General features: G+C 67.2%; 56 protein-coding genes (1 of these 56 cut by a window edge). 29 read left to right on the forward strand and 27 right to left on the reverse strand.

Annotation, left to right across the window (positions count from 1 at the left end; translation table 11 throughout):
- From C477_RS18290 to C477_RS18300, 3 genes are all read left to right on the forward strand, one after another.
- Positions 1–134 carry the final stretch of a phosphoribosylaminoimidazolesuccinocarboxamide synthase gene (locus C477_RS18290; protein WP_008896023.1) on the forward strand. The gene continues 886 nt to the left of window position 1, outside the view, so 134 of the gene's 1,020 nt are visible here — the last part of the coding sequence; its start codon lies off the left edge, out of view; its stop codon occupies positions 132–134.
- 138 nt (positions 135–272) lie between these two features.
- Positions 273–485, forward strand: coding sequence for a hypothetical protein (locus C477_RS18295; RefSeq protein WP_008896024.1), 213 nt, complete (start codon positions 273–275; stop codon positions 483–485).
- Between the two features lie 123 nt (positions 486–608).
- On the forward strand, positions 609–881 hold the full coding sequence (locus C477_RS18300; RefSeq protein WP_008896025.1) for a MoaD/ThiS family protein: 273 nt from the start codon (positions 609–611) through the stop codon (positions 879–881).
- A gap of 144 nt (positions 882–1,025) precedes the next feature.
- Here the strand turns inward: C477_RS18300 and C477_RS18305 are convergent, their stop codons facing one another.
- On the reverse strand, positions 1,026–1,340 hold the full coding sequence (locus C477_RS18305; RefSeq protein ID WP_008896026.1) for a HalOD1 output domain-containing protein: 315 nt from the start codon (positions 1,338–1,340) through the stop codon (positions 1,026–1,028).
- A 195-nt stretch (positions 1,341–1,535) separates the two neighbouring features.
- Entirely contained in the window at positions 1,536–2,852 is a 1,317-nt protein-coding gene (locus C477_RS18310; RefSeq protein ID WP_008896027.1) for an acetamidase/formamidase family protein, read from the reverse strand.
- A gap of 126 nt (positions 2,853–2,978) precedes the next feature.
- On the opposite strand from C477_RS18310, the gene C477_RS24785 reads away from it, so the two are divergent.
- Together C477_RS24785 and C477_RS24225 are read left to right on the forward strand one after the other, a co-directional pair.
- A complete protein-coding gene (locus C477_RS24785; RefSeq protein ID WP_008896028.1) occupies positions 2,979–3,101 on the forward strand; it encodes a DUF2267 domain-containing protein in 123 nt (40 codons plus the stop codon).
- 120 nt (positions 3,102–3,221) lie between these two features.
- A complete protein-coding gene (locus C477_RS24225; protein ID WP_164722027.1) occupies positions 3,222–3,380 on the forward strand; it encodes a DUF7576 family protein in 159 nt (52 codons plus the stop codon).
- An 87-nt stretch (positions 3,381–3,467) separates the two neighbouring features.
- Here the strand turns inward: C477_RS24225 and C477_RS18315 are convergent, their stop codons facing one another.
- A complete protein-coding gene (locus C477_RS18315; RefSeq protein ID WP_008896030.1) occupies positions 3,468–4,418 on the reverse strand; it encodes a formyltetrahydrofolate deformylase in 951 nt (316 codons plus the stop codon).
- Positions 4,419–4,607: 189 nt separating this feature from the next.
- Here C477_RS18315 and C477_RS18320 point away from each other — a divergent pair, with 189 nt between their 5' ends.
- Positions 4,608–5,900, forward strand: coding sequence for an NAD(P)/FAD-dependent oxidoreductase (locus C477_RS18320; protein ID WP_008896031.1), 1,293 nt, complete (start codon positions 4,608–4,610; stop codon positions 5,898–5,900).
- 297 nt (positions 5,901–6,197) lie between these two features.
- Here the strand turns inward: C477_RS18320 and C477_RS18325 are convergent, their stop codons facing one another.
- Together C477_RS18325 and C477_RS18330 are read right to left on the reverse strand one after the other, a co-directional pair.
- The gene (locus C477_RS18325; RefSeq protein ID WP_008896032.1) at positions 6,198–6,443 is read right to left on the reverse strand and encodes a DUF7511 domain-containing protein; all 246 of its coding nucleotides are present in this window, start codon (positions 6,441–6,443) and stop codon (positions 6,198–6,200) included.
- A 5-nt stretch (positions 6,444–6,448) separates the two neighbouring features.
- On the reverse strand, positions 6,449–7,735 hold the full coding sequence (locus tag C477_RS18330) for a GTP-binding protein (protein ID WP_008896033.1): 1,287 nt from the start codon (positions 7,733–7,735) through the stop codon (positions 6,449–6,451).
- A gap of 172 nt (positions 7,736–7,907) precedes the next feature.
- Between C477_RS18330 and C477_RS18335 the strand changes: the two genes are divergently transcribed.
- The 5 genes from C477_RS18335 to C477_RS18355 all read left to right on the forward strand — a co-directional run bounded on the left by C477_RS18335 (position 7,908) and on the right by C477_RS18355 (position 15,341).
- Entirely contained in the window at positions 7,908–9,611 is a 1,704-nt protein-coding gene (locus C477_RS18335; protein WP_008896034.1) for a nucleoside recognition domain-containing protein, read from the forward strand.
- A gap of 141 nt (positions 9,612–9,752) precedes the next feature.
- A complete protein-coding gene (locus C477_RS18340; protein ID WP_008896035.1) occupies positions 9,753–11,015 on the forward strand; it encodes an FAD/NAD(P)-binding protein in 1,263 nt (420 codons plus the stop codon).
- Positions 11,016–11,093: 78 nt separating this feature from the next.
- Positions 11,094–11,345, forward strand: a complete 252-nt coding sequence (purS, locus tag C477_RS18345; protein ID WP_008896036.1) for a phosphoribosylformylglycinamidine synthase subunit PurS — start codon at positions 11,094–11,096, stop codon at positions 11,343–11,345.
- Positions 11,346–12,038 (forward strand): phosphoribosylformylglycinamidine synthase I, encoded by a 693-nt coding sequence (gene purQ, locus C477_RS18350; RefSeq protein ID WP_008896037.1) that lies wholly within the window; start codon positions 11,346–11,348, stop codon positions 12,036–12,038. It abuts the gene before it with no gap.
- 144 nt (positions 12,039–12,182) lie between these two features.
- Positions 12,183–15,341 (forward strand): PAS domain S-box protein, encoded by a 3,159-nt coding sequence (locus C477_RS18355; protein WP_008896038.1) that lies wholly within the window; start codon positions 12,183–12,185, stop codon positions 15,339–15,341.
- Between the two features lie 280 nt (positions 15,342–15,621).
- Here C477_RS18355 and C477_RS18360 read toward each other — a convergent pair whose 3' ends face one another.
- From C477_RS18360 to C477_RS18375, 4 genes are all read right to left on the reverse strand, one after another.
- Positions 15,622–16,719 (reverse strand): archaeosine biosynthesis radical SAM protein RaSEA, encoded by a 1,098-nt coding sequence (locus C477_RS18360; RefSeq protein ID WP_008896039.1) that lies wholly within the window; start codon positions 16,717–16,719, stop codon positions 15,622–15,624.
- Between the two features lie 86 nt (positions 16,720–16,805).
- Positions 16,806–17,063: a HalOD1 output domain-containing protein gene (locus tag C477_RS18365; RefSeq protein ID WP_008896040.1), complete on the reverse strand. Its 258-nt coding sequence runs from the start codon at positions 17,061–17,063 to the stop codon at positions 16,806–16,808.
- A gap of 107 nt (positions 17,064–17,170) precedes the next feature.
- Complete coding sequence (locus tag C477_RS18370) at positions 17,171–17,839, reverse strand: helix-turn-helix domain-containing protein (RefSeq protein ID WP_008896041.1); 669 nt, start codon at positions 17,837–17,839, stop codon at positions 17,171–17,173.
- Between the two features lie 117 nt (positions 17,840–17,956).
- Positions 17,957–18,145, reverse strand: a complete 189-nt coding sequence (locus C477_RS18375; RefSeq protein ID WP_008896042.1) for an HVO_0649 family zinc finger protein — start codon at positions 18,143–18,145, stop codon at positions 17,957–17,959.
- 110 nt (positions 18,146–18,255) lie between these two features.
- Here C477_RS18375 and C477_RS18380 point away from each other — a divergent pair, with 110 nt between their 5' ends.
- The 6 genes from C477_RS18380 to C477_RS18405 all read left to right on the forward strand — a co-directional run bounded on the left by C477_RS18380 (position 18,256) and on the right by C477_RS18405 (position 25,709).
- Entirely contained in the window at positions 18,256–20,187 is a 1,932-nt protein-coding gene (locus tag C477_RS18380; RefSeq protein ID WP_008896043.1) for a bacterio-opsin activator domain-containing protein, read from the forward strand.
- 98 nt (positions 20,188–20,285) lie between these two features.
- Positions 20,286–20,477, forward strand: a complete 192-nt coding sequence (locus C477_RS18385) for a DUF1328 family protein (protein WP_008896044.1) — start codon at positions 20,286–20,288, stop codon at positions 20,475–20,477.
- Positions 20,478–20,705: 228 nt separating this feature from the next.
- Positions 20,706–22,628 (forward strand): aldehyde ferredoxin oxidoreductase family protein, encoded by a 1,923-nt coding sequence (locus tag C477_RS18390; protein ID WP_008896045.1) that lies wholly within the window; start codon positions 20,706–20,708, stop codon positions 22,626–22,628.
- A gap of 74 nt (positions 22,629–22,702) precedes the next feature.
- Positions 22,703–23,467 (forward strand): class I SAM-dependent methyltransferase, encoded by a 765-nt coding sequence (locus C477_RS18395; protein WP_008896046.1) that lies wholly within the window; start codon positions 22,703–22,705, stop codon positions 23,465–23,467.
- A gap of 136 nt (positions 23,468–23,603) precedes the next feature.
- Complete coding sequence (locus C477_RS18400) at positions 23,604–24,683, forward strand: ABC transporter substrate-binding protein (RefSeq protein ID WP_049914660.1); 1,080 nt, start codon at positions 23,604–23,606, stop codon at positions 24,681–24,683.
- Positions 24,684–24,875: 192 nt separating this feature from the next.
- Entirely contained in the window at positions 24,876–25,709 is an 834-nt protein-coding gene (locus C477_RS18405; protein ID WP_169332653.1) for an ABC transporter permease, read from the forward strand.
- A gap of 122 nt (positions 25,710–25,831) precedes the next feature.
- Here C477_RS18405 and C477_RS18410 read toward each other — a convergent pair whose 3' ends face one another.
- From C477_RS18410 to C477_RS18425, 4 genes are all read right to left on the reverse strand, one after another.
- Positions 25,832–26,707, reverse strand: coding sequence for an SAM-dependent methyltransferase (locus C477_RS18410; protein ID WP_008896049.1), 876 nt, complete (start codon positions 26,705–26,707; stop codon positions 25,832–25,834).
- Between the two features lie 322 nt (positions 26,708–27,029).
- Positions 27,030–27,806 (reverse strand): ABC transporter permease, encoded by a 777-nt coding sequence (locus C477_RS18415; protein WP_008896050.1) that lies wholly within the window; start codon positions 27,804–27,806, stop codon positions 27,030–27,032.
- On the reverse strand, positions 27,803–28,609 hold the full coding sequence (locus C477_RS18420) for an ABC transporter ATP-binding protein (RefSeq protein WP_008896051.1): 807 nt from the start codon (positions 28,607–28,609) through the stop codon (positions 27,803–27,805). The genes C477_RS18415 and C477_RS18420 overlap by 4 nt, the downstream gene beginning before the upstream one ends.
- Positions 28,606–29,880, reverse strand: a complete 1,275-nt coding sequence (locus tag C477_RS18425) for an ABC transporter substrate-binding protein (protein ID WP_008896052.1) — start codon at positions 29,878–29,880, stop codon at positions 28,606–28,608. The genes C477_RS18420 and C477_RS18425 overlap by 4 nt, the downstream gene beginning before the upstream one ends.
- 272 nt (positions 29,881–30,152) lie before the next feature.
- On the opposite strand from C477_RS18425, the gene C477_RS18430 reads away from it, so the two are divergent.
- From C477_RS18430 to C477_RS18440, 3 genes are read left to right on the forward strand one after another with little or no spacing between them, the layout of a single operon-like run.
- Complete coding sequence (locus C477_RS18430; RefSeq protein WP_008896053.1) at positions 30,153–31,055, forward strand: hypothetical protein; 903 nt, start codon at positions 30,153–30,155, stop codon at positions 31,053–31,055.
- Between the two features lie 6 nt (positions 31,056–31,061).
- Positions 31,062–32,771, forward strand: a complete 1,710-nt coding sequence (locus C477_RS18435; RefSeq protein WP_008896054.1) for a pyrroloquinoline quinone-dependent dehydrogenase — start codon at positions 31,062–31,064, stop codon at positions 32,769–32,771.
- 41 nt (positions 32,772–32,812) lie between these two features.
- Positions 32,813–34,324: a cupredoxin domain-containing protein gene (locus tag C477_RS18440; protein WP_008896055.1), complete on the forward strand. Its 1,512-nt coding sequence runs from the start codon at positions 32,813–32,815 to the stop codon at positions 34,322–34,324.
- A gap of 135 nt (positions 34,325–34,459) precedes the next feature.
- Here C477_RS18440 and C477_RS18445 read toward each other — a convergent pair whose 3' ends face one another.
- From C477_RS18445 to C477_RS18455, 3 genes are all read right to left on the reverse strand, one after another.
- Positions 34,460–35,581 (reverse strand): sodium:calcium antiporter, encoded by a 1,122-nt coding sequence (locus C477_RS18445; RefSeq protein ID WP_008896056.1) that lies wholly within the window; start codon positions 35,579–35,581, stop codon positions 34,460–34,462.
- Positions 35,582–35,657: 76 nt separating this feature from the next.
- Positions 35,658–36,755, reverse strand: a complete 1,098-nt coding sequence (locus tag C477_RS18450; RefSeq protein ID WP_008896057.1) for a sodium:calcium antiporter — start codon at positions 36,753–36,755, stop codon at positions 35,658–35,660.
- Positions 36,756–36,959: 204 nt separating this feature from the next.
- The gene (locus C477_RS18455; RefSeq protein WP_008896058.1) at positions 36,960–37,379 is read right to left on the reverse strand and encodes a GlcG/HbpS family heme-binding protein; all 420 of its coding nucleotides are present in this window, start codon (positions 37,377–37,379) and stop codon (positions 36,960–36,962) included.
- Between the two features lie 347 nt (positions 37,380–37,726).
- Between C477_RS18455 and C477_RS18460 the strand changes: the two genes are divergently transcribed.
- A complete protein-coding gene (locus C477_RS18460) occupies positions 37,727–38,887 on the forward strand; it encodes a glutathione-independent formaldehyde dehydrogenase (protein WP_008896059.1) in 1,161 nt (386 codons plus the stop codon).
- Between the two features lie 91 nt (positions 38,888–38,978).
- Here C477_RS18460 and C477_RS23870 read toward each other — a convergent pair whose 3' ends face one another.
- Positions 38,979–39,140, reverse strand: a complete 162-nt coding sequence (locus C477_RS23870) for a hypothetical protein (protein ID WP_008896060.1) — start codon at positions 39,138–39,140, stop codon at positions 38,979–38,981.
- A gap of 155 nt (positions 39,141–39,295) precedes the next feature.
- Between C477_RS23870 and C477_RS24230 the strand changes: the two genes are divergently transcribed.
- The gene (locus C477_RS24230; protein WP_008896061.1) at positions 39,296–39,454 is read left to right on the forward strand and encodes a hypothetical protein; all 159 of its coding nucleotides are present in this window, start codon (positions 39,296–39,298) and stop codon (positions 39,452–39,454) included.
- 14 nt (positions 39,455–39,468) lie between these two features.
- Here C477_RS24230 and C477_RS18465 read toward each other — a convergent pair whose 3' ends face one another.
- Positions 39,469–40,590 (reverse strand): CobW family GTP-binding protein, encoded by a 1,122-nt coding sequence (locus C477_RS18465; protein ID WP_008896062.1) that lies wholly within the window; start codon positions 40,588–40,590, stop codon positions 39,469–39,471.
- Between the two features lie 179 nt (positions 40,591–40,769).
- Positions 40,770–41,063, reverse strand: a complete 294-nt coding sequence (locus C477_RS18470) for an ArsR/SmtB family transcription factor (protein WP_008896063.1) — start codon at positions 41,061–41,063, stop codon at positions 40,770–40,772.
- 113 nt (positions 41,064–41,176) lie between these two features.
- Here C477_RS18470 and C477_RS18475 point away from each other — a divergent pair, with 113 nt between their 5' ends.
- Positions 41,177–41,479 carry an amphi-Trp domain-containing protein gene (locus C477_RS18475; protein WP_008896064.1) on the forward strand — a complete coding sequence of 101 codons (303 nt, stop codon included), beginning with the start codon at positions 41,177–41,179 and terminating at the stop codon, positions 41,477–41,479.
- A gap of 13 nt (positions 41,480–41,492) precedes the next feature.
- On the opposite strand, the gene C477_RS18480 is transcribed toward C477_RS18475, so the two are convergent.
- Positions 41,493–42,056 carry a hypothetical protein gene (locus C477_RS18480; RefSeq protein WP_008896065.1) on the reverse strand — a complete coding sequence of 188 codons (564 nt, stop codon included), beginning with the start codon at positions 42,054–42,056 and terminating at the stop codon, positions 41,493–41,495.
- A 221-nt stretch (positions 42,057–42,277) separates the two neighbouring features.
- On the opposite strand from C477_RS18480, the gene fdhF reads away from it, so the two are divergent.
- Positions 42,278–44,434, forward strand: a complete 2,157-nt coding sequence (fdhF, locus tag C477_RS18485) for a formate dehydrogenase subunit alpha (protein ID WP_008896066.1) — start codon at positions 42,278–42,280, stop codon at positions 44,432–44,434.
- A gap of 94 nt (positions 44,435–44,528) precedes the next feature.
- Here fdhF and C477_RS18490 read toward each other — a convergent pair whose 3' ends face one another.
- Complete coding sequence (locus C477_RS18490; RefSeq protein ID WP_008896067.1) at positions 44,529–45,383, reverse strand: hypothetical protein; 855 nt, start codon at positions 45,381–45,383, stop codon at positions 44,529–44,531.
- Positions 45,384–45,606: 223 nt separating this feature from the next.
- On the opposite strand from C477_RS18490, the gene C477_RS18495 reads away from it, so the two are divergent.
- The 3 genes from C477_RS18495 (at position 45,607) to C477_RS18505 (ending at position 49,506) form a co-directional block, all read left to right on the forward strand.
- Positions 45,607–47,538 (forward strand): aldehyde ferredoxin oxidoreductase family protein, encoded by a 1,932-nt coding sequence (locus C477_RS18495; protein ID WP_008896068.1) that lies wholly within the window; start codon positions 45,607–45,609, stop codon positions 47,536–47,538.
- A 177-nt stretch (positions 47,539–47,715) separates the two neighbouring features.
- Positions 47,716–48,351, forward strand: coding sequence for a DUF998 domain-containing protein (locus tag C477_RS18500; RefSeq protein ID WP_008896069.1), 636 nt, complete (start codon positions 47,716–47,718; stop codon positions 48,349–48,351).
- A 522-nt stretch (positions 48,352–48,873) separates the two neighbouring features.
- Positions 48,874–49,506 carry a hypothetical protein gene (locus C477_RS18505; protein ID WP_049914661.1) on the forward strand — a complete coding sequence of 211 codons (633 nt, stop codon included), beginning with the start codon at positions 48,874–48,876 and terminating at the stop codon, positions 49,504–49,506.
- A 129-nt stretch (positions 49,507–49,635) separates the two neighbouring features.
- Here C477_RS18505 and C477_RS18510 read toward each other — a convergent pair whose 3' ends face one another.
- The gene (locus tag C477_RS18510; RefSeq protein WP_008896071.1) at positions 49,636–50,022 is read right to left on the reverse strand and encodes a winged helix-turn-helix domain-containing protein; all 387 of its coding nucleotides are present in this window, start codon (positions 50,020–50,022) and stop codon (positions 49,636–49,638) included.
- 231 nt (positions 50,023–50,253) lie between these two features.
- Between C477_RS18510 and C477_RS18515 the strand changes: the two genes are divergently transcribed.
- Both C477_RS18515 and C477_RS18520 read left to right on the forward strand, forming a co-directional pair.
- A complete protein-coding gene (locus tag C477_RS18515) occupies positions 50,254–50,922 on the forward strand; it encodes a helix-turn-helix domain-containing protein (RefSeq protein WP_008896072.1) in 669 nt (222 codons plus the stop codon).
- Positions 50,923–51,060: 138 nt separating this feature from the next.
- On the forward strand, positions 51,061–51,210 hold the full coding sequence (locus C477_RS18520) for a DUF7560 family zinc ribbon protein (RefSeq protein WP_008896073.1): 150 nt from the start codon (positions 51,061–51,063) through the stop codon (positions 51,208–51,210).
- 42 nt (positions 51,211–51,252) lie between these two features.
- Here the strand turns inward: C477_RS18520 and C477_RS18525 are convergent, their stop codons facing one another.
- The 5 genes from C477_RS18525 to C477_RS18545 form a co-directional block, all read right to left on the reverse strand.
- Positions 51,253–51,705 (reverse strand): pyridoxamine 5'-phosphate oxidase family protein, encoded by a 453-nt coding sequence (locus C477_RS18525; RefSeq protein ID WP_008896074.1) that lies wholly within the window; start codon positions 51,703–51,705, stop codon positions 51,253–51,255.
- 90 nt (positions 51,706–51,795) lie between these two features.
- A complete protein-coding gene (locus tag C477_RS18530; RefSeq protein ID WP_008896075.1) occupies positions 51,796–52,206 on the reverse strand; it encodes a hypothetical protein in 411 nt (136 codons plus the stop codon).
- The gene (locus tag C477_RS18535) at positions 52,206–52,466 is read right to left on the reverse strand and encodes a hypothetical protein (protein ID WP_008896076.1); all 261 of its coding nucleotides are present in this window, start codon (positions 52,464–52,466) and stop codon (positions 52,206–52,208) included. The genes C477_RS18530 and C477_RS18535 overlap by 1 nt, the downstream gene beginning before the upstream one ends.
- Positions 52,467–52,536: 70 nt before the next feature.
- Positions 52,537–52,851 carry an AzlD family protein gene (locus C477_RS18540; RefSeq protein WP_008896077.1) on the reverse strand — a complete coding sequence of 105 codons (315 nt, stop codon included), beginning with the start codon at positions 52,849–52,851 and terminating at the stop codon, positions 52,537–52,539.
- Positions 52,844–53,671, reverse strand: coding sequence for an AzlC family ABC transporter permease (locus tag C477_RS18545; protein ID WP_008896078.1), 828 nt, complete (start codon positions 53,669–53,671; stop codon positions 52,844–52,846). The genes C477_RS18540 and C477_RS18545 overlap by 8 nt, the downstream gene beginning before the upstream one ends.
- Between the last annotated feature and the right edge of the window lie 138 nt (positions 53,672–53,809).

Here is a 53,809-nt window from a genome sequence, read left to right on the forward strand (position 1 = left end):
CCGAACCGCTCGACGACGGCGTCATCGAGACCGCCCGCGACCTCTACTGCGCCGGCGCGAACGCGTACACCGGTCGGGAACTGTTCGACGCGCCGCCGCTCTCGAGCGCGATCGGCGCGGTCAGGCGGCTCTGAGTCGCCGCCGTTCGGCGCGCCGTCGATCCGCTCGCGACTCGTTCCTCTCTCGACTGCGTCCCTCGATATCGTTTCACATCCGTCGGGTGACAGAGCAACCCTCATATGGCGGGGCGAGTAACCTCCGATTGTCCGTCAATGAGCCTCGCTACCAGCGGTATCGTCGCAAGTATCGTCCCGTCCGGACTGACCGGTAGTATCGCGACCGTCGCGACCGGGATGCTGGCCGTCTTCGTGCTCGCGATCGTCGCCTTCGCCGTCGCATCGATCGTCTCCTCGTCGTGGACCGGCCAGTCGACCGCGACGTCGTCGACGCCCGCCGCCAGCGGCGCCGAACCCGGCGACGACTGATTTTCCGGCTGCCGCCCGTTCCGTTTTGTCGACTCGAGTCGGATCCCTCGTCCGCCGGCCGTTCGCAATTCTCGACCGGACGCGGCGGAAGCGGCTTTGTCGGTTCGCGTCCATCGTCGAACCATGGAGATCACGGTGTACGGTCCGGTGCGGAGCGCGACCGGCGCGAAGACGGTTTCGTTCGAATTCGACGGCGGGACCGTCGCCGACGCCGTCGCGGCGTTCGTCGACGCCTATCCGCGGGCGGAGGCCCATCTCTACGACGGCGACGACCACGACGAACTGCGCTCGAGCGTCCGGGTGACGGTCGACGGCGAGCGCGCGACGATGGCGGATCGGGTTCCGGCCGACGCATCGCTGACGTTGATGCCCGCGGTTCAGGGCGGAACTCGGTAGTCGCTAGTGACTCCGCGTCGAATCCGTCTCGGACCGTCAGAGAACTCGATTTACGACCCCAATACGGAAGAATGCAGTGACGGCGGTCGATCACCGTACCTGGCGCGCGATTACGTCGCGACCTGCTACGCCGCTCGTTCTACCTTACTCGGATGCCCGTTCTATGACGAGGTTGGTATCTTGCACCCGCACGGAGTACTGATGGCTGTTCTGAATCGTGAAATCGATAGTAACGCTGCTTTCGCTGTTCTTCTCTATGAGCTGATCGAGTGCTGACGGGTCGATGTGGTCGTAAAGCGTGATTCCGAGAGCTGAGGGCGATTTCATCGGATCAACGTTTTCAACGGCGGCGATCGCTCGCACGATAGCGAGACTCGGCGGCGTATCGCTGTCGAACTGATGTTCAATGTGGATCGGGGGATCCGGACCGCCGGTGAAATTCGAATTTGAAGGGGACATACGTTCGCGTCACTCGAATCATCCTCACACTCGTAGCGGGGTGGTTCTGTCGGGTGCGTCTGCAGGCGTACCGACGCAAACCGGAGCGTACGGCCGTGAACGTGTATTTCTCCTCGATTGATGGCTCGTGCTCGATGGTCGTCCACCCCACCGCACACACCTCCGCAGAGCGGTCGGTACTGCGGAGATTCGGACCTACAGCCCGTACTGCTCGCGCACGAGGTGGTCGATCCCCCGCTCCTCGAGCACGTCCAGCGGCGCGAGCATGTCGAGTTGGACGACGCCGGGCAGCCGACCGATCTGGACGCCGCCGGTGAACGTACACCGCGAGCGGACCTCGCCCTCGCTCATGTCCAGCAGTTTCGTGGCGCGGTCGAAGGCGTTCTGCGTGGCGTCGTTAACGGTCGCGCCGGAGCCGATCACCTGGATCGGGCCCATGTCGTCCTCGATATCGACGCCGTGTTCGGCGCCGAGTTCGCGACCCGCCTCGCGTTCGTCCTCGCTGTAGGGTTTGCTGATAAAGGGCAGGTCCTCCTCGGGCGGTAGCAGGACGGGCCCGTCTAACTCGAGGTCCTCGATGACTTCCACGTCCATCGTGACGTTCCCGCTCACATCGGTCGTGTGCAGGGAGAGTTCGCCGTCGCCCTGGTTCGCGTGGAGGTCGCCGACGTAGACGCCGGCGCCGTCGACCTTGACGGGACAGATCAGGGTCGCGCCCGGCCGCACTTGGGGGATGTCCATGTGACCGTCCGTGCGGGCCTCGAGTTCGTCTTCGCTCTCGACGCCGTAGTCGTGCTCGGCGCCGATGAGGTACTGGCCGAAGTCGCCCGCGTTGTGCGAGTCGGGCATCGTGATCGGCGGCGTCGTCCCGACGTTCCCGATGAACGGGCGCAGGCGACCCAGCGTGCCGGGCATCTCGCCGGGTTCGTACAGCAGGATCGGGTGTTGGCGAGAGTTCTCGGGGATGTCCATCACCTCGTCGGCGTCCTCGGCGAGTTCGTGGGCGGCGTCCTCGTCGAGCGTGATCCCGACGCTGTGGTCGTCGTCGAAGGCGACGGTGTAGCCGTACTCGAAGCCGAAGGAGGAGGCGTTCGCGCCGCACTCGGCGCACTTGATCGCCTCCTCGCCGGTGCCCTCGACGACCGTCTCCGGCCACTCGGTGCCACACTCCGGACAGCGGTGGTCGACGAACGGGTCGTCGTAGAAGGCGTCCTCGCGTTCGGCCATCGACCCGGTGCTCGTGGCCATACTCGTCACCTCGACGTCCCGGATGTGTAAGGCGACGGCGTCGCCGACTTCGGCGCCCTCGACGCGGATCGGCCGCGTGACCTCGTGGCCGCCGCGGAACTCGGGTGTCACCATGGGTCCCCAGCAGCCCGGCGGCGTGTACGTCTCGATCGTCCCCCCGTCCGCGACGGTCCCGGCCCACTCCTGATCGGGTCCGACGAGGCCGAGCGTGTACTGGTCGACGGACAGTTCCTCTCGGACTTCCCGATCGTCTTGCTGTGACATACCATACTGAACTAGGGCGGAGACCGCGATAAGCCTACTGTCGCCGGAAGCCGCATTTCGGACCCGTTACTCCTTGATTTTGACAGTCTCGGTCCGCGCTTACAATCGGCCGAACAGTTCGCCGAGGTGGTCACCGACGCCGTTGCCGCCGCGCTCACGGACGGCGAGGTTCAGGACCTCAAGTCCCAGCTCGACGACGACCTCCACCCGCTGTTCGAGGACGTGACGGTCGATCCCGACCAGTTCTGAGTCCGCAATTACGAGCGGCATTTCCGCCGTCAGCTGTCCTCAGCGGGCTGATTTGTCGGCCGGTGGCCGTATCAGCCGCGATAGGTGCGTTCAAGTGTGTCTTGTCCCTTCAGTCACCTAATGGCTGATTCGACGGACGAGGACTCACAGGAGTGTCGAGTGTGCGGCGACACCGTTGCATCGTCTGCTAACCACCGCGTCGTGACCGCCGTCGAGGACGGCGAGACGGTCTACGAACACTTCTGTAGCGACGACTGCCTCGAGATCTGGGAGTCGTAGCTCGCGGACTCGAGAACGAACACTGAATCGCACCGCGGACGGACGGGGGTGGGGAACGTCCCGTCGACTCCCGGCCGATCCGACTCGCTACTGTTCCTTCGCGAGGACGTCGCCGATGCCGTCGACCGGTCGGTCCGGCGTCACCTCGTCGACCTCCTCGGGGAGGCCGAGCTGGTACTCGCTCCCGTTTTCTCGGACCGAGGTCCGGCCCCGGTGGACCGAGACGTCGCCGTTGAGGTGGAGTTTCACCGCCTCGAGTAGGGCGTCGGCTTCGAGGGGCTGGCCGCGGCGTTTCATCTCGTCCAGATCGGCGTCGTCGGGGACGTCGAACGCGCGCTGGGTGATGATCGGCCCCTGGTCTAAGTCGGTCGTCACGTAGTGGGCGGTGACGCCCGCGACGCGGACGCCCCCCTCGAGCGCCTGCCGGTACGCTTCGGCCCCGGGGAACGCGGGCAGCAGCGAGGGGTGGACGTTGATGATGCGATCCTCGTAGCGGAAGACCACGTTGGGAGAGAGGATGCGCATGTACCGCGCGAGCACGATTAGGTCGACGTCGTACTCGGCGAGCAGGTCGAGCAGTTCGTCCTCGTTTTGCTGGCCCTTCTCGTCGCCGATGTCGTGGAAGGGGACGTCGTAGTGTTCCGCGAGCGGCTGGAGGTCGTCGTGGTTGCCGATGACGACGCCGATGTCGGCGCCGAGTTCGTCGTTAGCCCACGCCTCGAAGATCGCCTCGAGACAGTGGCTCTCCTTCGTGCCGAGAACGGCGATCTGCTGGGTCTCGCGGTCGGCGGGGAACCGGACCTGAACGTCGAGTCCGAGGTCGTCGCCGAGTTCGCGGAGGTCCTCGCGGAGCGTCTCCTCGGTACAGACCATCTCGGAGGTGTCGACGGCTATATACATCCGGAAGACGCCGTCGCGAACCGCCTGGTCGAGGTCCTCGATGTTGACTCCGCGCTCGAACAGGAGGCTGGTCACGTTGGCGACCAGTCCCGTATCGTCGTCTCCGATCACGGTGATTTCGGTAATGTCGGTCGTCATCGGAACCACCTCCGCTCGAGCGAAATTGGATTCATCACTACGTGCTTCAGTCTACCTGTCGCCAAAAGTCCTGCTTTCCGTGGATGTGTCTGAGAACGACTGCATAATATCTCAACTACCGCAGTTGTGTCTAGTTAGCAAAATAAGAATCAGTATTATTAACACCGCGGCGGCGAGTACTAGGCTCGCATGACGTTACCAGAAACGCTCGACGTCGCGATCGTCGGTGCCGGCCCCGCAGGGATCGGTACCGCAGTCGCGCTCGAGTCCCTCGAGATCGAGTACGCCGTCCTCGAGCGCGATTGCATCGGTTCGTCGTTCCGACAGTGGCCCGACGAGATGCGACTGCTGACGCCGTCGTTTCCCGCCACGGCCTTCGGCACCCGCGATCTGAACGCGATCACACCCGACACCTCGCCGGCACTGGCGCTGGACTGCGAGCATCCGACCGGCGAGCAGTACGCCGACTACCTCGAGGCCGTCGCCGCGTTTCACGAGGTGCCCGTCTACGGCGACGTCGACGTCGACCGCGTCGTCCCCGGCGATGCTACGGAATCTGAATCGGGCGAGGCGGACGTCGAGATCGACGGTTTCACCCTGCAGACCAGCGCGGGCTCGCTCGAGGCCGACTACGTCGTCTGGGCCGCGGGCGAGTACCAGTACCCGGCGGACGGCTCGTTTCCGGGCGCGGAACACGCGGTCCACGTCTCGACGGTCGACTCGTGGGCGGCCTACGCCGACCGGTGGTCGCCGGACGGCGCCGAAACGGCCTTCGACCGCGAATCTTCGGACGCCGACGCGGAGCCGTCCGCACGCGTCGCGGCCGACGGCGCCGGCGCGGTCGGCCCCGTCACCGACGACGTCGTGATCGTCGGCGGCGCCGAGAGCGGCATCGACGCGGCGCTCGGTCTCGCCGATGCCGGCTGCTCGGTCGCCGTGCTCGACGCCGACGGCCCGTGGCAGTACCGCAGTCCCGACCCCAGCGAGGTGCTCTCGCCGCGGACGAGCGAGCGACTCGAGCGAGCGCTGACCGAGGGACGGCCGATCGATCTCGTCACCGACGCACGCGTCGCGAGTATCGAATGCGTGCAGGCGGGCCCGGTCCGCGCCGACGACGGCTACGTCCTCCGGACGACCGACGGTGATCGATTCCGCTCGCGGGCGCCGCCGCTGCTCGCCACCGGGTTCGAGGGAAGTCTTGCCGTCGTCGACGACCTGTTCGCGTCCGACGGCGACGCGCCGGCGCTGACCGACCGCGACGAGTCGACCGAGACGCCGGGGCTCTTCCTGGTGGGCCCGCAGGTCGCCCACGACGGGCAGCAGTTCTGTTTCATCTACAAGTTCCGCCAGCGCTTCGCCGTCGTCGCCGAGACGATCGGCGATCGTCTCGGCGTCGATACCGACCCGCTCGAGGCCTACCGGGAACGAGGGATGTTCCTCGACGACCTCGAGTGCTGCGAGCCGGCGTACTGCGACTGCTGAGGCGCGACCGGACCGGAGCCCTCTCGACGGCGTTCAGTCACGTGTCCACGTTCGAGACAGTGACTCGAGTGAACGCATTCGGGGAGCTCGTCGGCCTCGTCGACCGAACCGTCACGGACGGCACCGGTATTGTGGTCGAGCGCGACGCGCTGGGTGACGCCGGCCGCGGACTGGACCGACTCGTCGCAGTTCGAACTCGAGCGACCGTCGGACGTGATTCCGGCCCACGTCCGCGGGTAGTTACGCAGGTCGTGGCCGGAGTTTCTCGGTATCGGTCGAATCGATCGGCACGATCGGTCACCGCGCGTCGTCTCGAGAGACGAACGCCGCATCGATCGCGCGAACCCACGTCTCTTCGAAGTCGCCCGTCGTCACGTCCGAGTAGATCGTACAGACGTCCGGACGGTCGTCGTTGCGCTCGACGTAGGCCTTGTAACACGGCGAGAGTTCGCCGTCCGCCGATTGCGAGTCCGGCGACGCGGCTTCTTCGGCGAGCATCTCGACGTCGAGATCGGTGTCGGCGTCGGAATCTCGTTCGGTCACGGTAGTCAATCCGCGATCCCGAGTTCCGTCGCGTGATCGCGATCCTCGTCGGCGTCGTCCGTCTCCCCGTCGTCCTCGAGGTCCGCTTCGAGCGGCTCGAACCGCGGGAATCGATCCTCGAGCGTTTCGAGGTCGGCTTCGAGATCGGCGTCGGTCACCAGACACGACTTCAGGTCGCTGCGCAGCGACTCGCGGTCCATCTCGGTGCCGATCAGGACCAGCCGGACGTTCCGGTCGCCCCATCGGTCGTGCCAGACCGCCTCGAGTTCGGCGTCTTTGGTGCGGTGCTCGCGGCGTTCGTCTTCGGGAAGCGCGGCGACCCACGTTCCGCCGGGACCGACGCGAACCGACTGGCCGGCGACGTCGAGTGTGAACGCCTCGTCGCGGCGGGTGGCGATCCAGAAGTGGCCCTTCGCGCGGACGACGGTGTCGGGGAACTCGTCGAGCAGGTCGGCGAACCGTTCGGGGTGAAACGGGCGGCGCGCCTCGAAGACGAACGAGGAGACGCCGTGTTCCTCCTCGGCCGACTCGTGGGGCTCCTGAAGTTCCCGAATCCAGCCCGCGGATCGCCTGGCCGCCTCGAAGTCGAACCGATCGGTGTCGACGACATCGTCGGGATCGACTCGACCGTGCTCGGTACGGACGATCTCGGCGCGGGGCTGGAGCACCTCGAGCGTCGCTTCGATCTCCGCGAGCGTCTCCTCCTCGACGAGGTCGCACTTGTTAATCAGGAGGACGTCGCAGAACTCGACCTGTTCGACGACGAGATCCCCGAGGTGTTTCTCGGTGCCGTCGTCGTCGAGCAGTTCGTCGGACTCCATCGCCGTCCGGAACTGGTGGGCGTCGACGACCGTAACGGTCGTATCGAGGTGACAGCCCTCGAGCGGTTCGATTCCGGTCTCCGCGTAGAACTCGGTGGGGTCGAGATCGGCCTGATCGAAGCCGAGCGTCAGCGTCTGAGAAACGGGTAGCGGCTCCGCAACGCCGGTCGACTCGACGACGATCCCGTCGAACTCCCGGTCCGACGCGGTGAGTTCGCCGACGGCGTCGAGCAAGTCGCCCCGCAGTTCACAGCAGATGCAGCCGTTCGAGAGTTCTATCAGTTCCTCGTCCTCGTCGGCGATGTCCGAGGACTCGGCGACGAGTTCGGCGTCGATGTTGACCTCGCCCATGTCGTTGACGAGGACGGCGAGGTCGCGGTCAGTCTCTCGCAGCACGTGGTTGAGCGTCGTCGTCTTCCCGGCGCCGAGGACGCCGGAGAGCACCGTGACGGGAATCGAGCTATCGGGCATTCTGTTAACAATATGGGCTCGAGTATAATAGTAGTTATTACCTCACCAAGAAAAATTAATAAACCGGCGGCGCCATAGCCAACTCGAGCATGCGAACGTCATCGCTGGGGCCGACACAGAGGGGACCGTCTGCCGACCGAACCGCGCGACGCGACGGGGTGATCGGCGCTGAATGACCGACGCGGAACCTGCCCGGCGCTACTCGGAGCCTGACCGCGCCGTCCTGATCGGCAAGGAGAGCGTCGGGAAGTCCGCTCTCGCGGCGGGACTCACCGGCGCGGCGCCGGCCGCCGAGAACGTCGACGGCGCGACGGTCTCGAGCGAGGTCTACCGGGACGACGACCTCGAGGTCGTCGACACGCCCGGGATCACTCTCGAGGCGGACACCGAGACGACCCGCGAGGCGCTGGCCGCGCTCGAGGGTGCCGAAACGGTCGTCCTCGTCGTTCCGGCGTCGGCCATCGTCCGTGACCTCGGCGACCTCTTGGCGCTCGTCCGGGGTCGGACCGGTGCGGTGATCGTCACTCACTGGGACCGCGTCGAGGCGATCGACGAGACCGAGCGACGTCGCGCCATCGCCGACCTCGAATCGGACCTCGGCGTTCCCGTCGTCCCGGTCGACGCGCGCTCCCTCGAGCGCGATCGGGTCGCGGCGGACGGCGGACGAAAGAGCGGTGCCCCCGACGCGTCCGACGGCCGCGCGGTTCGCGCCGCGCTGGCCCACGCGGCTGAGTTGCCCGGCGACACCGCAATGGAAATCGACTGGGATCTCGAGCCGCCCAAACGCGTTTTCGACCGGCCGTATCTCGGCCCCGCGGCGAGCGCGCTCGTCCTGCTGCTTCCCGCAGTCGTCGCCGTCTGGTTCGCCAACGCCGTCGCGGCCGAACTGGATCCGCGCGTCGGCGCCGCCCTCGAGCCCGCCGTTCGCTGGACGACGGCGCTTCCCGGACCGCTCGCGGCCGTGCTCGGCGGCGACTACGGCCTGCTCGCGATGGGGCCGTTCCTGTTCGTCTGGGCGCTGCCGACGATGCTGATCTTCGCGCTGTTCACGGGCGCGTACGCGGCGAGCGGGCTGACGATGCGCGTGACGACGGCGCTGCATCCGGTCGTGCGCCGCGTCGGACTCACCGGCCGGGATCTCGTCCGGGTCGTGATGGGCTTCGGTTGTAACGTCCCCGCGGTCACGAGCACGCGGGCCTGTTCGGACTGCACCCGCTGTACGACGATCTCGGCCATCTCCTTCGGCGCGGCCTGCTCCTACCAGTTCCCCGCCACGCTGGCGGTGTTCGCCGCCGTCGGGATGCCGTGGCTCGTCGGCCCCTACCTCGCCGTTCTCGTCGCGACGACGCTGCTCTACGTCCGCCTGATCGCGCCGCCCGAAGCGCGCACGGCCGCCCTCGCCGTCGATCGTCGCACCTGCCTCGAGCGGCCCCGCCCTCGCGCCGTCTGGCGCGAGGCCCGCAGTTCGCTCGCGAGCTTCGTCACGACCGCGCTTCCCGTCTTCGCCGCCATCTGCGTCGTCGCCGCGCTGCTCGAGTACGCGGGCGCGCTCGAGCGCCTCGGCGCCGTCCTCGAGCCGGCGATGGCCGCCTTCGCCCTTCCAGCCGAGGCGGCGCTGCCGATCGTGCTCGCGGCGATCCGGAAGGACGGGATCGCGCTCCTGACGGCCGAGTCGGCCGCGCTCGAGGCCCTCTCGCCCGTCGAGGTGCTGGTCGCCGTCTACCTCGCCGGCGTCTTGCTGCCCTGTCTCGTCACAGCGATTACGGTCGCCCGCGAGGTTTCGGTGCGGTTCGTCGCCGGGATGCTCGCGCGACAGGCCGCCGCAGCGGCCGGATTCGCGTTCGCTATCGCCTGGACGGGACGGCTGCTGTTCTGATCGCAGTCGTCCGGTTTCGGCGGTCGCCCGAGAACCAGTTGCCGGGTATCAGCGGGGGTGTTGATATGAAACTGAGACCCTACTATATCACTTATTAATAATACAAAGGACTAAAGCAATAATACAGCGTATCGCGGTTCGATGTACGACTGTGTCATCGTCGGCGGCGGCGTCCACGGCACCTACTGCTGTCAGCGGCTACTCGAGGACACCGCACTCGAGCGCGAGGATCTCCTGCTCGTCGATCCGCACGACCGGCTGCTCGCGTCGTTTCGTCGGAAGGCGGCGGTCTGCGGGATGGCGGAGCTCAGATCGACGTTCGTTCAGCACGTCGGTACCGAGCCGTTCGGTCTGGAGTCGTTCGCCGAGAGCTGCGGCCGCGAGGGCGAACTCCGGCCGACGCCGGGATATCCGCCGCGGCCGACGCTGTCGCTGTTTCTGGACTTCGCCGACTACGTGATCGAACGCAAGGGACTCGCCGATCGCCACCGGCGGGCCGCCGTCGAGTCGATTCGACGTTCGGCCGCGGGCGACGGCTCGCTGGTCCTCGAGACGGATGCAGGCGACGGAGACGGAGCGGAGGACGGAGGCGAAACCGGGAACGACGACTCGAGCGGAGGGCGAATCCGAACGCGGACCTGCGTGCTGGCGATCGGTCACGGCGGTCGCTACCGGTATCCGCCGTGGGCCGACGGCGTCGACGCGATCACGCACGTCTGGGACGGCTTCGATTCCGAGCGCCGCGCCGAGGAGACGGTCGTCGTCGGCGGCGGGATCACCGCGGTCCAGCTCGCGACCGCGCTGGCCGAGCGCGAGCGGGTGACGCTGTGTCCGCGCGACGGCTTCGAGGAAGCGACGATCGAGGCCGATCCGCGCTGGATCAACTGGAACCACATCGAGAAACACCTCCATCGCCACCCGCCCGGATCGCGAGCGCGCGCCGAGACCGTCAGCGAGGCGCGCAACGACGGCACCGTTCCGCCGCGACTGCTCGAGCGCCTCGAGCGGGCCGTCGACGGCGGCGATCTGGCCGTTCGAACCGGCGACGTCCGCTCCGCCCGCGAGATCGACGATCGCGTTCGGCTGCTGCTCGAGAGCGGCGGCTGTCGCTCGGCCGAGCGCGCCGTTCTGGCGACAGGGTTCGCTCCCGTCTTCGAGCACCCGTTCGTCGACCGCGTCGCCGCGTCGCTCGACCTCGAGCGCGGCTACCGCGGGATGCCGGTACTCGACGACGAGACGCTGGCCTGGCGCGACGCGACCGGGTCGGAGACGCCGCTGTTCGTTACGGGTGCGCTCGCGGCGGGAACCGTCGGGCCGCTGGCGGGCAACGTCGCCGGCGCGCGGCGCGCGGCCGACCGGATCGCACGCGCGATCGAGGCGCGTCGACCGACCGTTCCGGCCTGACGCGAGCGGGTATCCACAAACGTGTATTACGAATCCGAGTCGAAAGCGTTTTTGAGCACGGATACGGGGATTCAGGTAATGACCGCCTACACCGCGACGGTGACCGTTCGGCTCAAACACGGCGTCCTCGATCCCGAGGCCGAGACGACCCAGCAGGCCTTAGAGCGACTGGGCTTCGACCTCGAGGACCTGCGTTCGGCGGACCGCTTCGAGGTCGATCTCGAGGCCGAATCGGCCGAGAGCGCCCACGAACGCGCGAGCGAGATGGCAGAGCGACTGCTGGCGAACCCGACCATCCACGACTACGACGTGGAGGTCGACGAGCGGTAGATGACGGTTTCGATCATCCGATTCGGCGGCTCGAACTGCGACCGAGACGCCGAGCGAGCCCTCGAGCACCTCGAGATCGACGCCGAGATCGTCTGGCACGAGGACGGCCTGCCCGCGGACACCTCGGGGATCGTCCTGCCGGGCGGGTTCTCCTACGGGGACTACTTGCGTGCGGGCGCGATGGCCGCGCGCTCGCCGATCATGGCCGAGGTCCGCGAGGCTGCAGCCGAGGGGACGCCCGTCCTCGGCGTCTGTAACGGCGCCCAGATCGGCTGCGAGTCGGGGCTCACCGAGGGCGCCTTTACCACCAACGAGAGCGCCCGCTTCCAGTGCGAACACGTCTACCTGCGCGTCGAGCGCGACGACACGCCGTGGACGGCGGCCTACGACGAGGGCGACGTCATCGAGATCCCCATCGCCCACGGCGAGGGCCGCTACGAGATCGACGACGACCGCCTCGACGAACTCGAGGTCGAGGATCGAATCCTCTTTCGCTACTGCGACGAGAACGGCGAGACCGGACCGGACGTGAATCCGAACGGCTCGAAACACAACGTCGCGGGCGTCCTCGGCGAGCGCGAGACCGTCGCCGTGTTGATGCCCCACCCCGAGCGGGCGACGCTGCCCGACGTCGGCCCGACCGACGGACAGGGGATCCTCCGCGGCTTCGAACTGGCCGAGACGGAAGCGTAGACGTCCGCTGGCTCGTCTTCTCGTTTTCGCGACCGTTTCCGCCGAACCGCCGATCGCGTCACGACTCAATTCGTGAGTCGAGTCGAACAGTAATGACATGGCAGTTCGTTGATGTCGGTGTATCCAACTGGAGGGGACGAGCGCATGGGATCTGAAACGGGGGTCGTCTACGTCTGCCCCGCCGCCGACGGGACCGTCCGGGAACTGCGCGAACGCGTCGATCGAGTCGCGGCCGGCGACAGCGTCGCGGACCTGACAGCCGCTTGCTCGAGTGCCGACTGCGCCGTCGTCGGCGATGGGTCGCCCGACGCCGATCCGGTCGAGTGCTGTCGCCGGCTCCGGACCCGGTGGCCCGACCTCCCGGTAATCGTCTTTCCGGCCGACGGCAGCGAGTCGCTGGCCGGCGCGGTCGTCGCCGCCGGCGCCGACGGCTACGTTCCCCGCGCCGACGGCGTCGACGCGCTCGCGAGCCGCATCGACGCCCTCCTCGCGGACGACGGAACCGAGGCGCCGACCGCCGACTCCACCGGGTCCGATTCGGCGACCGCGCTCTCGAGTCAACTCGAGTCGTTGATCGACCAATCGCCGTTCGCCATGATCGAGTGGTCCCTCGAGTTCGACGTCGTGAGCTGGAATCCGGCGGCGACGGAGCTGTTCGGCTACGCGGCGTCGGAGGCCCGCGGTCGGTCCGCGACCGAACTGATCGTTCCCGCCGACATTCGGGACGAGATCCGCGAGCACTGGGAGCACCTGCTCGACGGGGAGTTCGACGGAAACTCCGCGTGGCGGACCGACGAGAACGTTCGCAAGGACGGAACGACGATCACCTGCGAGTGGGTCAACACGCCGCTGACCGACGACGACGGCGCGGTCGTCAGCGTCCTCTCGTTCGTTCGGGACGTCACTGCCGAACGCAAGCGCGCGAACGCCCTCGAGGCGCTTCAGGAGACGACCCGCGAACTGATGCGCGCCGAGTCGCCCGACGAGATCGCCGCGATCGTGACCGACGCGACCGAACACGTCATCGACCGTCCGCTCGCCGCGGTCCGAATCTACGACGAGGACCGCGGAACGCTCGAACTCGCGGCGGTCAGCGAGTCCCTCGACGCGGTCACGAGCGACATCTCCTCGATCGCACCGGACGAGGGAGTGCTCTGGAAAACCTACGCGGAGGGCGATCCGTCCGTCCTCGAGGACGTCAGGTCCGAGCGACTCCCCTACGATCTCGGGATCGACGTCGGGAACGCCGTCGTCCACCCGCTCGGCGACCACGGGTTGCTGACGGTGGCGTCGGCGGACGACGTCGACCTCGATATCGCGGAGATCCACCTCGTTCACGTCCTCGCCGCGACGGCCGAGGTCGCGCTCGACCGAGCGACCCGGCAGCGCGAACTCGAGCGGACCCAGACGATCGTCGAAACGGTCGGCGACTGCGTCTATCAGCTCGACGCCGAGGGCCGGTTCGTCGCCGTCAACGACACGATGGCGAATACGTGTAACTACGGTCGCGACGAACTCGTCGGCGAGCACATCTCGACGGTCCTCACCGACGAGAGCGTCGAGCGCGGACGGCGCCGCGTTCGCCGTCTCCGCTCGGAGGACCGACGCGTTGCGACCTACGAGGTGACGCTGGTGGGGCGCGACGGCGAGCGCACACCGGCCGAGGTCAACATGGCCCTGTTGCGCTCGGACGGCGAGATCGCGGGCTCGGTCGGCATCGTTCGCGATATCAGCGAGCGCAAGCGGATGGAACGGGAGTTGGTCGAACGGAAGGCGAAGATCGAGCGCCTCCACGAGGTCGCCTCCCGCCTCGAGAACTGCCGGAGTCGACGGGAGATCTACGACTGCGCCGTCGAGGCGGCCGAAGACGTCCTGAACTTCGACGCCTGCGTCGTCAAGCGCCTCGAGGGCGACCACCTCATCACGGCGGCCCTCTCTTCGAAACTCGACGCCGAGTTCGACCGGCGGATGGGAATCGACGAGGGGATCGCCGGGGAGACGTATCGAACGGGGGAGACATACCGGATCGACGATCTCCGGACGGCGCCCGACGCCATGCCGGTCGACGGCACGCTGCGCTCCGTGCTGTCCGTTCCGATCGGCGACCGGGGCGTGTTTCAGACGGTCTCGACGACGGTCGACTCGTTCGGTCGGGAGGACGAGGAGCTGGCGGAGCTCCTGTTGTCACACGTCACCGACGCTCTCGATCGACTCGCGTTCGAGGAGCAGTTGCGGGCGGAACGCGACCGGTTCGCGGCGCTGTTCGAGAACGTCCCCGACGCCGTCGTCAGCGCGCGCCAGACCGCCGGCGACGCGATCGTCGAGGCGGTCAATCCGGCGTTCGAACGGACGTTCGGCTACGAGGAGTCGGCGGTCGTCGGTCGGTCCCTCGATCAGATCATCGTACCCGCGAACAGGAGCACGGAGGCGGAAGCACTCACCCGCCGCGGCGGCGACGGCGAGACCGTCGAGACCGAGGTCAAGCGGCGGACCGACGACGGGTTGCGCGATTTCATGATGCGGATCGTTCCCGTCGACCGCGGCGAGTCGACAGACCACACGTTCGGCCTCTACACCGATATCACCGACCAGAAACAGCGCCAGAAGCGCGTCGAGATCCTGAACCGCGTCCTGCGCCACGACATGCGAAACGGCATGAACATCATCGACGGCTGCGCCGAGATGCTCGCCGACGCCGTCGGCGACGACGCTATCGAGTACGCGACGACCATTCAGCAGCGGGCCGACGAACTCGTCTCGCTCGCCGAGAAGACCCGCACCGTCGAGCGCGTTCTGGAATGCGAGCCGATGACCACGGGACCGACCGACGTCGCCCAGACGATCGCGGCAACCGTCGACCGTCTCGAGGCCGAGTACCCCGCCGCCACCGTCTCCTGTTCGGTTCCCGACCGGCTGTTCGTCCGGATCGACGCCTCGCTCGAGACCGTCCTCTATCAGGTGCTCGAGAACGCCGTCGAACACCACGACGGGGCGACGCCGACGATCGAGGTCTCGGTCTGCGACCGAAGCGACGACGGGATGCTCTCGCTGTCGGTCGCCGACGACGGGCCCGGAATGCCCGACGAGGAGCGGGAACTGCTCCAGGGCGACCGGGAGATCACGCAACTGCGCCACGCCAGCGGGCTCGGCCTCTGGCTCGTCAACCTCGTCGTCACGCAGGCCGGCGGCCAGCTGTCCTTCGATGCGAACGAGCCGCGGGGGACCGTCGTCACGCTCGAGATTCCGCGCGCCGACACGGAGTTGGTGCAACCGACCGGCGACGAGACGGCCACCGGCGACTGAACGCCGAACGTTTTCCGCCTCGGGTTCGCTCGTCTGCTCACGGGCGCGAAGCGCCCTCTGCTTACGGCCGCCGGCCGTTCGCATGGCCGGGAGAGCTACGCTCTCCCGAGCCCTCGTTCGTTCCAGTAGAACTCACGAGGAAGACCGACGGCTCGGCTGTTGGCCCCGCCGTCGGTCAACCGCTCGCGAAGCGAGCGGATACGATACCCGTTCGGAGGGGGACGTTCGACCCTCGACTGAGCGGAGACCCGAGTCCGTTCCGCGCTCGAGACGATCGTCGCTACCGCGTCAGCGGCTGGTTGAAACTGCGCTCGCGCTCCATGACGGTCTCCCAGGTCAGTTCGCACTCGCAGGAGACCTGCTCGAAGACTGAGGGATCCTGCCGCAGGTCGAAGTCCTTGATCGCCTTCTGGACGAGGTCGTCACACTCCGTGCAGTTGTGCGGCCCGCGGTCGGAGCCGTGGCCGACCGGGTCGGAGACGACGATGGCGTCGACGTCGGCCGTCTCCTCGAGCACGTGGGCGACCGACCAGAGCCACGGCGGGCGGTAGCCGTCGTTGAAGTAGAGTTCGTCGACCATCGTGTAGCGCTGGACGTTACAGGGGTTCATCGAGACGGTGTGACAGCCCTCGACGTCGGCGCAGCGCTCGATCGAGGAGATCATGTCCTCGACGGCCTCGGACTCGGTGAGGAACGGCGGCTTCATCAGGAGGTAGGCCTTGATGCCGGCCTCGGCGTCGTCGGCCTCGGCGTCCGCCGTCGCGGCCTCGGCGCAGGCGTCCTCGAAGTCCGCGAAGTCGAAGTACTTGTTCACGCAGTCGTGGCGGACGCGGTCGGTCGCCGTCTCGAGGCCGATCGCGATGTCCGTATCGATCCCGTGCCCGGTGAAGTCGCCGATCTTCTCCCGGTCGACGAAGTCGGGCAGGGACTCGAGGACGATCCGGTCGCGGTCGGCGAAGGTCTCGGCGATGGCGCGGCGGGTCTCGGCGCCGACCTCGCGCTCGTCGAGGAAGGAGCCGGAGGTGTAGATCTTGATGAGCTCGGCCGGCTCGTCGGCGTTCTCGTCTTCGTGTTCGAGACAGACGTCGATCTGATCCATCAGGGCCTCGTGGGAGACGCTGCCGCCGTCGACGCTCTCGGCGACGTAGCCACACATCGTACAGCCGCCGGCGCGGGCCCACCGGCAGCCCCCCGTGTTCAGAATGATCGTCAGACTCCGCTTGACGCCGCCGGGGGTGTTGTCCTCGTCGAGCCAGACGCGGGTGGGCTCGTGAGGATCGTAGCTGGCCTCCTTGCGCGAGCGGATCTCGCGCATGACCTGATTGTGGGCGTCCATACCCTTGCCCTGCTCGTAGACATCGGGGCTCGGTTTGCTCATTACGAGGGGCAAGCAGTCCGGCGCGTAAAGCGCCTTCGTCTGGGGTGGGTCGTGACGCCGTTCGCACCGACCGGTTGCAGGGGTCGTTAAGACTCGATGGCGATCTCGCCGTCCGCGTCGACGCGGACGTCGTAACCGTAGTACGTGAACTGCACCGCCCCCGTGGTCTGCGGGCCGTCGGCGCTCGAGGACTGAAAGAGAGAATCCAGCGCGTCGGGGTCGATGGCGTCGTACAGCGGCGGCAGCGAGAGCGGATCCGTTCCGTCAAGCGCGGCGACTCGTTCGACGATCGTCAGGCTCGGCTGTCCCTCCGAAACCGATGTGACGCTGCTTGGTTCGTGCATTACTGGACTAGCACGCATCGACGGCTTCGAACCTATCGTCGTATTCTTCTCCCCTTCACATGGGGGCGCGTATCTTCGGCGGACGATCGCGGTGCGGGCGACCGATTTCAACCGTCGAACAGGTGTCGAAACACTTTGGCTATGATCCGCCGCAGGTGTGTCGACAGCGTCGACTGCGAGATTCCGAGTTCGTCGGCGACGGCCGCCGCGCTGGCACCCTCCGGTTCGTAGTATCCCATTCGGGCCGCGGTCCGAGCGACCTCCCACTGGCGGTCGGTGAGGGGGATCTCAGCCTCGTCGTCGTAGATGGACTGCGCTTTCGGCCCGGTGCTGTACAGTTTCACGAGGTTCCAGCGGACGCCCTCCTCGCGACAAAACTGCCAGTAGTCGCCGAGGCACTCCCGATCGGGGGCGTGTAGTCGCAGGTGCCAGCCGCGGTCGGTGTTCCGAATAGAGAGCACTCGCAGCCCGAGCTCGGCGATCTCCGGGGTCGTGAACTTCGCGGCCGAACTGAGGTAGATCTGATACGCGCGACGGTCCGAGAACTCCATCGTCACGTCCCAGTCGTCGACCGTGTGATCGTCCTCGAGGGCGGATTCGAACGCCGGAAAACTGCAGTTCGAAACTGAATAGAACATGATCGGCCCGCCCCGATCGGACGACCGCAACGGTTGTGACTCTGCGGTCAGGTCTACGTCCTCGAGCGTTCGGATCGTCGGCGTCAGCGGGAGATCCGCGTGGGAGATGGTCATCTCGGCGACGAAGCTTCGCGTCATCGGTTTCGCCTCCTCGTAGCGGGCGGGCGGGAACGTTCCGGGCCGTCGCGTCGAGACGCGGCGATGGCACTCGGGTTCCCGAAGCGGCCTCCGGCTGGCCGTCCGTCGTCGACCGTCCTAGCCGAGTCGCATCTCCCGGGTTTCGATCGCGTCACAGGCCGGACAGACGAACTGGTAGGTGACGCGGCTCCCGGTCGTCCGGACGCGCCAGCCCCCTTCCGTGTCCACGTAGCCACACGCCGGACATTTGGGGTCGGAGTCGAACTTCGCCTTGAGTTGTTCGAAGGGTGACCGATAGGTGGACATGTGTTTCTCTATGCTATGACAACACATAACAATCTAGGGTAGCAGTCCGCTCGTTGAACCGTCGGGCCGAGCACCGCGGTTCTTACGGCGTTGCCGTTCGAAGGAGGGCTATGGAGAACGCCGATGCGGCGGAGAACGAGGGTCGGGTCGCGCCAGCAGTCGCTGCGCTCGAGGCCGTCGTCGACCCCGTCGTCGCCGTCGTCGACGGGACGATCACGTACGCGAACGACGCGGCGCGAACGGCGCTCGACCTGCCGTCGACCGAGGGCGAACGCGAGGCCGGCGAGTGGGACGCGGCGAGCGCGCTCGAGTCGTGGCCGCGACTCGAGGCGGCCGTCGACGAGACGACCGTCGGGACGGTCCGCCGGGTCCCGCTCGAGGACGAGCCGTACGATGCGCGCGTCCACCGGGACGCCGATGTGGCCACGATCACGTTCGACCGCGACCGGGAGGACGCCGCAACCGGCGGATCGGAGGGGGAGACCGACGGGACGGCGCTCGGCGAGCGCGACCGGACGGTCAAGGATCGCGCGATCAACGAGGCGCCGGTCGGGATCACCATCTCCGATCCGGACCGCGAGGACAACCCGCTCGTCTACGTCAACGACGCCTACCAGGAGATCACCGGCTACGGCTACGACGAGGTCGTCGGCCGGAACTGCCGGTTCCTGCAGGGCGAGGACTCCCAGGAGGTGGCCGTCGCCGAGATGGCCGCGGCCATCGACGAGGAGCGGCCGGTCACCGTCGAGCTGAAGAACTACCGCAGGGACGGCACCGAGTTCTGGAACGAAGTGACGATCGCCCCCGTCCGCGACGAGGACGGGACGGTCACCAACTACGTCGGCTTCCAGAACGACGTCACGGCGCGCAAGGAGGCCGAACTCGCCCTCGAGCGCCGCACCGAGGAGCTCGACGACCTCTTAGAGCGCGTGGAGGGACTGATCCAGGACGTCACGGACGTCGTCGCGGGCTCGACGGACCGTTCGGAACTCGAGGCCGCGGTCTGCGAGCGGATCGCCGCGGAGGCGGGCTACGACGGCGCGTGGATCGGCGAGCGCAACCCCGCGACGGGATCGATCGACGTCCGGGCGAGCGCCGGCGCGCGCGACGACCTGGACGGCCCGCCGAGCGACGCCGATCACCCTGCCGCCGCGGCGCTCGAGGAGCGCGCCGCCACGACCAACGCGCACGAGGGGCGGACTCGCGCCGCGTTTCCGCTGTCGTACAACGGGATCGAGTACGGCGTACTCACTGTCCGCACCGACCCCGACCGCGAGATCGACGAGCGCGAGCGGGTGATCCTCTCGGCGCTGGCCCGCGCGGTCGCCAGCGGCGTCAACGCCCGCGAGACCAGCCGCGTGCTCGAGACCGACGCCGTCGTCGCCGTCGAACTCACGCTGACCGACCGCTCGGTCGCTCCCGTCGCGCTCACCGCGGCGGCCGATTGCCGACTCGAGTACCGCCGCTCGGTCCACCGCACCGACGACGAGACCGCGTCGCTGTGTACCGTTACGGGCCCCGAGGCCACCGCGTCCGACCTCGTCGCGGCGGCCGACGCCGCCGACTTGGACTGCCGGGTCGTCCTCGAGCGCGAGGGTGAGTGTCTGGTCGAACTCGCCGGCGGCGACGACCTCGTCGGCTGGCTCTCCGAGCGGGGTGTTCGCCTCCAGTCGATCGAGAGCGAGGACGGCCGGGCCCGCGTCACCCTCGAGATCCCGCGCTCGGCCAACGTCCGGTCGATCGTGGAGGCCCTCGAGGACCGCTACCGCGGCACCGACGTCATCTCGTTCCAGCAGCGCGAGCGCGAGGGAGAGACCCGCCAGGAGTTCGCGGCCCGCCTCGAGCGGGACCTGACCGAGCGCCAGTTCGCCGCGCTGCAGCGGGCGTACCTGAGCGGCTACTTCGAGTGGCCGCGCCCGACGACGGGCGAGGATCTCGCCCAGTCGATGGGCGTCTCCCGGCCGACGTTCCACGAACACCTCCGAACGGCCGAAGCGAAGCTGTGTCGGGCGTTCTTCGGAGACACTGAGTCTTCGGGCTGACACTGCAGGGCTGAATGCCCGTCTTAACCGACTGTAGCCCGGCGCTAGCGGTTGGACGGTCGCCGAGGTTTATCTGTCCCTTCGTGATAGACCGGCGTATGTTCCACCTCGTAACGTCGGTACCGCTTCAGGCTGGCGGCGGGTTCCTGTACTGGGCAGTGATCTTCTTCGTCCTGGCGATCGTCGCGGCCGCCGTCGGCGCTCGCGGCGTCGCGGGGATCTCCATGGAGGTCGCGCGGATCTTCGTGCTGATCTTCATCATCCTCGCGATCGTCTCCTTGCTCCTGTAGCGGGCGTCTGGCGCCGCAAAATCGGCGGTTCCGGCCGCCGACTCGAGTCGTGTCAGTTACGACGCCGCAGTATTTGCGACCGCCGATCGATCCGGTGGGTAAGCACGTTGTCCGGACGGCTCCTGACCGATCGAGCGACGTCGCGATCGATCACGTAACCAAATTCGGTTATATTGGGGTGAGAACGACTAACACTATAGACGACTAATTGAACGGTGTGGAGTTATCATGACTGATATCGGTGGATTCCAGGACCACGTCGCCCGCATCGATCTCTCGGAGGGGTCGGTCGACTACGAGCCGATCGACGACGAAGACGCGGAGAAGTATATCGGGGCGCGCGGCCTCGGGGTAAAGTACGTCTTCGAACAGGGACCGGACGTCGACCCGCTCGGGCCGGACAACCTTCTGGCCTTCATGAACGGGCCGCTGTCGGGAACCCAGACGACGATGAGCGGTCGGATCGCCGTCTGTACGAAGTCGCCGCTGACGGGCACCGTTACGGACAGCCACCACGGCGGCTGGTCGGGCGCCCGGCTGAAGTGGGCGGGCTTCGATGGGCTGCTGGTCGAAGGGGAGGCCGACGAGCCGGTCTACGCCTACGTCGAGGACGGCGAGGTCGAACTTCGGGACGCCTCCCACCTCTGGGGCGAGGGCTTTCACGACACGCGCGACGCGATCGAGGAGGAGGTCGACGGCGCCTTCGGCAAGAACCTCTCGATCATGGGGATCGGCCCCGGCGGCGAGAACGGCGTCAAGTACGCCTGCATCATGAACGAGGACGATCGGGCCTCCGGTCGCGGCGGCACCGGCTGCGTCATGGGGTCGAAGAACCTCAAGGCGATCGTCGTCAAGTCCGGGACGAAGATGCCCAAACCGGCGGATAAGGAGACGTTCATGGAGGGCCACCAACAGGCCATGCAGGCCATCCAGGAGTCAGAAGTCACCGCACCGAACGAGGGCGGGCTCTCGATGTACGGCACCAACGTCCTCATGAACATCGGTGAGGAGATGGACGGTCTCCCGACGAAGAACGGCCGGTACACCTCGACCGAAAGCATGCGCGATGCCGAGGGCGCCGATATCGACGCCGAGCGCGTCTCCGGCGAGAACGTCCGCGAGAACATCCTCGTCGACGAACCCACCTGTCACTCCTGTCCGGTCGCCTGTAAGAAGGAAGTCGAGGTGACGGCGATGCACAAGGGCGAGGAGATGAACGTTCGCACCGAGTCCTACGAGTACGAGTCGGCCTACGCGCTCGGCCCGAACTCCGGGCACACCGAGCGCGACGACATCGCCCTCATGATCGACCGGTGTAACGACATGGGCGTCGACACCATCGATACCGGCAACATGCTCGCGATGGCCATGGAGATGACCGAGGAGGGCAAACTCGAGGACGAAGGCGGACTCGACTGGGGCGACTCCGAGACGATGATCGAGCTGATCGAGCGGATCGCCCACCGCGAGGACGACCTCGCGGACCTGCTCGCCGAGGGCCCGAAGCGCGTCGCCGACCGCAAGGACGCCGAGGAGAACTCGCTCGCGGTCAAGGGCCAGACCATCGCCGCCTACGACCCCCGCTGCATGAAGGGGATGGGCATCGGCTACGCCACCTCGAACCGCGGGGCCTGCCACCTGCGCGGCTACACGCCGGCCGCCGAAATCCTCGGGATCCCCGAGAAGGTCGACCCCTACGAGTACGAGGGCAAGGGCGAACTCACCGCCCAGTTCCAGGATCTGCACGCGATCTCGGACAGCTTCGACATCTGCAAATTCAACGCCTTCGCCGAGGGCATCGAGGAGTACGTCACCCAGTACAACGGGATGACCGGTCTCGACGTCACCGAAGACGAACTCCTCGAGGCGGGCGAGCGCATCTACAACCTCGAACGGTACTACAACAACCTCGTCGGCTTCGACGGCAGCGACGACTCGCTACCCGAGCGCTTCCTCGAGGACGGCATCCCCGGCCAGGGCGCCAGCGAGGGCGAGTACTGCGAACTCGAGGAGATGAAGGCGGAGTACTACGACCACCGCGGCTGGGTCGACGGCGTCGTCCCCGACGAGAAACTCGACGAGTTGGGCATCGATATCGGCCCCGGCACGGGCGTCTCCGCGGGCGATTCGGCGGCCCCGGCCGACGACTGACCGCCGACGCAAGCCGGTCGGCCCGGTCGTCGGGTCGTTCGGACGACGGCTTTTCGGCGCCAGCGGTTCGGACGATGGCTTCGCGATACAACTTTGGCGTCTATCACTGGCGACGACGGGTCCGTTCGATAGCCGCCGCGCTCGTCGCCGCCGTCCTCGGCGTCGCCGTTCGACGGCGGACGAACGACGCTCGAGTTCGGCTGGCCGCGGCCGGGGCGACGTTCGGCGCGGCCGTTTACACCGTCCGCGTGCTGCGACGCCTCCTGTCGCCGCCACCGTGGGCGCTCGAGCGAGCCAAGTACGACGCGCTGGCGGTCCGCCTCCCTCTCGCCGACGCCGATCTGGTGCTCGACGTCGGCTGTGGCACCGGCCGGTCGCTCGTGGGTCTCGCACCGTCCGTCTCGCCCGACGCGGACGTGATCGGGTTCGACGTCTTCGACGATCGGATCATCCTCGGGAACGGCCCCGCGCTCGCCCGCCGGAACGGGTCCCGCGCCGGCCTCGCGGTGACGCCGGTCGCCGGCGACGCGGCGGCGCTGCCGTTCGCCGACGACTCGATTCCACTCGTCACCGCCTGTCGCGTCCTCCACGACCTCGAGGCGCCGGCCGCGGATCGAACGCTGCGCGAGATCCGTCGCGTCTGCGAACCCGACGGAACGCTCGGGGTTCTCGAGTTGCCGTTGACCCCCGACGGCGTTTCCCGTCACCCCGAGCCCTACTGGACGGATCGCGTCACCGCGGCGGGCTTCCGGATCGAGTCGCTCGAGCGACTCGAACGCGATACCGGGGCCCCCTATCTCGTGATCGTCGCGACGCCGCGAATCGGGAACGACGGGTAGCCCGCCCGCCGTCGGCTCCCGTCGGCCGGACCGCCGGCCGGCACCGCCTCGAGACGGTCACCGGAAACGGACTACTTAACGGAACGTACAAATCCTTTATTCCGAGGTTCGTGGTTAGCACCCGTTGTGGGAGATAATGACAAACACATGCTGCGATCGCCGCCGGTTCCTCGCCGTCGCGGGGGGCGTGACCGCGACCGTTGCGGGCTGTCTCGGCGGTCCGGGTGGGAGTGACTCGGGCGATACCGCCGACGGCGAGCCCGCCGTCACCGACGTCTCGCTGCTGCTCAACTGGCGGATCAGCGGGCTGCACGCGCCCTACGTCGCGGCCCGTGAGAACGGATTTTACGCGGACGAGGGGTTCGAGAGCGTTGATATCGAGAGCGGGGACGGCTCGGACTTCGCCGCGAACCAGGCCGGACTGGGGAACGTCGAGTTCGCGATCACGAGCGCCGATCAACTGCTGAACGTCAACAGCCGCGGGCTCTCGCCGCGCTGCGTCGCGGTCGTCATGCAGCGCAACCCGAACGTCGTCTTCGCGACCCGCGACGGGTTCGGCGAACTGACCGATCCCGGGCAACTCGAGGGGGCCACGGTCGGTAGCGGTCCCGGCATGGTCCGCCAGATGACCGAGGCGTACCTCGAACACCACGGCGTCCTCGGGTCCGTCGACTACGTCGACGCCGGGTTCGACACCGTCCAGCAGCTGCTCGCGGGCGACCTCGACGCCGCCGGCGGCGTGTTCGGCGACGTCGTCGACGCCGAACAGCAGGGCGCGACCGTCGACGTGCTCTCGATCGACGAGACGATCCGCTCGTACGGCCACCTCGTCGCGACCGACGCGGAGTTCGCCGAATCGAACGAGGCGACCGTCCGCTCGTTCCTCCGCGCGACCGCGCGAGGCGCCGTCTGGGCGAGTACCAACCCCGCTGACGCGATCGCCTTCCTCGTCGACGCCCAGCCCGAACTCGAGGAGGTCCGCGAGAATCAGGCCGACAAGTGGGACCGGATGCACGCCGAGTACATGTTCTCGGAGACCGTCCGCGAGCGCGGCTGGGGATACAGCGAATCGAGACCGTGGACGGAGACCTACGAGACGCTCGCGGCGGCCGACGTCTTCGAGGACGACGTCGATCCCGAAACGGTGTGGACGAACGACTACCTCGACGATGAATCCGAACACATCGCCGACTACGCGGCGCGGGTCGAGTCCTAACCGCCCGCGAGCCTCGAGGCGCGCCGCGAACCGGCGGCCGACCGAGGGACGGCGGATTCGACGGCGTCGATGGAGCGCCAGCGAACCGTCGTCGAGACGGGACCGAGATCGATGACCGATCGACGTACGGAGTCAGTGGCCGACGGCGGGACGGAATCGATGTCCGAGGGGGACGGATCGAGAGCGGGAGCGATGCCCGACGAACGGACCGATACGAACCGCCGCCCGATCCGGACGCCGTCGATCGGGCGATCGCGATCCGTTCGCGATCGAGCCGCGCCCGTCGGGAAACGCGTCGGACCGCCGGCGTTCGTCTTCGTCGTTCTGCTCGCCGCGTGGCAGGCGGCCGTCGTCGTCACCGGGCTCCCGACGCTGATCCTCCCGTCGCCGACCGACGTCGCGACCGCGCTGCTCGAGACGTATCCGACCTTGCTCGGCGATGCGGTCGTGACGGGCGTCACCGCCGCAGCGGGGCTGCTCGCCGGCGGTCTCGTCGGCTTCGCGCTCGCGTTCGGGATGACTTACTCGCGGACGGCGACGCGGACGCTGGTGCCCTACGTCGTCGCCTTACGGATCGCGCCGCTGATCGCCGTCGCGCCGCTGCTGTTCCTCTGGTTCGGCCGCGGAATCCCGGCGCGGGCGCTGCTCGTCGCGACGCTGACCGTCTTTCCGATGACCATCGCCGCGCTCGACGGGCTGCGGGAGACGCCGGCGCCGTACCTCGACCTCGCCGACTCCGTGGGCGCGTCGCGGCTCGAGACCTTCCTGTTCGTCCGCGTGCCGGTCGCCGCGCCGAGCGTCGTCGCCGGGTTCAAGATCGCGGCCACGCTGTCGGTCATCGGCGCGGTCGTCGCCGAGTTCGTCACGCTCCGGGCCGGACTGGGCTACCGGGTGTTCGACACGGCGACGTACCTCGAGACGGCCGAGACCTACGCGGCGCTGGTCGTCCTCTCGGCACTGGGCGTCGGGTTCTATCTGGTCCCGGTGGCGCTCGAGCGATTGCTGTGGTCGGCTTCCGAACGATAGTCTCGAACGGTAGCGGCTCTCAGATGCGCGTGCCGGTTTCGACACCGCGTAATGGAACGCGCGTCTCCGGCACCGAGGACAGGTAGAAGATCGCCCCGAACGATACGGACGTCTAGATCGGGTTAGGGCACCTCACTCACGCGTTCGTACACGCCCTGGACGACGGCGATCCGGTCTTCTTCGAGGTTCCGGACGACGTTCGCCGCTTTGACCGGCGTTTCCGCTCCCATCAGGAGGTTGAGTCCGAGCGGTGGCGGCGCGTCCGCCGGCCGCGATCGCATCGACTCCACCACGTTCCGAAACCACTCGAGGCTCGGCTCCGTGACGTCCCTCCAGGCGATCTCGTCGAAGCCGCGATCGAGGACGATCTCCCGGAGTCGCTCGGGCGGATCGAGGTAGCTGAGGGATCCGTCCGACGACCAGGGGACCGGGAACACCGGCTCGCCCCCGGAGCCGGCACAGATTTCGTACAGTGCGAGCGTACCCCCTGGTCTGCAGACGCGCCCCGCTTCCTCGACCGCCGCTCCCGTGGCCTCGACGTTCAGCAGCGTGTGCTCGAACCAAACGACGTCGAACGCCTCGTCCTCGAACGGCAGGTCGAGGGCATTTCCGCGCTGGAAGCGGACGGTGTCGGTCAACCCCACTCGATCGGTAAAGAGCGTCGCAGCCCGACAGTACTCCTCGACGATATCGATTCCGACGACGTCGCAACCGAACTCGGAAGCGAGGGTGCGAGCGGGCCCGCCGATCCCACACCCGACGTCGAGGACGCGAGAGCGGGCTTCGACCCCCGCGAGGTCGGCTACTTCTCGGGTCGCCTCGCGGCCGCGGATGTGGAACTCGTCGAACGACGCGATATCGTCCCGAGTGAGCGCGTCGACGTCTTTCCCGGCGGCTTCGAGGGCGACGAGGATTTCGTCGCCGAGGTCGGTCGCTCCGTAGTGTTCGTTCAAGGCCGCTTCGCGGGGGCTGTCCGCTTTCGATTCGTCGCTCGTCATGATCGTACCCTCTCTCGGCAGGAGACGTCACAGTGGCCGGCCACCGCGTTGCTCCCGTTCTCTCTTGAGTTGAGTTCGGACGGTTCCATTCTAGATGGCTACGGTCTCAGGCACGATAGCGTTTACACGACCGTCGCGAATTCGCGGGTAGTTTCGTCTCAACACAAGAGGCGCGAGATACGCTCTCTGTATGCAGCAGTCGGATTTCGACGGACGGCCGGTGATCGGTAATCGTTCCGGTAACTGCTTCGCCCGTTCTCGTCGCGGGATTCGCGTGTGACGACGAAGAAGGACCATAAACGGCGACAACTACTTACCGCGATCAACCCGTCGCCTCGAGCCCCAGCCACCGCCTCACGCCGCGCTGGACGAGCACCACCGTCCCGTACAGCGACAGTCCCAGCGCCAGCAACACCGCGAGCGCCGCGAGCATGACGTCCGGGCGGACGTTCTCCGAGCCCATCAGAATCAGAAAGCCCAACCCGCGGTCCGCGATCACCCACTCCGCGACGACTGCGCCCACCACCGCGAGAGTCACCGACTGCTTGAGCCCCGCGAAGACGTCCGGCAGCGCGTACGGGAGGTCGACGTAGACGATCCGCTCGAGCGGGCCGGCGTCGACCGACCGCAGCAGATCGCGGTGGGCCGACGGCGCGCGCTCGAGGCCGGCGGCGGTGCTCAGCACGAGCGGGAAGAAGGTGATGAGCGCGACGAAAACGACGGCGGTCTCCGTTCCCGTCCCGAGGTAGATCAACAGCAGCGGCGCGACGGCGAGCTTCGGCAGGACTCTGACGGCCACCAGATAGGGGTAGACCGCCGTCCGGAACCAGGGGAGGTAGGCGACCAGTACCGCCAGTAGGAAGCCGGCCGCGATCCCGACGCTGCCGCCGTAGAGGACTTTCTCGAGGGTGTACCACGCGTTGTGGACGTACAGCGTCGGGTTCCCGACCAGTCGGGCGACGACGGCGCCGGGCGCGGGCAGGACGAACGCCGGCACGTCGCCGACGACCGCCACCGCCCACCAGCACAGCGCGGCGACGGCCAGCGCGGCGGTCGGGAAGAAGACGTCGCCCGCGAGCGTCCGTATTCGCGTCGTCATCGGTCTCGCCCCCGATCTCGCTCTCGTCTCTGATCTCGCCCCAGATCCCGCTCCCGGTCTCGGTCGTGGGCCTCGTGGAGCGTCCGTCGGACGGTCGCGACCTGTTCCTGGAACGCCCGCGAGCCGAAGACATTCGCGTCCCGCGGTTCGGGCAGATCGATCTCGTAGTCGGCCTCGATCCGGCCCGGTTGTCCGCAGACGACGAGACAGCGATCGGCGAGGAACACTGCCTCGGGGACGCTGTGGGTGACGAAGACGACCGTCTTGCGCTCGCGGCGCCAGACGTCCCGGATCTCGACGCCGAGTTCGTCGCGCGTGATCTCGTCGAGTTCGCCGAACGGCTCGTCCATCAGGAGTACGTCCGCGCCGAGGTGGAGCGCGCGGGCGATCGCGACCCGCTGGCGCATCCCGCCCGAAAGCCGCGCCGGCCGCGCGTCCGCGAACCCCTCGAGGCCCATCGTCTCCAGCAGCGCCCGCGCGTCGGTCTCGTCGGGCTCTTCGCCGGCCAGCCGCCGGAGAAAGGTGACGTTCTCGAGGGCGGTCTTCCACTGGAAGAGGGTGTGGCGCTGGAAGACGAAGCCGAGGTCGGCACCGGCCTGTGCGGCCGCGGGCGGCTTCCCGTCGATGCGCACGCGGCCGGTCGTCGGCGTCTGGAGGCCGCCGATCGTCCGCAGCAGCGTCGTCTTCCCGCAGCCCGACGGGCCGACGACCGTGACGAACTCGCCGTCGTCGATCCGGAGGTCGACGTCTTCGATCGCGGTGACGTCGTCGAACCGAACCGTGACGTCCGCGAGGTCGATCACGCTTCATCACCGAGCAGCGAACCCTGCGCTAAGGCCGTTCGGAGGCGGTCCCACATCTCGGCTCGGTGCCAGCCCCAGCCGCGTTCGCGGACGGCGTCGCTGGTGCCGACGTCGGCCGCCGCGCGAGCGAACGTTCGCCGAATTCGCTCCGGCGGGTCGTCGCTCTCCGCGGCGATTCGCTCGGCCGCCGGGCCGGGATCGCGACGCGCCGCGGCCCAGCCGCCGGTCGTCCCCGCGAGGACGTTCGCGATCTCCCGCGTCCGCTCGTCGAGCGTCCGCTCGCGGACGACGATCGTCGGCCCGTAGACCGGGAAGTGAGCGGTGATCGGGAGCACGTCGACGGTCGCTCCCTCTCGCTCGAGCTCTCGCGGGTCGGCGATCGATCCGGTCACGACGTCGGCCTCGCCCCGACGGAGGGCGTCGCGCTCCTCGCCGTTCGTATCGACGACTGCGACGTCCTCGTCGACCGCGATCTGCGAGAGAAAGAGTCGTCCGAGCAGGCGCGTCTCGGCGTTCGGCGGCATGCCGACCCGTCGGCCCTCGAGCTGGTCGACACTCCGCAGCGGCTCGCCGAACACCTCGCGGACGGTGTAGAGGACGGTCATCGCCCGCTGGTAGCAGAGCGCGACCGGAACGATCGGCTCGCCGGCAGCGCGGGCGCGGACGACCGTCGCGGCGCCGACGACGGCGAGGTCGGCCTCGCCCGAACGCACTCGCTCGAGCGCTCGCCGGGAGCCGTCTCGGTGATCGATCCGGACGTCGACCCCGAACGCGTCGTACCACTCGGCCGCGATCGCCGCGTAGATCGGGACGTGGAGGGCGTTCGGCCGCCAGTTCAGCGCGAATTCGATCGGCGAGTCGGACGGCGCCGCCGCCTCGGACCGCGGTTCCGTCGCCGTGCCGCCGCGGAAGCTCTCGGCGAGTTCGAGCAGCGCCCGGGCGTGACTCTCGTAGGTCGCTTCGATCGTCCGCTCGACGTCAGCGACCGGTCGCCACGCGGTCCGCGGTCGACCGCCGGACGCGGCCGTGCTGACGGTCGTCCGTTCGACCAGGTCGCGGGACTCGAGTCGCGCTATCGCCTCGCTGATCGACGTTCGGTTCGTCCCGGTGCCGATCTGCAGGCGAACGTTCGTGGTCGGATCGGTCTCGCGCTCGGCCCGCAAGAGTAGGTACGCGAGGATTCGGGCCGGCGTTCGCCCGACCCCGGCCGCGATGCTGTCGACGATCGGGTCGTCCTCGTCGTCGAGTACCCAGACGGAACGCGTTCGCATGGGATGTGGTACCGATCCACCCCCTACTGCATAAGGCTAGCACTACGCGCGGGAAGCGAAACCGAACACGGCGCCGCCGACGCACCGGGTGTGTGTTCGGATGCGCCGCCGGTGACTGGCCTCCGCGGGGTTCGGTTACCTTACGGAATAGCACATTCGATTAGATATTCATTTCTGCTGTCTCCATATCAGTTTAGATATTATATTTTGATGCCGATTCTATTGATAAGTATTATCCAAACACGTGGTGGTCCTCTATGTGTGGTGGTAACATGAGTCAGACACCAACCGCGTCGAACACGAGACTCGCAGAACGAGGCGATCTGGCGACGGCGCTCGGCGTCGATACGGCGGGTGAGGAGGACGTAACGTGGACGACCCTCGCGGGGCGGGTCGAACCGCGGTCCGATTCGACGTTCGCCTCGAGGGGGGCGACGATCCGAGACGATCTCGGCGACCGACTCGATCCCGACCTGATCGAGCGGGAACGCGATCGAATCGCGGCCGAAATCGGTCGCTTGCCGGACGTCCGCGAGGCGGGCGTTCCGGACGAGCCCGAGGGACTGTATACGGAGGTCGCCGAACCCGGTTGGCGCCCCTATGACCACCTTCTCGAGGCGGGATTCTTCGAGCGCCTCGACGAGACCCTGCCGCGGTTCACGGCCGAGCACGTCGAGACCACGGCGCGCGAACTGGTCCTGACGGATCGGCTCTCGTCGGCGCTCGACGACGCGGGCTTCGACGAGGGGGAGAAGACGGCGCTGCTTTCGGCCGTCGCCAACGACAGCGAACGGCTCTCGCGGTGGGTGCCGTCGAATCAGATCCCGGACGACGTCGAGTTCGACACGTCGACGATTCCCCCGTTACATCAGCGGGCGATGGGCGGGGCGCTGCTGTGGATCCGCGGTCTCGACAGACACCTCTGGCAGAACGAGGTGCTCGTCACCGAGGAGATCCTCGACGATGCGGCGTGGTACGTCAAGGCGATGCTGGGCGGCCTGTTCGTCTCGGCGACCGCCGCTCACGATCTCGCCACAGCGGAACGGTTCACGGACGAACAGCTGACCGCCGCGCTCACCGCGGGGACGGCCGTACAGATCGTCAGTCAGGAAGAGCTGCTGCACGCCGTCTTCTACATCACGGACGAGATGCGCGCGCCGAGCGAACTGAGGTGATAACCCATGGCACTTCGAAACGACAGGGCCGTTCAGGCCGCACGCGACATCGAACTGGTAGAGATCGACGACGGCTATACGCTGGTCGGTGGTCCCGAGGAATCGATCACGCAGCAACACGACAGCGACCGGATCCCGGAGGTCGACGTCGATCAGGAGATGCTGAGCAACTCGGGCGAGGATCCGGAATCGTGGCTGATGTACGGCGGCAACTACGAACAGCACCGAGTCACGACCGCCGATCTCATCACGCCCGACACCGTCTCCGACCTCGAGCTCGAGTACGAGCTGTCGGTCGGCACCGGCTCGAGCATGGAGGGGACGCCGATCGTGGTACCCGGCGATCCGCCGGTCATGTACCAAACCAACGGGCCGAATCACATGAAGGCGATCGACCCCCGCGAGGGGGAGGTCCTCTGGAGCTACACCTACGCGGTCCCGATCGGCGTCGAACTCTGCTGTGACGACAACAACCGCGGGGCCGCCGTCTGGGGCGACAAGGTCTACATGACGACGCTCGACTCGGGCGTCGTCGCGCTGAACCGGTACACCGGCGAAGAGGAGTGGTACACGAGCACCGCCGATCACGAGGTCGGCTACTCCGCGACGTGGGCGCCCGTGATCCACGACGGAACGATCTACACCGGAAGCGCCGGCGGCGAGTACGGCGTCCTCGGATTCGAGGCCGCGATCGACGCGGAAAGCGGCGAGATCCAGTGGCAGACCGACACGCTCCCCGAGGACGAGTGGGTCGGCGCGAGCCGGGAACACGGCTGCGGGACGACCTGGATGACCCCGACGATCGACGAGGAACGGGGGGTCCTCTACACGGCGGTCGCGAACCCCGGACCGGACTTCGACGGAACGGTGCGGCCGGGGCCGAACTTCCCGACCTGCGGCACGATCGCGCTGGACTTAGAGAGCGGCGAGTTCCAGTGGGGCTTCCAGAGCAGTCCCCACGACGTCTGGGACTACGACGCGGTCGCGCCGCGAGTGCTGTTGCGCGACGTGGACGTCGACGACGGCCCGTCGGAGATGGTCGTCGGCTCCGACAAGACCGGCTGGGTCTACATGATGGACGCCGAGTCCGGACAGCTCCACGAGCGAAGCCAGGAGATCTGCCAGCACATCAATATGTGGGAGATGATCCCCCACATCAGCGCGGACGAGCGGATCCCGTTCGTCCCCGGCGCGCCGGGCGGCAACGACTGGCAGCCGCCGTCGTACAACCCCGAGACGGGGTACGTCTACGTCGTCCACCAGAACTTCCCGCAGGACCTCTACTGGCGCTACGAGGAGTACAGCGAGGGCAACCCCTACTGGGGCGGCGGCCTCGACGACCCGGCCTCGGAGATGCCCGACGAGTGGAACGAGTCGATCACGGCCTTCGCCGCGGTCGATCCCGCGACGGGCGAGCGCGTCTGGCGCGACTGGATCGAGAGCGAAGACGAGTTCTACATGTGGGGCGGCTCGATGTCGACGGCGACGGGCCTGGTCTTTAACGGGACCCAGAACGGAAATCTCGTCGCCTACGACGGCGAGAGCGGCGACCGCCTCTGGGAGCACGAGTTCGACGTCCCGATCAGCGCCTCGCCGATGAGCTGGTACGACCCCGGCGAGGAGAAGCAGTACGTGGCCGTCCAGGTCGGCGGCAGCGGCTGGCTCCGACAGGGAACCCGCGGCGACACGCTCGCCGTGTTCTCGATGGGGGCCTGAGGGGATCGACAGACGACCAACAACCGACACAGAACACAACTATGACCAACGAACAACGCTCACGCGAGGACGTTTCCCGTCGCGGCGTGCTGAAGGGAACGGCGGCGCTGGCCGGGACGGCCGCGCTCACGGGCCGTGCCGGCGCCTACCGCGACGTCGTCGACTACCCGCTGCCGGCCGCGCAGGGCGACGTCGAGGGCCGGACGCTCTCGCTGCTCGGCATCGTCGGCGGCTGGGTCGGCGTCGCGCCCGCGGAGATCGACGGCGCTTCGAACCCGCCGCTGCGACTGATGGAAGGCGTAGAGAACGAGATCATCTGGACGAACGGCGACGGCTCGCGCCACAACTTCACCATCGGTGACGACCAGGACGAAGTGATCGAGGCGACCGAGTTCGTGGAGGAACAGGGCGAGTCCACCTCGCTCACGATCACTCCCGAGGAGGGAATGGCCCAGTACTACTGCATCCCGCATCCGGTTCAGATGCGCGGTCCGATCGAACTGGTCGATCCGGGGGAGGTCCACGAACTCAGCGTCCGCGTCGAGGACGAGAACGGCGACCCGCTGGGCGCGGAGGTCTTCGTCGGCGATCACCACTCCTTCTCCAACGTCGTCGCCCGAGGGGGTCCGGACCAGGAAGGCCAGAGCGGAGAGTCGCAGGAATTGGAACCGGGCGACGACGAAGGCGGCAACCAGACGGCCAGCAACGAAACAGTCGGCAACGAAACGGCAGGTAATGAGACGGTCGGCAACGAAACGGCAGGTAACGAGACGGCCGGCAACGAAACGGCCAGTGACGGCGTTCAGGAGGAGGAAACGCCGGCCGACGAGGACGCGCCGGCGATCGCCCGTTTCGACATGCTCGAGGACGGCGAGTACGACCTCGAGGTCTGGACCTACGGCCACGAGCGGGTCACCGACACGGTGACGATCGACGGCGAGGACCAGGAGATCACCGTCACGCTACCCGCGACGGATCCGGGCGAACCGACCGAGACCTTCTCGATGCGTCTCGAGGAGGGTCAGTGGGTCGGACAGGAGCCCGAAGCGATCGCCGACCAGACCAACCCGACGCTCGAACTCGAGGCGGACGAGACCTACGCGATCGAGTGGGAGAACGGGATCGGTCGCCACCAGCCCGAGGGGGAGAACCGGGTCTTCGAACCCCTCCCCGGCCACAACTTCGTGATCGCCAGCGGCGGCGACACCAACGAGTGGAACACGTACGTCCGGTCGAACTTCCTCAGCGAGGAGGGCGAGACCCAGACCGTCGAGTTCGTCGCCAACGAGGAGATGGGCGTCTACTTGGACCAGTCGCAACTCGATGCGGTCGGCGAGATCGCCATCGGCGGCGCGGCCAACGGCGAGGCGGTCCCCGCCGGCGACGAGACGGCCGGTAACGAGACGGACAGCAACGAGACGGCCGAGGGAATCGGCAACGAAACAGCTGGCAACGAGACGGTCGACAACGAGACGATCGAAGCCGCCGGAAACGAGACGGAGGGAAACGAGACGCTCGAGACCCCCGGCAACGAGACGGGCGACGACGACTGACGCCGGTCCGCCGTCCGACGCCGATCCGTTTTTTCGGTGTGGCTCCGACGCGCACAGTGCGTCCGCCGGGTCGAAACCCGATCGAGCGCGTCGCACCGTCCGCGTCCGCGGAGTCGCGAGCGAGAGCCGCGCACGTCACGCGTAGTTCGCGATCCAGTAGCCGACGTAGAGCGCGAGCAGCGCCGCGCCGCCCGCCCGCGTCACGCGACCGCGAGCGAGCAACCCGGCGACGACGAGCAGACACGCGGCGAGAAACGGCCAGTGGACCGTCATCACCGCGCCCGCGGTATCGACGGGGCGCAGCAACGCGATGAGGCCGACGTTGGCCGTCACGTAGAACACCGTGCTCCCGACGACGTTCCCCACGGCGAGGTGCGCTCGGCCCTGTCGAACCGGTTCGACGGTGAGCGCCAACTCCTCGATCGAGGCGATAAAGGAGAGCACCGTCGCGCCGAACGCGAGCCCCGAGATGCCGAGCGCCACGAAGATCCCTTCGGCGCTCACCACGGTGAGTCCGGAGCCGACCGTCATGCCGACGATCGCGAGGACGGCGACGGCGAGGCTGAACCGTCCGCTTTTCCCTTCGAGGTCGGGGACGAACTCGTCGAGGTCCAGATCGAGATCGAGGTCGCGATCCGCGCGTCGGTCGTCGCGCTCCGAACCGAGAGCGGGCGCTCGATCGCCACCGTTGGGTTCCGCGCCCGTACCTGCGACCGCTGTCGAGTCCGCCGCTGCGCCCGCCTCCGCGTCCGCCTCGAGGCCGACGACCTCCTCGACCTCTCCCGAGAGCAGGTACGTCGTCTCCGAGCGGCGCTCGCGCCAGAAGATGCCGGCGAGCAGCGGGACGAACAGGACCGTCAGGATCGCGCCATCTGTCCAGTCGAGCGTCCCGTCGAGCGAGAGCGCGAACGCCGGGAGGGGAACGAGGACGAGCAGGAACAGATAGAGTCGCGGGACGTCCATTCGGAAGGGGACGGCGAGCCCCGCGACGCCGACGGCGACCGCGAGGACGAACAGCGACTCACCGAACACCGTTCCGAGCGCGAGATCGGGGAGGTCGACGAACGCCGCCGTGACGCCGAGGATCGCGTTCTCGAGGTCGACGCCGGCGAGCACGACGGCGAGGAAAAAGCCCGAAATACCGAGCGAGACGGCGCTGCGGGCGACGGCCGCGATGAAGACCTCGACGCACCAGATCACCAGCAGGACGCCTCCCAGGAAGAGGGCGGCGAGGCCGACGAGCGCCGCGATGTCCATACGCGGTCCCGAACCACGTCGGCGCACTTAATTCCGGGCGCCGATTCCGTGCCCCGTCTCGTCAGCGCTCGCGGGCCTAGCCGGGGATCGGAACGCCGCCGAACGCGAAGATCGCGACGAGCCAGTAAGCGACGTACAGCCCGGCGAGGGCGTACCCGTGGCCCCGCCGGAGCCGGCCGCTGGCGATCACGGCTGCAGCGACGGCGGTCAGGACGATCACCGCGGGCAGGTGGAAGACGAGCACGGCCGGCGGAATCGTCACCTCGGCGACGAACGCGATGACCCCGACGTTGGCCGTGACGGAGAAGATCACGCTCCCGACGACGTGGCCGACGCCGATCTCCGGAATCCCTCGGCGGACCGGTTCGATCGTCAGCAGGAGGTTCTCGAACGTCAATACCAGTGTGAGGACGGTCGCCCCGAAGACCGTCTCCTCGATCCCCCACGACTCGACGAGCACCTCCGAGCTCGCCTGCAGCATGATCGAGCCGACGACGAGTCCGCCGAGCGCGAGCACCGACAGCCCGAGCCAGAAGGCGGCCTCGTAGGCGGCGTCCGTGACGAACCGGTCCTCGGGGATCTCCTCGAGGACCGTTCGACTGTCGAGCTCCGCGAGGCTGACTTCCTCGAGCGGGACGCCGCCGTCGGCCTCGATGCGCTCGGCGATCTCCGAGTCCCGGAACACCGGGACGTCGCGCTGGGACTCCCGGACGACGACGTAGCCCAGCAGCGCGGCGAACGCCGCGACGAGGAGGAGCCCGTGGACGGCGGTGAGCGTTCCCGCGAGGACGAACGGGACCAGAAGAAGCGGCGAGAGCGCGAACAACACGAGGTAATCGCGGGGGACGTCGACCGGAAACGGCCGCGCGATCGCGGCGACCGCCAGCGTGATTCCGGTGATCGCCAGCGCGGTCCCGAGCGCGGTGCCGAGCGCCGCGTCTTCGAGGCCGCCGGCGCCGAAGACCAGCGCGACGGCGGTGTCGTCGAACTCGAGGCCGGTGAAGACGATCGCCAGCGCGAAGATGGAGACGCCGAAACCCATCGCCGCCCGCGTGAGGTAGCTGATGAGTTTCTCGACGCTGTAGGTGAGGACGACCGCCCCGACGACGAGCACGACGACCGCGAACCACGTCCCCTGTCCCTCGATGACGCCCTCGAGGAGGTCTTCGACCATAACCCACTGCATGCGGGCCGTCAACATATAGCTAACAACCCGGGGAGAGAATTCCGTTGGAAATCTATACACGCGTCGCGGATCGACCGACGGGACGACCCGCCGGCCGTCGAGTACGCGCCCGTCGTCGGGACCGGTTCCGCGCGTTTTCGAGGCGAAAATCGGTCGTTCGGGACGGAGCGCGACGACCGCCGCACGCCGTCGTTACGAAGAGTGTTCGTCGAATCTGTCGACGCCAGACTCCGCGACATCCATGTCCTGCTCGACCTCGCCGCCGCTAACGCCGATCGCCCCGACGATATCGCCGTCCCGCTCCAGCGGGTAGCCGCCGCCGAAAATGACCATCTTTCCCTGGTTGGTGTTCTGCAGGCCGTACAGCGATTCGCCCGGCCTGGTCGGATCGGCCAGATCGTGCGTCGGCATGTCCAGGGCGGCCGCCGTGTAGGCCTTGTTCCGCGAGATATCGATCGACGCGAGCCACGCGCCGTCCATCCGATGTTGGGCGATAAGGTTACCCTCGGAATTCGAGACCGCGATCACCATCGGATTGTCGATCTCTTCCGCTCGCTGTTCGGCCGCGTCGATAACCTCCTTCGCCGTCTCGAGTTGTACTGACTCGACCATGCGGAAGCCTACCACACTTCGAGGGTTCATAAATACTCGCCGTGGAAATCCGACTATATACTGCCAGTGATAGATGGGAAATCGAACGGCGAGACTGTCTCTCTCGCTGGTGGTTTTCCGGCGCCCATCGCGACGTGCGGCCTCGTCTCGTGACGGCGATCGCGCGCCACGGACGGGGTAGAACGAGACGGTCGACCGACGGCGCCAGTCACCGTCAGAGTGGGCGTGCTAGCACACCTTCCACGGAACGAACGGATGCTAACTGATTCCGACTCGAGCGCAGCGACCACGCGAAGCTTTACAACGGAGTTCGTCGTCCGTTCATCGAGGTTTGATAACCAATGTCAATGGACGCCGTCGTCTATCAGGGACCGCAGGAGGTAGCCGTCGAGTCGGTCGACGAGCCCGAAATTGAACACGAGAACGACATTATCGTCGATATCACGACGACGTGCATCTGTGGATCGGACCTCCACATGTACGAAGGGCGGACCTCGGCCGATCCGGGGATCGTCTTCGGTCACGAGAACATGGGCAACGTGATCGAGACCGGCGACGCCGTCACGTCGCTCGAGGAGGGCGACCGCGTCGTGATGCCGTTCAACGTCGCCTGCGGGTTCTGTCGCAATTGCGAGAACGGGTACACCGGGTTCTGTACCAACGTCAACCCCGGCTTCGCCGGCGGCGCGTACGGCTACGTCGCGATGGGACCGTACAAGGGCGGACAGGCCGAGAAACTCCGGGTCCCCTACGCCGACTTTAACGCGCTGAAACTGCCGGAGGGAGACGAGCACGAGGACGCCTTCGCGCTCCTCGCGGACATCTTCCCGACGGGGTGGCACGGCACCCGACTCGCGAACCTGCAACCCGGCGAATCGATCGCGATCTTCGGGGCCGGTCCCGTCGGCCTGATGGCCGCCTACAGCGCCAAGATCCAGGGCGCGTCGGAGATCTACGTCGTCGACCGCGTCGAGAGCCGCCTCGACTTGGCCGAGGACCACTGCGACGCCCGCCCGATCAATTTCGAGGAGAGCGATCCAGTCGAACAGATCAAGGACGCACACGGCGGCGGCGTCGACAACGGCGTCGACGCGGTGGGGTATCAAGCGATCGACCCCGAGACGGATCCGGGTGACGACGCGTACGATCCGGCCCGAGAGAACCCCGCGGTCGTGCTCAACCAGCTCATCAAGGCCGTCCGACCGACCGGCGAGCTCGGGATCCCGGGGTTGTACGTCCCGTCGGACCCCGGCGCGCCCGACGAGATGGCGGCCCAGGGCCGACTCGGTATCGACTTCGGCAAACTCTTCGAGAAGGGGCTGAAGTTAGGCACCGGCCAGTGTAACGTCAAGGAGTACAACCGGGAGCTACGGGACATGATCATCGAGGGACGCGCCGACCCAAGCTGGGTCGTCTCCCACCGCGTCGACCTCGATCGCGCTCCGGAGATGTACGAGAAGTTCGACGAGCGCGAGGAGGGCGTTATCAAAGTCCTGCTCGAGCCGTAGCCGTCTCGCCGCCGGTTCCGGTCGGTAGCGCTCGTCTCGAAGCGACCGATCGGACCGGGCCCTCGCCGCGGTCCGCGGGTGTGCCCCGACGTCAGCTTCGCAGCCACGCCGTCGGGTGTTCGTCGCGGAGGTGATCCTGATACCGTTCGATCAGTTCCGGATAGGATCTCGCGATCGCGTGCCACTCGCAGTGCTCGCACGCCCGTTCGACTGTCTCGTCCGCGCTACTGACGTATCCGCCCTTCCGATTCATGGTTATCGTCGTTCCCTCGCGATCGCATAGCTTTCGGCTCGTCCGACGGTCACTCGCGTTCGATGCCGCCGCGAGTTCGATCCGTTGCTTGCCGACCGGCCGGAGCCTCCTCGTGCGGAGAAACGGGTATATCGCCGGCCGGCGTAGCTCGACGCATGTGCCAGTACTGCAGCTACTCCCTCCACGACGGCTGGACGCGGCTGCTCGAGTACGACGACGTCTACCAGAACGCCCTCTCCGACCGGGCGGCGGACCAGTCGACTCACGGCTTCCACGAGTCCTGGGACGAACTCAGCGACCAACTGGAGTCGTAGGGATCGGGGAGCGGTCATAGCGGAAACGGATCGACCGGCGGTTCCGTCTCCGCCGCTTCGTCGCTCTCGATCACGCACGCCTCGAGTTCCTCGCGAATCCGCTCTTCGTCCATCTCTCTGCCGATGAACACCAGTTGCGTGCGCCGGTCGTCGTCGGGTCGCCACTCGCCGATCGGGCCGGCCCTGACGGACGGCCCGGCCTGACTGACGCCGATCACCTCCTCCCGGTTCGCGACGTAACAGACGCCCTTGGCGCGGACGATCGCGCCGTCCCAGTCCTCGAGCCAGTCCGCGAGTCGCTCCGGGTGAAACGGTCGGTCGGACCGGAAGACGAACGACGAGACGCCGTGCATCTCGGCGGCGGTGCGCTCTTCGTTGTGGGCGCCCGGCCCGTCTCCGTGATCGTGATCCTCCCCGCGAAGATGGCGTTTCCACCCCTGCGACCGCTTCGCCGTTTCGAAGTCGAATCGACCGGTGTCGAGGACGACGTCCGGATCGATCTCACAGTAGCTCGTTCGGAGCCGTTTCGCACGCGGCTGGAGGGTCTCGACGACCGCTTCAATCTCCTCGAGGACGTCCTCGGGGACCATATCGGACTTGTTGAGCAGCAAGACGTCACAGAACTCGATCCCCTCGACGAGGACCTCGCTCAACGGCCGGTCGGTGTCGGGTTGTGCCCCCTCCGGAAGCCGTTCTCCGGCGTCGAACTCCTTCCAGAACCCGTACGTATCGAGAACGGTCACCATCGTGTCCAGCCGAAACAGGGTTGTCGGATCGACGTCGCTCTCGTCGGTCCCTTCGGTGAACACCTGTGCCACGGGAATCGGCTCGCTGATCCCCGAGGACTCGACCAGCAGGTAGTCGAACGTTCGGCGCTCCGCCAGCCGCCGTGCTTCCTCGAGGAGATCTCCCCGTAACCGACAGCAGATACAGCCGTTCGAGAGATCCACGATCCCGTCCTCGTCGTTTTCCCGCGCGATGCGGTCCGCGTCGACGTTGATCTCTCCCATGTCGTTGACGATCACCGCTACCTGCCGTCCGCCCGGATTCGACAGCACGTGATTGATCAGCGTCGTCTTTCCCGCCCCGAGGTAGCCGCTGACGACGGTGACGGGAACTGGGCCGTTCTCTGTCATACGATATCTCCTATCATGACGGGAGCGCTACTAAGTGACCGGTCGGGATCCACCGACAGTATCGAACGCGGGACTATTAGGTGTCGATCGGACGAGTCTCGGGACGACCATGTTGCGTCACTGTTCGAGCGGCGACGCTGCCGCCGCGACGGCGAGTACGAACCGTGCCGGTGGTTCGCTCACCGATCGGACGGATCCGACGCGTCGATCTCGTCGGCCTGCAGGACGAACGTCCGCTCCGGCGGCGGTGCGATCCGCAACTCGAGTGAACTCGTGAGTCGGTAGTACTTCCGGTTGCCGCGCATGTACCACTCGACTAAGCCGGCGTCTTCGAGCGTCGAGAGGTGGTGGACGGCGCTCGTTCCGTCCATGCCGACCGCCTCGGCGAGTTCGGAGACGTACTTCGGCCCCCGGGAGAGTTCGCGCAGAATCTCGAGTCGGGTCCCGTTCCCCAGTACCTCGATCAGGGACATAGAGTCACGTGGGTCGCAGACCCAAGAAGGATTTCGCCGGTACGCTTCCCCTACATACAGGATTCGAAGGATGTTGGTTCAGGTTTATGCCGACAAGTGTGGTACCAAACACCATGTCCGATCGAGTTACCCTTCCGGAAGACCGCGACCGCGACCGGCGGACGATCACCGACGGGTTCTTCGAACGAGAAGTCTATCTCTCGCGGGAGGAGACGGCCGCCTTTCTCCGGGAACTCGCCGATCAACTCGAGGCCGATACGCGGGTGACGGTCGCGGGATCGACGTGGGAGATCCCCTTCGAGTACCGCGACCCGATCGAGGTCGAGATCGAGTTCGCGAGCAAGCGCGAGCGCGAACTCGAGATCGAACTCGAGTTCACCGAACGGGGCGAGGGTTCGGACCTCTCCGTCCGCTGACCGCCGGCGAGGCTCAGTCCCGGTCCGTCCACAGCCGCCAGAGCGCGCGGTACAGCGCCCACATATCGCAGTCGAATCGGTCCGCCAGCGAGCGACAGGTCTCGAGGTACGTCTCGTAGTCCGCGACCGACGGCGGCTCGGGATACGGTTCGGACAGCTCTCCGCAGTCGGCGAGTACTGTCCACTCGCGATCGCCGACGACGATGCACCGCTGGGGGTTGGCAAAGAACAGGAACGCCGACGCCACCGGGACGTCGACGCCCTCGAGGGCGGTCAGTCGGTCGATTCGATCGGCGGGATCGGTCGCCGCCGCGACGTCGGTGATCGCGTCCCGGGCGGTCTCGAACTCGTTTCGTCCGAATCGCTCCTCGCGCTCCCGACGGCGGGCGTCGGGGATCGCACCGAGGAGTCGCCGGTAGTACCACTGGACGACCCACTCGGCGTCGCGGCGGCCGAACTCGCCCGCGGCGAACGCGCCCGGAAGCGTCTCGATCGACTCCCGTTCGACGGGGTAGAGGGGTTCGCGCTCGCGGTACTCGTCGGCGTTCGCCTCGACCACCGATCGGGTGAGCTCCATCGCCGTGGTACAATTTGTCACGCATGGCCGTGAGCGTTCCCCCTCTTGGCCTCGCTACGGCGATGGACGGCGGAGTCGACCTGGCGTTCGTCCGAAACGGGTCGCGCCCGTCCGGTAATCGGTATCGATTTTCGTGATATGTGCTAGAAAGACTCATGAACACGGACGAAGTCCATCTACGTGGCACCGAACCGCAGGCCGACAGCTAGCAACTCAGACCAATGTCCAGCGATCAGCAAGAGCACCACGATCCGGTCGAGACGATCTGCCCGTACTGCGGCGTCGGGTGTGGCATTCAGATTCAACAGGGCGACGACCCCGGCGACGTCCAGTTCATGCCGTGGGGCGACGCGCCGGTCAACGAGGGCCGCATCTGCATCAAGGGCGGCGCGGCGACGGAGGTAATCGACCACGAAGACCGGCTCACCGAACCGCAAATCAAGGAGGACGGCGAGTTCCGCGAGGCAACGTGGGAGGAGGCCTACGAGTACGTCGTCAACGAACTCGAGCGGATCCGCGAGGAACACGGTCCGGACGCGACGGGCTTCTTCGGCTCCTCGAAGACGATGAACGAGGAGAACTACCTCCTCCAGAAGCTCGCGCGCCGGTACGGGACGAACAACGTCGACAACTGTACGCGGATGTGCCACGCCTCGACGGTCTGGGCGCTGCGGACCAGTCTGGGCGCCGGCGCGATGACCAACAGCATGCGCGACCTCCGCGAGGAGTGTGACCTGTTCTGGATTCAGGGCGCGAATCCCGGCGAGCAACACCCCATCGCCAACAGCCAGTACTTCCGGCAGGCGGTCCTGGACGGCGCGACCGTGATTCAGGTCGATCCGCACGCGAACAAGACGACGCGGTCGTTCCAGATCGACGACACGGAGCGCCACCAGCACCTTCAGCTGAACCCCGGCACCGACATCCCGCTGCTGAACATCGTCCTGAAGACGATCCTCGAGCACCACGAGGAGAATCCCGACGACGGCTGGATCGACGAGGAGTTCGTCGAAGAGCGCACGAAGGGGTTCGACCACCTGAAGGACACGCTCGAAGACTTCGACAAGGAGGCCGCGGCCGAGGAGTGTGGCCTCCCGCTCGAGGAGATCGAACGCGCCGCCGAAAAGTACGCCACGGCGGACAACGCGGCCATCTTCACCGGGATGGGGATGAGCCAGCACGCCTGCGGCGTCGACAACGTGCAAAACGAGATCAACCTGGCGCTGATCACCGGCAACATCGGTCGTCCCGGGACCGGTGTCAACCCGCTGCGCGGCCAGAACAACGTCCAGGGGACCTGCGACGTCGGCGCGATGCCGAACGTCCTCCCGGGCTATCAGCTGGTCGACGACGACGAGGCCCGCGAGTCCGTCGAGGACGTCTGGGGGTTCGAGATTCCGGACGAGCCGGGACTGACGAACGTCGAGATCTCCTACGCGGCCGGCGACTTGATCCACGGACTGTACGTCATGGGCGAGAATCCCGTGATGAGCGAGCCCGACGCTAACAGCGTCGCCGAGCGCCTCGAGGACCTCGAGTTCGTCGTCGTTCAGGACATCTTCCCGACCGAAACCGCCGAGTACGCCGACGTGCTCCTCCCGGCGACGACGTGGGCCGAACGCGGCGGTACCGTCACCAACACCGACCGCCGCGTCCAGCGCATGCGCGGCGTCGAAAAGGTTCACGAGAACACGAAGCACGACCTCGAGATCCTGTCCGAGGTCGGGAAGCGGCTTTTCGACGACGGCGACGATCTGTTTGATTTCGACGACCCCGAAGAAGTCTTCGAGGAGCTCCGGCAGGTCTGCCCGAGCTACCACGGGATGACCTACGACCTGCTCGGCGAGGAGGGACTCCACTGGCCCTGCTACGAACTCGGCGACGAGGGCGACCCGTTCCTCTACGAGGAGGAGTTCGAGACCGAGAGCGGGCTGGGCCACATCGAGGGCGTCCAGCACACCCCGCCCGCCGAAACCCCGGACGACGAGTACCCGCTGATCCTCACGACCGCGCGCCTCGAGGAACACTACAACACGGGGACGATGAGCACCCGGTCGCCGACGCTCAACCGGCAGACGCCGGAGAACTTCGTCGACGTCCATCTGGCCGACGCCGAGCGCTACGGGATCGAGGACGGCGAGTACGTCCGACTGCACTCACGGCGCGGCGAGATCACGCTCGAGGCCCACGTCACCAAGGACACCAAGGAGGGCGTCGTCTGGACGACGCCGCACTTCGCGGCCGCCTCGGCCAACCGCCTGACGAACCACGTCCTCGACGAGCGGGCGAAGATTCCCGAGTACAAGGCTGCCGCCGCCGAGATCGAGGTCGACGTCGAACCGCTCGGCGAGACGGCCGATCCGGCGGCCGACGACTGACCGTCGGCCGTCGCCGGTCGCTCCCTGTCGTCAGCCCGAACGCTCGAGATTAGTTGCCTCTCGAGTCGGAGCCGATCCGGGTCGCCGCCGGCGGTCACGCGACGGCGTCTCCTGTCGGCACCCACTCGATGAGCGGACTGGACTCGCCGACGGCGAGCGCGGCGATCGATCGTCCGCAGGTCTCGCAGTCGGTCTCGAGGGCCACCCGCGGCCGTCGACAGCAGTGTTCGATGCGCTCGCGGTGCGTCTCGAGAGGACCGTCGCAGGCGGGACAGCGCTCCCGGAGGAGTCGCAGTCCCGCGAGCACGTCGCGGCGATCCGCCGGCTCGAGCGCCTCCCAGCCGTCCAGGCGGGTTCGGAGCTCTCGGTCCGCGGCGACGTCGGCCGCGAGCGCCGCGTCCGACTCCCAGCGGAGCCGCTTCGTCCCGTCGAGTTCGACCGTGGCCTCGCCGTACGAGTCGATCTCGTCGGCGTCGACGAGGAGTGCGACGGCGTCGGCGGGCGATTCCACCGCGCCGCCGGCCGGGAGGCCGTCGGTCCATCGCTCCCGGAAGTCGTCGGTCAGGCGGAGCCCGTCACCGTTCGCCGTCGAGCGCACTACGTCGGCCGTCGAGAGGGTCTCGACGGCGGCCTCAAGGTCGGCCGTCTCGATCGTCGGCCGTCGTTCGGGCCCCGGGGTGTCGGCTTTGCCGAACCACGAGCGGATCCGGTCGGGGAGGTAGCGCCGCGTGAGCGTCGGCGTGCCCGGAATCAGATAGCCCCGGAGGTAGACGAGGAGCAGACAGCACGCGAACGCGAGCGCGCCGACGAGCGCGGAGCCCGCGACGCCGATTCCGACCGCGAGGGCGAACGCGATCGCGACGTTCACTGCCGTGCACGGGAGACACCGGTTCTCACCGGTGTGCTCCGGTCGCTCCAGTCGCGCGAACGCGTCGAGAACGTCGATCACCGTGACTCACCGCCGACGACTACGCGCCGAACGGCGAAAAAAGGCCGCCGCTCGACTCCCGTCTGCATCGACTCGAGGCGCCGTCTTTCACTTGTTTCAACGGATCTCGAGTATGATTTCGGAGCCGATCGTTGTTACTCGTTCCACGACTTTCGGTCGTTCGTAACGAATGTGTGGCAACAACTAACACACTCCGGGAGGAAGAGACCGAGTGTGAACGACGATGACTGAACTCGGCGGATTCCAAGACAACGTCGCACGTATCGATCTGAGCGATGGGGAGGTGAACTACGAGTCGATCGACGACGAAGACGCGGAGAAGTATATCGGGGCGCGCGGCCTCGGCGTAAAGTACGTCTTCGAACAGGGTCCCGACGTCGATCCGCTCGGGCCCGACAACGTGCTGGCCTTCATGAACGGGCCGCTTTCGGGGACGCAGGTGACGATGAGCGGTCGGATCGCCATCTGCACGAAATCGCCGCTGACGGGCACCGTTACGGACAGCCACCACGGCGGCTGGTCGGGCGCCCGGCTGAAGTGGGCGGGCTTCGACGGCCTGCTGTTCGAGGGACAGGCCGACGAGCCGGTCTACGCCTTCGTCGAGGACGGCGAGGTCGAACTCCGGGACGCCTCCCACCTCTGGGGGAAGGGCGTCCACGAGGCCCGCGATACGATCGAGGAGGAGGTCGACGGCGCCTTCGGCAAGAACCTCTCGATCATGGCGATCGGTCCCGCGGGCGAGAACCTCGTTCGCTTCGGGAACATCATGAACGAGGACGATCGGGCCTCCGGTCGCGGCGGTACCGGCTGTGTCGCCGGCTCGAAGAACCTCAAGGCGGTCGTGGTGAAATCGGGGACGAAGATGCCCAAACCGGCGGACAAGGAAACGTTCATGGAGGGCCACCAGCAGGCGATGCAGGCCATCCAGGAGTCGGAGGTCACCGCACCGAACGAGGGTGGCCTCTCGATGTACGGCACCAACGTCCTCATGAACATCACCGAAGAGATGGACGGTCATCCGACGAAGAACGGCGTCTACACCTCGGGGAACGCCTACAACGAGAGCGAGGCCGATCGACCGCACGACCTCGACGCCGACCGCATCAGCGGCGAGAACGTCCGCGAGAACATCCTCGTCGACGAACCGACCTGTCACTCCTGTCCGGTCGCCTGCAAGAAGGAGGTCGAGGTCGACGTGATGCACAAGGGCGAGGAGCTGAACGTCCGGATGGAGTCCTACGAGTACGAGTCCGCCTGGGCGCTCGGGACGAACTCCGCCAACGACGACCGGGACCAGATCGCCCTCATGATCGACCGCTGTAACGACTTCGGAATGGACACCATCGACACGGGCAACATGCTCGCGATGGCAATGGAGATGAGCGAGAAGGGATACGTCGACGAGGACGTCAACTGGGGCGATACCGAACAGATGGTCGAGATGATCGGGCGCATCGCCCACCGCGACGGCGACCTCCCCGACGCGCTCGCGGAGGGCGCCGAGGGCGCGGCCGAGCGGTTCGACGCCCACGACTGCCGACTGGACGTCAAGGGCGAGACCATCGCCGCCTACGATCCCCGCTGCCTGAAGGGGATGGGCATCGGCTACGCCACCTCGAACCGCGGGGCCTGCCACCTGCGCGGGTACACGCCCGCTGCGGAGATTCTGGGCATCCCGGAGAAGGTCGACCCCTACGAGTGGGAGGGGAAGGGCGAACTCACTGCCCAGTTCCAGGACCTGCACGCGATCAGCGACTCGTTCGACATCTGCAAGTTCAACGCCTTCGCCGAAGGCATCGAGGAGTACGTCACCCAGTACAACGGGATGACCGGTCTCGACGTCACTGAGGACGAACTCCTCGAGACCGGCGAGCGCATCTACAACCTCGAGCGGTACTACAACAACCTCGTCGGCTTCGACGGCAGCGACGACTCGCTGCCCGAGCGCTTCCTCGAGGACGGGATCCACGGCCAGGGTGCCTCGGAGGGCGAGTACTGCGAACTCGAGGAGATGAAAGACGAGTACTACGACCACCGCGGCTGGGTCGACGGCGTCGTCCCCGACGAGAAACTCGACGAGCTCGGGATCGACATCGGTCCCGGAACGGGCGTCTCCGTGGGCGATAGCGGCGCTGCGGCACCGGGCGACGACTGAGTTCGGCGGTTCCCGACCGGTTTCTTTTGCGGACTTCGGATAGCGTGGTCGGTCCAGTCACCGAACGTTTTCCACCTCGGGTTCGCCGAAGGCGACCCACTCACACAGCGAGCGGACGCTCGCAACGTTCACGTCGTTAGCCCCCAGTATCAAACCGACTCGAGTGGAACGGCTCACATGGCGACCGAACGGTCCGATATCAGGGTCCACGAACCGCGGGGCGACAACCAGTGGCTCACCGGACTCGTGTTCGTCGCGCTCGCGGCGCAGTTCATGATCGGCAGCATGCTCGCCGCGTCGATGGCGCCGGGCTACGACTTCGCGCAGGGGGCGATCAGCGATCTCGGCGCGATCGACGAGACGGCGCCGCTGTTCAACGCGTCGCTGGTCGCCGCCGGCGCGCTGAACCTCGTCGGCGGCTACCTCTTCTACCGGTCCCACGGGGCGCGGTGGATTCTGGCCGTCTACATCTTCGCCGCCCTTGGGGCGACCGGTGCGGGCGTCGTCCCGCTCGACGCCGGCGATCTCCACGGGCTGTTCGCGCTCGCGGCCTTCCTCGGATTCAACCTCGAGGCGATCGCCAGCGGGACACGCGTCGCCGGCCCGATGAAGGCGATTTCTGCTATCACCGGACTCGTCGGGATCGCGTTCGTGGCGGTGATGGCCGTCGGCGACGCCGGGAACCCTGCGGTCTTCGGCCCGATCGGCCACGGCGGCGCGGAGCGAATGATCGTTTACCCGCCGATGCTGTGGCTGCTGGCCTTCGGCGGCTACCTATTAGCCGAGCCGCCGATTGACGCCGCTGGGGACTGATCTCGAGTACGGCCCCGCTCGAGGATGCGCCGGCTACTCGCTCGAGGCGTGATCCTTGAGAGAACTGACTGTGTATTCGGCAGGGACTGTTGGTTGCGTTATAACACACGGTTTTCGTGATCACCGTCGCTGTGAGGTCAATTCGAGTTAGCGCTCGTATCTTCGTGAAGGTGAGGTGGCCGTCTTGCCAACCGTGGCAACGGGGATTTCCACGCCCTCACCAGCCGATTCGTTCGCTCCTTGCAGTCGCTCGCTCATCCACTGTCAGAGCAAGCTCTGACAAGCCTCTGTTCGCTTCGCTCACAGAGACCTCGCACGACATCGAGCCGCGGTTCGTCACGGGCTCACGGGTCACTTCGTTCCCCGTTCGCTTCGCGGGGCGATCCCTTCGGTCCCGCCTCGCGGACCTCTCCGCGGCTCAGCGCGCGCCACGGCACACCGGATGACCAGTTCGAGACGGGACTGATACCGATTGCGAGCGCCGACGAACGTATCCCCGCGCCCGTCCTACGGCGGGCTACCATGATGGCCACGACCCACGTCTTCGCGGGGCTCGCGCTCGCCGCCGCCGTCGCCGTCGTCGCGCCGCAGTTCGCGGTCGTCGTCGCGAGCGCGGCGATCCTCGGGGGGCTGTTCCCCGATTTCGACCTCTACGCGGGCCACCGGAAGACGCTCCACTTCCCCGTCTACTACGGCGCGCTCGCGGTTCCCGCGAGCCTCGCCGCCGTCCTCGTCCCGACCACTGTAACCGTCGGCCTCGCAGTCTTCCTGCTGGCCGCCGGCCTCCACTCCGCGAGCGATCGGTTCGGCGGCGGCCTCGAGCTGAAACCCTGGCGAGCGCCCTCAGAGCGGGCGGTCTACAGCCACTACCACGACCGCTGGCTCGCGCCCCGCCGGTGGATCCGCTACGACGGCGCGCCGGAGGATCTCCTCCTCGCGGGTGCCCTCTCGATCCCCGCCCTGCTCGTCTTCGAGGCGCCGATTCGGACAGCCGTGCTCGTCCTCCTCGCTGTTTCGGTGGGCTACACGTTCGTGCGAAAACCCCTCGTCAGCGTCGCCCAGCGGCTCCTCGAGCGCGCGCCGGACGCCGTCCTCTCGGTCGTGCCGAACCGGTTGCTCCCGCTCGAGGACGAGTCCGAGCGGACGGTCGATTGAGCCGTCGAGCCGTCGCTACTGGCTACGTACGGTAGTTCAAAAGATCGATCCGCGGGCCGTCGGGACGTCCGCTACGACGTGATCCGAGCAGTGGTGTTCCCAGCGGCTCGTCCGGTCACGTCGGGGGCGTCAGTCGTCGGCGACGGCGTAGTTCGCGCTGGCGTCGGTTTCGGCGTCGGGTTTCGTCATTTCGATCGCGACCTCCCCGTCGTCGATCGAGACGTGCACGTCGTCGAAGGACTTGCGGTACTCGGTCGCGTGCTTGCCGGAGGTGTTGATCCGGACGCGCTCCTCGACCAGTTCGGCCTCGGTCAGTTTCTCGACCTTCCGGTAGGCTGTCGACATCGGGATGTCGCACTGCTCGGACAGTTCCGTCGCAGTCAGTGACTCCTCGCTCGTCGCCTCGAGGATGGCTCGGCAGGCGTCGTCGTCGAGCGCGCCGAGCACGGCGCCGGCGTCGATCGCGTCGTCGGTTGCGGGCCATCCTCGCTTCGTAGTGGAGTTCGTAGCGGACATCGTCTTCACTCTCTACTATCGGCCGGACCCCCTCCAAATGAGTCCCACTAAATCTGGGTCCTTTATATGCGAATGCGAAAACCGCCGTGTCGCGTGCTATCGGACTGGTTTCGCGCGGGGACGAATGGCGGGTTCCGTGGTATCCATCAGCACGCCCCTCGAAACGGCGGGTGTCGCCGGCGAGCGAGACAGGACACAGGGTTTACGAGGCCGGCACCCCCAGCAGTAGCCATGCCTTCGGGGATTCGAGCGGAGATCAAAATCGACGATCCGGCCGGCTGCGTCGTCACGGCGGCCTCGGCGGCGGCGAGCGGTCGCGTCCTCTCCGTCTCGAAGAGCGCGAATCCGGACGCGCCCGAGCGCGTCACCGAGGAGTTCATGCTCGAGGCGGAGGACTATCCCAGCCAGTTCGACGTGGACGCCGATGTCGACATCGAGCCGGTCTTCTCCTACGGCTCGAGCGAGGTGTATCGGTTCGGCCGCGAGCTGGGTCGGGGCTGTCCCTGCGAGTGTATCGAACGCCACGACTCGCCGCTGGTCGACGTCCGCACGAAGGGGGCGTCGCTGTATCTGACCTTCCACGCGTCGGATATGCACGGCCTGCAGGCGATCATCGGCGACCTCAAGGAGCGGTACTCGAACCTCGACGTCCAGCGGCTGCTGCAGTCCCAGCAGGACCACGACGAGCGGAATCTCGTCTTCGTCGACCGGAGCACCCTGACCGCCCGCCAGCTCGAGGTCCTCGAGACGGCCCACCGGATGGGCTACTTCGAGCATCCGAAGCGAGCCAACGCAGGCGAGGTCGCCGCGGAGCTCGGAATCACCAGCACGACGTTCACCGAACACCTCGCGGCCGCGCAAACGAAACTCCTCGACGCGATCCTCGAGTACGACGACTGATCGCACCGACCGGTCACTCATGATCCAAAAACGCTTCGGGACCTACTGCGGGTCGGCGTCGAACCGCAACCCTATATATAGTGGACGCACAGCTATGAACGTAGACGACCCACGAGACACACGGACTACGCCCATCTCATGAGCAGATACGAATTTACCTGTCCAGAATGCGGCCAAGCGATCGAGGTCAACGAGGAGATGCGCGAGGCCACGCTCGAACACGGGTGTCCGGTCTGCGGTGCCGACGTCACGACCGCGGACTTCGCCGCCGAGCAACAGACGAACTGAACGCTCGATCGCTCCCGTACCGATGGCCCCTACCGACCGACGTTACTCCTCTCGATCGACTTCGGTTCGCCGTCCCTCGAGGCTGTCCGGATCGAGTCGGTAGAGTTCGATATCCAGCTCTTCCTTGCCCTGCGCCCAGATTTCGAACAGCGGTCGCTTCGCCTCGCCGTACTGGGCGATCTGGTCCGGCGTCAGCTCCGACGGCGAAATGTCCTCTAACTGCCCCGTCGCGATGACGCTCCGATAGGTCGAGTCCCGCTCGTCGTAGACGACGAGCCGTGCTGTCGGAGAGGACTCGAGGAACGCCCGCTTCTCGCTCTCCGGCGTCGACACCAGCCGCATATAGAACACGCGCTCGTCGTCGTCGTACCCGTACGAAATCGGAATCGCGTAGGGGTCGTCGGTTCGCGCGAGCGATAACACCCCCGTCTCGTGGTCGCCGAGGAAGTCGTCGATCTCCGCGTCGGCCATGTCGGTCTCCTGATCGATAGCCATCGTCTCAGTGCATTGAGCAAGGGCGAACACGCTCTTTATAGTTGCCATCGGCGTCGACCGCCGGTTTGAGCCGGCACCGGCAGGTCGGCGTTACGGTCCGTCGTCGGTCGCGCCGTTCGGTTCGCCTCCGTTCGCGTCCGCGCCGTTCGTCCCGATACAGACCGGTTCCCGAATCTCGAGGGCCGTCTCGAACGTCTCCTCGCGGTCGGTTCGGCGCCCGATCCGCAGCAGTTGCTCCTCGTGTGCGCGACGGACGGCCGACCGCTCGCGGTCGGTCATGCCGAGCTCCTCGCCTACCGCCTCCCAGTGGCCCCACTCGACCAGAAACGCCTCGCGCAGGTCGTCCGCGTGGACGCGCTCGTACTCCCGTCGGTAGCGCTCGCGGTCGGCCGCCAGACGGCGCTGTGCGCGGTCGACGAGGTCCGGCAGCCGCGTCGGCGCGACGCTCGCCTTCGCCGCCGTGAGCACGAGGATCTGGCCCTCGATCGGCTCGCCCGACATCAGCCACCCGCGCGCATCGCCTTCTGGGCGAACTTCTCGACGAGCGGCTCGAGGCGGTCCTCGTCGCCCTCGAAGACGACGGTCACCTCCGTCAGTTGTAGCGACGGGCCGATTCCGACTTTCTCGGAGGAGAGCGTCGCCGTCCAGTCCTCGCCCGCGACGGTGTCGTCGTCGACCCGCTCGCCGCCGAGGTTCGTCAGATACCGGATCGCCAGTCGTTCGGAGATGCCGCGAAAGGAGCGTTCGACGCGCGTTGCCATGGTCGCCGATACGGCGGCCGATCGGATAAACTCGAGCGTGGCGGCAGCGCCGCGTCCGGACCCGCGCCGATCAGAACAGCGCCCTGAGGGAGACCACGCCGACGACGCCGGCGACCAGCGCGAGGATGATGCTCTCGGTCCGCCACATCACCGCCAGCACGAGCGCGGCCGCGCCCCACTCGGCCGGCCCGCCGGCCGCCAGCTCCGGCCCGAGGACGGCGACCACGATCGCGCCCGGCAGGACGTCCAGCCCCGCCTGCAGGCGCTCGCTCACCTCGACGTGGCGGACGAGCCAGATGCCGCCGACCTTCGCGACGACGGTGACGACGGTCATCGCGAGGATGACGCCGACGACCAGCGGATCCAGCGAGAGGACGTCAGCCATCGTGTCTCACCACCTCGACGACGGCCGCGGCGAACCCGCCGAGGGGGATGTACCACTCCCCCGGGAGGACGTTCGCGGCGAGGACGCTCGTGGCCAGCGCGACGAGCCACGGTACCAGCGTCGACCGGCCGTCCCAGAGCTCGACGGCGAGCGCGACGAAGACGGCCGCGAGGATGAAGTCGACGCCGTACTGCGCCGGATCGCCGACGGACTCGCCGGCGAGGACGCCCAGAACCGTCGACGCGACCCAGCACAGCCAGAGCGCGACGCCGCTGCCCAGCAGGAAGGCGCCGCGGCGACTCCCCGACGCGAGCTCCTGCATCGACAGCGCCCAGTTCTCGTCGGCCATGAGTACGAGACTCGAGTAGATCTTGCCCGGCGAGAGGTGGCGAAACCACGACTGCAGCGCCGCGCCCATCAGCGCGTAGCGCACGTTGACCGCGAACGTCGTGGCGACGATCGCCGCGATCGGGAGCGGATCCGCCCACAGTTCGACGGCGATGATCTGGGAGGCGCCCGCGAAGACGGTCATGCTCATCAGCGCCGCCTCCGCGAGGCTCAGCCCCGCCTGATTCGCGAGGACGCCGAACGCCACCCCGTAGCCGCCGACGCCGACGGCGACCGGCAGACAGGCCAGAAAGCCGGCGCGGAGCCCGTCCCAGCCGAACGTGACGGACTCGCCGTCCGGCACCGGTGTTGCCGCCGCTGCCGACGAATCCGTCGGGTTGGCGTCGGAATCAGCAGTAGCGCCGCTGTCGCCGCCGTTCGATGACTCCGACGCTCGAGCGGACGGGTCGTCCGAGTCGAAATTCCCTGCCATCGCGACCTCTAGTTCACCCTCCGATCACCGCCGCGTAAAGCGTTCTCGAAAGCGGCGAGGGGACCGCCGTGCGATGGCGGGTCCGATCGCGGCGTTCGATCAGTCACGTACGTACACTCCGTACAGCCACAGGCTGCC

The organism is Haloterrigena salina JCM 13891, assembly GCF_000337495.1.
GTDB lineage: Archaea > Halobacteriota > Halobacteria > Halobacteriales > Natrialbaceae > Haloterrigena > Haloterrigena salina.

Coding starts and splice junctions, on each gene's coding strand:
- C477_RS18475 (WP_008896064.1), top strand. CDS start 41,177: ATGTCCGATCGAGTTACCCTTCCGGAAGACCGCGACCGCGACCGGCGG.
- C477_RS18415 (WP_008896050.1), bottom strand. CDS start 27,806: ATGACGACGCGAATACGGACGCTCGCGGGCGACGTCTTCTTCCCGACC.
- C477_RS18370 (WP_008896041.1), bottom strand. CDS start 17,839: ATGACGCGAAGCTTCGTCGCCGAGATGACCATCTCCCACGCGGATCTC.
- C477_RS18510 (WP_008896071.1), bottom strand. CDS start 50,022: ATGTCCGCTACGAACTCCACTACGAAGCGAGGATGGCCCGCAACCGAC.
- C477_RS18305 (WP_008896026.1), bottom strand. CDS start 1,340: ATGTCCCCTTCAAATTCGAATTTCACCGGCGGTCCGGATCCCCCGATC.
- C477_RS18500 (WP_008896069.1), top strand. CDS start 47,716: ATGGCGACCGAACGGTCCGATATCAGGGTCCACGAACCGCGGGGCGAC.
- C477_RS18445 (WP_008896056.1), bottom strand. CDS start 35,581: ATGGACATCGCGGCGCTCGTCGGCCTCGCCGCCCTCTTCCTGGGAGGC.
- purS (WP_008896036.1), top strand. CDS start 11,094: ATGACCGCCTACACCGCGACGGTGACCGTTCGGCTCAAACACGGCGTC.
- C477_RS18470 (WP_008896063.1), bottom strand. CDS start 41,063: ATGTCCCTGATCGAGGTACTGGGGAACGGGACCCGACTCGAGATTCTG.
- C477_RS18535 (WP_008896076.1), bottom strand. CDS start 52,466: ATGGCAACGCGCGTCGAACGCTCCTTTCGCGGCATCTCCGAACGACTG.
- C477_RS18495 (WP_008896068.1), top strand. CDS start 45,607: ATGACTGAACTCGGCGGATTCCAAGACAACGTCGCACGTATCGATCTG.
- C477_RS18525 (WP_008896074.1), bottom strand. CDS start 51,705: ATGGCTATCGATCAGGAGACCGACATGGCCGACGCGGAGATCGACGAC.
- C477_RS18430 (WP_008896053.1), top strand. CDS start 30,153: ATGAGTCAGACACCAACCGCGTCGAACACGAGACTCGCAGAACGAGGC.
- C477_RS18440 (WP_008896055.1), top strand. CDS start 32,813: ATGACCAACGAACAACGCTCACGCGAGGACGTTTCCCGTCGCGGCGTG.
- C477_RS18410 (WP_008896049.1), bottom strand. CDS start 26,707: ATGACGAGCGACGAATCGAAAGCGGACAGCCCCCGCGAAGCGGCCTTG.
- C477_RS18460 (WP_008896059.1), top strand. CDS start 37,727: ATGGACGCCGTCGTCTATCAGGGACCGCAGGAGGTAGCCGTCGAGTCG.
- C477_RS18395 (WP_008896046.1), top strand. CDS start 22,703: ATGGCTTCGCGATACAACTTTGGCGTCTATCACTGGCGACGACGGGTC.
- C477_RS18355 (WP_008896038.1), top strand. CDS start 12,183: ATGGGATCTGAAACGGGGGTCGTCTACGTCTGCCCCGCCGCCGACGGG.
- C477_RS18300 (WP_008896025.1), top strand. CDS start 609: ATGGAGATCACGGTGTACGGTCCGGTGCGGAGCGCGACCGGCGCGAAG.
- C477_RS18360 (WP_008896039.1), bottom strand. CDS start 16,719: ATGAGCAAACCGAGCCCCGATGTCTACGAGCAGGGCAAGGGTATGGAC.
- C477_RS18340 (WP_008896035.1), top strand. CDS start 9,753: ATGTACGACTGTGTCATCGTCGGCGGCGGCGTCCACGGCACCTACTGC.
- C477_RS18465 (WP_008896062.1), bottom strand. CDS start 40,590: ATGACAGAGAACGGCCCAGTTCCCGTCACCGTCGTCAGCGGCTACCTC.
- C477_RS24225 (WP_164722027.1), top strand. CDS start 3,222: ATGGCTGATTCGACGGACGAGGACTCACAGGAGTGTCGAGTGTGCGGC.
- C477_RS18375 (WP_008896042.1), bottom strand. CDS start 18,145: ATGTCCACCTATCGGTCACCCTTCGAACAACTCAAGGCGAAGTTCGAC.
- C477_RS18425 (WP_008896052.1), bottom strand. CDS start 29,880: ATGCGAACGCGTTCCGTCTGGGTACTCGACGACGAGGACGACCCGATC.
- C477_RS18540 (WP_008896077.1), bottom strand. CDS start 52,851: ATGGCTGACGTCCTCTCGCTGGATCCGCTGGTCGTCGGCGTCATCCTC.
- C477_RS18520 (WP_008896073.1), top strand. CDS start 51,061: ATGAGCAGATACGAATTTACCTGTCCAGAATGCGGCCAAGCGATCGAG.
- fdhF (WP_008896066.1), top strand. CDS start 42,278: ATGTCCAGCGATCAGCAAGAGCACCACGATCCGGTCGAGACGATCTGC.
- C477_RS18335 (WP_008896034.1), top strand. CDS start 7,908: ATGACCGACGCGGAACCTGCCCGGCGCTACTCGGAGCCTGACCGCGCC.
- C477_RS18435 (WP_008896054.1), top strand. CDS start 31,062: ATGGCACTTCGAAACGACAGGGCCGTTCAGGCCGCACGCGACATCGAA.
- C477_RS18310 (WP_008896027.1), bottom strand. CDS start 2,852: ATGTCACAGCAAGACGATCGGGAAGTCCGAGAGGAACTGTCCGTCGAC.
- C477_RS18315 (WP_008896030.1), bottom strand. CDS start 4,418: ATGACGACCGACATTACCGAAATCACCGTGATCGGAGACGACGATACG.
- C477_RS18545 (WP_008896078.1), bottom strand. CDS start 53,671: ATGGCAGGGAATTTCGACTCGGACGACCCGTCCGCTCGAGCGTCGGAG.
- C477_RS18295 (WP_008896024.1), top strand. CDS start 273: ATGAGCCTCGCTACCAGCGGTATCGTCGCAAGTATCGTCCCGTCCGGA.
- C477_RS18450 (WP_008896057.1), bottom strand. CDS start 36,755: ATGGTCGAAGACCTCCTCGAGGGCGTCATCGAGGGACAGGGGACGTGG.
- C477_RS18455 (WP_008896058.1), bottom strand. CDS start 37,379: ATGGTCGAGTCAGTACAACTCGAGACGGCGAAGGAGGTTATCGACGCG.
- C477_RS18330 (WP_008896033.1), bottom strand. CDS start 7,735: ATGCCCGATAGCTCGATTCCCGTCACGGTGCTCTCCGGCGTCCTCGGC.
- C477_RS18320 (WP_008896031.1), top strand. CDS start 4,608: ATGACGTTACCAGAAACGCTCGACGTCGCGATCGTCGGTGCCGGCCCC.
- C477_RS18515 (WP_008896072.1), top strand. CDS start 50,254: ATGCCTTCGGGGATTCGAGCGGAGATCAAAATCGACGATCCGGCCGGC.
- C477_RS18380 (WP_008896043.1), top strand. CDS start 18,256: ATGGAGAACGCCGATGCGGCGGAGAACGAGGGTCGGGTCGCGCCAGCA.
- C477_RS18480 (WP_008896065.1), bottom strand. CDS start 42,056: ATGGAGCTCACCCGATCGGTGGTCGAGGCGAACGCCGACGAGTACCGC.
- C477_RS18530 (WP_008896075.1), bottom strand. CDS start 52,206: ATGTCGGGCGAGCCGATCGAGGGCCAGATCCTCGTGCTCACGGCGGCG.
- C477_RS23870 (WP_008896060.1), bottom strand. CDS start 39,140: ATGAATCGGAAGGGCGGATACGTCAGTAGCGCGGACGAGACAGTCGAA.
- C477_RS24230 (WP_008896061.1), top strand. CDS start 39,296: ATGTGCCAGTACTGCAGCTACTCCCTCCACGACGGCTGGACGCGGCTG.
- C477_RS18385 (WP_008896044.1), top strand. CDS start 20,286: ATGTTCCACCTCGTAACGTCGGTACCGCTTCAGGCTGGCGGCGGGTTC.
- C477_RS18365 (WP_008896040.1), bottom strand. CDS start 17,063: ATGCACGAACCAAGCAGCGTCACATCGGTTTCGGAGGGACAGCCGAGC.
- purQ (WP_008896037.1), top strand. CDS start 11,346: ATGACGGTTTCGATCATCCGATTCGGCGGCTCGAACTGCGACCGAGAC.
- C477_RS18405 (WP_169332653.1), top strand. CDS start 24,876: ATGCCCGACGAACGGACCGATACGAACCGCCGCCCGATCCGGACGCCG.
- C477_RS18400 (WP_049914660.1), top strand. CDS start 23,604: ATGACAAACACATGCTGCGATCGCCGCCGGTTCCTCGCCGTCGCGGGG.
- C477_RS18505 (WP_049914661.1), top strand. CDS start 48,874: ATGATGGCCACGACCCACGTCTTCGCGGGGCTCGCGCTCGCCGCCGCC.
- C477_RS18390 (WP_008896045.1), top strand. CDS start 20,706: ATGACTGATATCGGTGGATTCCAGGACCACGTCGCCCGCATCGATCTC.